The sequence below is a fragment of the Borreliella kurtenbachii genome, from assembly GCF_030437945.2.
Taxonomy (GTDB): domain Bacteria; phylum Spirochaetota; class Spirochaetia; order Borreliales; family Borreliaceae; genus Borreliella; species Borreliella carolinensis.
On sequence record NZ_CP124058.1, the window covers coordinates 57,672 to 115,342 of the forward strand.

The window sequence follows — 57,671 nt, forward strand, 5'->3', positions numbered from 1 at the left end:
TTCTAAAATCTTTAAAAACAATGACTGCGAAAAACATTTAATAGCCGGAGCAATGCAAGGGGGAGTAACGTACTTGCCAAAAATAAAAATTATGAAAAATTTGAAAGACAGCCTTAAATATATTAAACAAGAAAATTTTGAAATAAAAATATTGCTTGAAAAAAATAGTGAAAAAAATTTAATTGATATAGAGCAAATAAATAATGCGGCCATTATTGTGGGACCTGAGAGAGGATTTACGGAAAAAGAAAAACAATTAATAGCACAATACAATTTTTCATCTCACAGTATATCTTCAAACATCCTAAGAACAGAAACAGCCATAATTGCTGCATCTATTATTACAGCATCAAAACTAATTAATATGTGATTTTATGTTAGATTTTTTTATCGTTTTAAATCAATACATTTAAGCAAAATTAATTAATAACTGTTTGATTGATCAGCTTATCATAAATATAAAGCTCAATCGTAGAACCTTTTTGAACCTCATAGGGCAATTTAATCAATCCTCCTTTTGACTTAAAAGAATACATTAAAGAATTTTTACCATCCAAGCCTTTTAACCTAACAGATATATCAACATAAGATGGATGTTGCCTTAATTTATAAGTCAAAATTCCAAAAACAATTTTATTGTCAACCTTGGGCTTTGCAATAGTAATTAAAATTTTATCTGGCTCATTTATTTTAGTTCCAGGTGAAATAGACTGAAAAATAATATTTCCAAAATCGCTGGTATTTGCCAAATCAATGTCAAAGCTAATACTATCATTTAAAAGAGAAGCAATCACATCTTTATAATAAATTCCAATATAATTTTTAACATGTTTTTCCAAACGATCTTTACCTTTGCTAATTAAAAATTGAAGATCCGTTAAACTTGATATTTGACTGCCTGGTGATGGATTTTGACTAATTATTATGCCTTTTGGCAATTCGCTCTCAACCTCAAGAGGATTTCCAATATGGTAAAGCAATTTAGAATTATCAAAAGAATTAGCATTTAAATTGATAATAACATCATCAATGTTTTTGCCAATAAAATTATCAACTCTATTTATTATAGCCCCTTTGCTAATAAAAATTATAACCTTATTGCCATGTCTTAAAACAGTTCCTGGTTTTGGACCCTGATCTATTACTTTCCCTTTATCAAGAGCACTTGAAGAAAATTTAAATTCAATGTACGGAATCAACTCTTTTCTCTGCAATTCAACAACAGCATCTTCAATGGTAAGAGAATAAAGATTTGGAACAACTGCAATCTCCTTATTTTCTAAAACCATAAAGAAAATTGCAAAAGAAACAATTAAAGATCCAAAAATAACCAAAAGCAATGCCTTAATTGTGGTTTTTGGCAAAATCAACATTTCATTATTGCAATTTTTATCACTCTGAATCAGATCTAATTTATTTTTAAGCAATTCCTCTTCATTAGAAAATTTATTTTCTAGATTGTCATTATTATTAAAACTAATATATCCCCCCTATTCTATTGAAGAAAACACTTGTCCTATTAGCTGCCTACTTCCATTATAAAAAGACTTAAAATCCAAAACTTTTCTTCCGGGTCTTTGAACTTCTAAAAGTAAAAGAATCCCTTTCCCGGTATTAACAAATAATCCTTTTTCGGGATTAAAATCAACAATTTCTCCTACTTTTCTCTCCTTATATAAATCTACCTCTAAAAAATCGGCACGATGAAAAATAATGTCGCCATCATTAAGCCTAGCTCTTACAAGTGGCCAAGGATTGCACGCATTAATTTTGTTTTTAATCTCAAATGCACTTAAATTAAAATCTATAAATCCAGATTCTTTTTTAAAAAAAGAACAAAAAGTAGCTTCGTTGGATTTTTGAGGAATTCCCAAAAATCCCTTACTAATTTTTTTCAAAGCCTCTAGCACAAGGCTTGGACTGAGACTTGATACAAGTTTTGAAATATCTCGGCTTGTATCATAAGATTTTATTTTAAAATTTTTTTGCACTAAAATATTGCCACTATCCATTTCTAAAGCCATACGCTGAATAGTAATGCCGCTAACACAATCACCATTTAAAATTGCAGATTGTATTGGAGAAACACCTCTATATTTAGGCAAAAGAGAAGGATGAACATTAATGCACCCCTTTGAAAAAAGATCTAAAAATTCTTTTTTAAAAATCTTACCATAAGAAAAAACTAACATTAAATCTGGATTCAAACCCTTAACTAAATTTAATACATTATCATCAAGAATTAAGGGATCAAGAACTTTAATATTTCTAGCAACAGCCTCTGCCTTTATTACATTTTGGCTTAACTTTTGCCCTCTACCCTTAGGTTTATCAGGCAAAGTCAAAACTCCCACCACTTCATAATGCCTTACAATCTCCTTAAAAACTTCTAAAGCAATAGAAGAAGAGCTTACAAAAAATATTTTCATTTTGCCTTAAGCCCTCTTTCTCTCATATAAGGCTTTAACAATTTATTTCTTAACTTTTCTTCGTAATAATCAATAAAAAGAACTCCATTTAAATGATCCATTTCGTGCTGAATAATTCTTGCCAAAAAATCAGAATTTTCTATAGTAAAAGATTTTCCATTCTCGTCATGAAAATTTACCACAATAGCCTTAGGTCTCATTAAATCATAATAAACCCCTGGTATACTTAAACACCCTTCTTTGTAAGAACTAAGCTCATAAGAAGTTTCCATGATTGAAGGATTAATAAAAACCAAAGGCCTTGCCATTTTATTCTCTCTAACTACAAAAAGCGACAAATCAAGGCCCACCTGAGGAGCAGCAAGCCCAACTCCACCGCTAATATCCATCAATTCTATCATCTTTTTAGCATAATCTCTAATCTTATCGTCAATATTATCAATTTGCTTTGTCTTAACACGAAGCAAATCATTAGGATAAAATACCATTTCCATAAAAACTCATCCCCCTCAAACAAAAAAGACACTTATTTTATTTTTCCAAAAAGCTTCCACTCCTCATTTCCCAATAATGAAAAATAAATATTACCAATCTTGGACTTAGGAATAGCATAAAGCTTGTTTTCATTAATATCTTTAAAAACTAAAAATTCTTTAAGATCTGTATCAAAAAGAACAAGCTTTCTGTCTTTGCCATTAAACTTTAATCGCCAATCACCTTTTAATGTTTTATAAAAAAAGGTTCTCTCATCAACAGTATTGATTTCATAATCTTTTTGCTTTTTTAAAACACTTGTTGATTTTAGAGCTCCCATAACATAGCTTAAAAAATCCTTATCAAATTGAACACTGCTTAAAACAGCACCAACATAAGCTGCCTTTATTTGCTCATTCCTAGAATCTACAAAAAAAATAGTTGGGCTTTTTTGTAGATTAATTTTATTAAAAATTTCATTATCCTTATCAATAACTAAAAAAACACTTTTTCTATATACCCTGTGAATAATTTCATCATTTGCAAAAGAGTTTAAAAAATCTTTTATTAAATTTTCTTTAATATCTCTGCCAACCAAAATTAAAACATTTTTACCTAATTTTTGAGCTTTTTTAATTGCAATCTCATAAGAACTTTCAAAAATAATATCTTCAGGGGGTAAAGAAAGCAAATTTGAAAATCCTTGATTTAAAATCATTAAAAATACAATTATAAATCTCATATTTTACTTGTTAGCTTTGCTAAAAATTCCAACTCTCCTTCATCATCAAAGCGCTCTTTTAAGGTTAAAAACACACATTCATGATAATTATTGATATAATTTAACTCATCTTCTGAGAGCATTTCTTTTACTATCAATTCTTTTTCAAAAGGAACAAGAGTTAAATTCTCAAACTCTAAAAACGCTCCAAAGTCATTTGTAAAAGCTTGCTTTACAAAAACTAAATTCTCAATTCTTATTCCGTGACTAAATGTTCGATAAAGGCCAGGCTCAATTGAAACCACCTCAGATCCTTTAAAAAGATAACTGGAATTAGGACTAATTGAAACTGGAAGTTCATGAACATTGAGGAAAAACCCAACACCGTGCCCGGTGCCATGAATAAAATTCAATTCATTTTTTAAAAGCGGCAATCTACAAATTCCATCAAGAAAAGCTCCAGAAGATCCATATGGAAACTTTAAAGAAGAAAGGTTAATGAAAGCCTTAAGAACCAAAGTATAATCACGCTTTTCTTCATCAGAAGCATCACCTATTAAAAAAACTCTTGTAACATCTGTTGTACCAAGTCCAAAATACGAACCCCCAGAATCAATCAAAAGAAGGCCGTTGGTATTTATTTTTTTACCTCTTTTGGGCTTATAATGCGGAAGAGCTCCATTTTCTCTAAAACCAACTATTGAGTCGAAGCTAGAACTAAAAAAATCTTTATTTAATTTCCTAAAATGCAAAAGCATATCAGAAATATCTATTTCATCTAATTCGGCCAATTCAACCTTGCCAAGACTTTTAAATTTACGTAAGAATTTAATCAATGCAACAGCATCAATAATATGCGCTTCTTTCATCTTAAGAAGTTCATAATCGGTTTTTAACGCCTTAAGACTGCTTACAATACTCTCTGCCAAAATGATATTAGCCTCACCAAGGACTTTTAAAACCCTAACATTGGCATAAAATGAAACAAAAAATTTACCTTCATGCTTTATTTTGTCCAAAAAACAGTAAAAATTACTGTAAGGCTCTATTTCAAAATTTTCCATTTCAAGTGCTTCTTTAACGCTTGAATCAAGTTTTTTTATATCAACAAAAAGAACATTTTTTAGATCTTTATTCCTAGATATTAAAAGAAACGAATAAAACAACGCTGATTCTTTAACATCTGCCCCTCTTAAATTCAATATCCAAGCAATCTCATCAAGAGCAGTAATAACATAAAAATCTGATAAATTCTTTTCTAAGATCAAACAAATAGATTTGATTTTTTCAACTCTTTTATTATTCTTCTGAGCATCAGCCAATTCAAATATATGGCTAAACTCAAGCTGGGGCCTGGATTTCCAAATTAAATCAATTAGATCTTGATTTAAAACCCTGATATGTGTATTTTTACATTTTTCAGACAACTCTTTATAAAACTTTATACTAATCTCATCTGAATAAATTCCAAGCTTTAATTCTTGAAGATTTAAATTTATATACGTAAAAATATCAGGAGATCCTTTTACTCCAAGCTTTATTAATACAACTTCAGTTCCCTTAAGTTCTTGTTCGGCCTGTAAAAAATACCTACCATCCGTAAAAAGAACTGCTTTGGATAATGTTACAATTACCATACCAAAGCTACCAGAAAAACCAGTAATAAACTTACGAGTGCTATACCTTTCATGAGAATATTCACTAAAATGAGGATCATAGCCTGCTACCAAATAAGCATCAACTCCATTATCCCTCATATGATCTCTAAGTAAAGCTATTCTTTTATTAATATCCAAAAAAAATCCCCTTTATACAACCTACTAATACTAGTATACCAAATAATTATCAATTTAAAAAAAATTTTTTATTTGATATAATTTAGCTTGAAATTAACTCCTAGAGGATAAAACATGAAAAATATTAAAGCGGTTGCTTCTGATCTTGACGGCACTCTTTTGCTGTCAAAAAGCTATATTGGAGCCTTTACAGAACTTGTAATTAAAAAATTAACAAAAGAAAAAAAGAAATTCATAATAGCAACAGGAAGGAGTAAGAATGAAATCATTCAAATTACAAAAAAAATAAATCAACTGCAAGTTTCATTTTTCATCACATTAAACGGAGCAAAAGTTTACAACAAAGACTGGAAATTAATAAAAAGTCATAATTTATCTGCTGAGGTGGTAAAGAAGATTTTAAATTTAAGAGACGAGAAATTTAGTCATATACCTCATTTTTTACATAAAGCAGATCAAAACGACGACCAATTAAATATTGACATCAAAACTAAAATTGCAATTGATCAATGCAAAAAATTGCAAAAAAAATCCAATATCTTTAGACATGAAATAGTAAGTTCACTCAATAAAATTCAAGAAATTAAAGACTTTAGCAAGCTTGAAAATTTTGAAAATGTTGCAAAAATAATATTAGCTGGCAGAGAAGAAAGCCTAATAGAATATGAAGCAATGATTTTAGAGAAATATAAAGGAGAAATAAATGCATACCTTTCTACTCCAAATTCACTAGAAATTGTAGATCATAAAGTCTCTAAAGGAAATGCATTAAAAGAAGTTCTTAAAACTATAAATATTGATTTAAGCGAAACCATAGCTTTTGGAGATGGATTTAATGACACTGATATGCTAGAAAATGTAAAAAAGGGATTAATAATGGGAAATGCAAATTATAGATTAAAAGCAATGCTTCCTTACTTAGAAGTAATAGGAACAAATGATGAAGAAGCCGTTGCAAACTACATCAATGAGAATGTCTTAGAAGAACCTATTCAGGAGGAATAAATGGAGAAAGATTTAATAAAATATGCAGAGCTTATAATTTTAAAGGGAATTAATTTACAAAAAAATCAATGTGTTTTAATTCAAGGTTCAATCGATAATTATAATTTTTTGAAAATATTAGCAAAAAAAGCTTATGAACATGGGGCTAAGTATGTCAAGCTAAATATTAAAGACATTGATATTTTAAAATCAAGATTAAAATTCTCACAAGAAGAAAGCTTGGAATTTATTCCAAATGCCGAAAAAAGCTTTTTAGAAGAAATGGTTCAAGATAAATGGGCAAGAATAAACGTCGATGATACAGAAAATTTTGAAGACTTGAGAGAAAACATTGGTCAAAAAATGTCAATTTATCAAAAAGCCTTAAAAATTGCAAGCAAAACTTTATCGCAAGCAATAATGAGTAACGAAATAGCTTGGTGCGTTGTTTGTGCACCAGGTCCAAAATGGGCTTCCAAAGTTTTAAATAAAAAAGAAGGAAGTCAAACTTTAGAAGAATTTTTCAAAATACAAAAGAAAATATTACTACTTGATAGAGAAGATCCAATAAAAAATTGGGAATCCCATGGGGAAAAGCTTCACAAAAGATGCAAAACATTAAATGAACTTAATCTAGAAAAGGTAATTTTTAAAAATGAAAAAACAAACTTGGAAGTATATCTGCTTGAAACTTCCCTATGGACAGGTGGAAGCGAAAAAGTCAAAGGAACAGAAATAGAATTCAATGCCAATATGCCAACAGAAGAAGTTTTTACAACCCCAAACTATAAAAAAACAAAAGGCATTGTGTACGCTACTCGCCCTGTTATGGTTCTTGAAACGCTAATATCTGGAATATGGCTAAAATTCGAAAATGGAAAAGTCGTTGACTTTGGCTGTAATGGCGAGAAAGAAAAAGAAATATTAAAATCCCACATTGAAACCGACATTCAAGCAAAATATATAGGAGAAGTAGCACTAGTTGATAGCAGCTCCCCTATTTATCAAAGCAATCTTATTTTTTACAGCACATTATATGACGAGAATGCAAGTTGCCACATAGCACTAGGAGCTGCATATCCATCTTGCTTAAGCAATGAAGAAGCTTTAAAGACTGATGCCGATAAACTAACTTATGGTTGCAATGTTTCATTAATACATACAGATTTAATGATTGGAAGCGATGACTTGAATGTCATTGGCGTGGACAAAAATGGAAAAGAGTACACAATCATAAAAGCTGGCAAATTCGCAATATAAAAGGAGGCTTAATAATGATAAGGGCATTGCTTACCAATGATCTTTTTTTATCTTGTCTTGTATCAGGAATTTCTGCTCAAGTGATTAAATATGGTATTCAAACCGCAAAAACAAGAAAGTTAAAACTAACTCCCACACATCTTTTAAAAAAAATTTTTCTAGAAACAGGGGGCATGCCAAGCAGTCATTCATCAACAGTCACCGCTCTTTCAACCTCAATTGCACTAACTGAAGGAATAAATACAAATTTTATAATAGCTCTTGCATTTGCCCTTATTACAATAAGAGATTCTTTCGGCGTAAGATACATGTCTGGAGTTCAAGCAGAATATTTGAATGCATTATCAGAAAAATTAAAAAAAGAAATAAAAATTGACACAACAAAAATAAAAGTGGTCAAGGGGCATAAAAAGAAAGAGGTTCTAACAGGCATAATAATAGGAATAGCCTCTGCATATATTGTGTGCTATTTTTAGCATAGGAAAAAATAAATGGTACGTTTTTTAGGTTTTTTATATTTAATTACAACAATACCACTTATCACTTCCTGCGATGTAGCTCAATTTGGAGACTACAAACCTTTATACTTTGAAAATGAAAATGATCTAAAAACTGCCAATGAATATATAAATTCACTAGGATATAAAACAATCTCAGAATACACAACAAAAATTGACATTTTAGACTTTCCCGAAAATAAAAAAATCACAATAAATGAGATAAACAAACTTAACAATCTTGACCTGAGAAAAAGTATATTTTTAAAAAAACTCCCCAATCTTTTCAACATAGAGCATAAAAAACTTCTTTATGTTGAAAACAGGTTCAAAACTATAAATTTTAAAAACCTAAAAAAAGAACTTAACATTAACGCCGAAATGCATTCTATTGACCACAAAACAAAAATTAATTTTCTTTCAAGCATAATATTTCTAATCATAATAATTTTATTAATTTTTTTAGACCCAACAAACTCTATATTTACTTTAATTTTTCTATTAATTTCATCTCTTACTTTTATGATAAGTAAAGAAATAATGTATTTTTATCCATTTACAATTCTCTCTTATTTGTTATTTTCAATAATCAGCAATTTTAACAAAAATTACAATAAAATATATTTAAAAGAAATAAATTTTTTAACACTAATGACAAAAATAAAACACTTATTATTTTTATTTATATTTACAACCCTATATTTCATTGCAATTACAACCTTTTTTACTATAAATATTGACCCCACTTTTATTGCATTTGTTGCAATACCAACTCTTTGCATTTTCTTAATTTTCAGCTGGGTCAAAACAGAAAGCAATTTTAAAGATACATTCTTATTCCCAATCGAAATTAAAGAGAAAAAAATAGAAAGGAAAAAAACTTTAAAGTCAAAAATAGCAATACATCTGCTGCTATTTACACTCTCATTAATTCCTTTTGTTTATTCAAGCTACATGCTAAATTCATATAAAAACATTAATTACCTTTACAGTAAAAAATTAAATTACTTTGACTATTTAAATCCTAACAATATTTATATAATGCTAGGATACAACAAAGACATACCCAACATTATAGGATACCTGTCCCACATTCTTTATCAAAATGAACTAAGATACAATCTTGCTGCTAAATATGGAAAAATTCCTAAAGATATAAAAGAAAATTACTTTGAAATCAAAAGCGGCAAGATAGAAATTAATCCTAAAACTGTTTACGAAGTAGACAAATCATTTATTGATGAAATTCTTAAAAAAGATCTTGCAAGTCTGTTTTTAAAAAATAAAAATCCAATCCTAATATATAAAGAAAACAAGAATAATATAAAAACAGATAAAAAAAATTACAAAATACTTTTCTTTTTCTCTTTACCCTTCTTTGTATTACTATTCCTATTTAAAGCAATAAGATTTACAATTCTTTTAAACATAAATGAAAAAACCTATAAAAAATATATTCAAGGATAAATAGCTAATGCTAGACTTAGAAAAAGTAAAAACAATTTTTAAAAAATACAATAAATACGAGATAAACATTAACGAGATTCAAATACCTGAATATGCCCTAATACCCCTTGAAACAGAAAATTCAAAATCCATAATATACATAATTGAAAAACAAAAAATAGAAGAAAATCAAATTTTATCTAAAAACTCAAACATAGAGCTATACACATACTCTCCAATATCTGGAATAGTAGAGAAAATATACACAGCCAACTTTCCAGATGGAAAAAAATTAAAATCAGCATTAATCAAATTTCAAGGAAAAATAAAAACTGAAAAAACACCAATTGAAGAAGGGACCTCAAGAGAAAAAACCCTGGAAAAATTAATTCAACTGGGAATTCCTTGGTTTAACGAAAATTCTTTATTTCAATTCATAAACAAATGTAAAAAAATAGACAAAATGATTTTATTAACAAATGGGAAAGATATATTTACAAATATTTCAGAAGCACTGATGGCAGAAAAATTAGAAGAAATTTTTTCAGGATTCCAAATAATCGACAAAATATTTAAATTCAAAGAAATAATAATAATATCAAATAAAGACAAACTTAAAAAAGAATTCGAAAAATTGAGTATTTTTAAAAACAGAAAAATAAAAATCAAATCTTTAGAAAATGCATATCCTTATACAAATCACAAAATGATAATGCACTTTTTATACAACAATAAAAATACAAAAGATGATATAAACCCCCACAATAATATTTTATTAGCAAATATTGAAGATCTATACAATGCAAACCTTGTCATAAAAAATAACAACCCTTATAAAGAAAAATTTGTAGCTATAAATGGAAATAAAAAAATAAAAAGCAGAATACTGAAAGTAAAAATTGGGACTTCTTTCAGTCAAATAATAAATGAAAAAATTGATACAAAAAAATATGAAATTTTTTTAAACAACCCAGCAAATAAAATAAGAATCAATACATTAAACATACCGATAACAAGAGATATTTATAGCCTCACCATATTAAAGAAAAAGTCAATATATGACAAAATTAAAGCATTTTTTATGTCCAGTTTTTCGCCATTGCAAATGGAAAATATTATTTTTTCATTCTTAAAGAATGAAAAAATGAATAATAACAGCAAATTAAAAATATTTAATTACACAGAAAAAGAAGTAGAAGAAGAAATACATAAGGTTCAAAAAGAAATTAAAGGCAAAATTCTAAATGAAAGTCTAATAAATGAGGTAGTATACACTGAAAACAATTTAAAAGACATATACTTTGCTATTATACTATCACTATCACCTAGCCTGATATTTTCTTTCCTAAATAACACAAAATTCATGACAGACACTTTACTGTTAATATTTATTAGTGTAGCAGTCTATGTACCTATAATGCTAAAAATTAATTATAAATGCTTATCTTTTTTTGTTTATGCCGCCTTAATGATGAGCATTATATTACCTTTGGATTTGGAAATTACACTAAAAATAACCTCCTTATTATTTACTTTTTTAGTATTCTTTTACTTTTTCAGACTATCAACATTTTTAGCAAACCCTATATTAATTTCTTTTATGTTTTTTGTATTAAATTTTCCAGTAAGTTTTAAGCAAACCTATCAAGAGGAAATTAAAAACTCAAATTCAATAATTCCAACCTGGAATGAAATAATTGAAAAAAATCCAAACACAAAAAATTTAAAAAGTTTAAATACCTTAACAAGATATGAAAACAAAAAAATAGATGCAATTGAAAACTTTGTAAATCAAAACATTTTTTCTGTTTTTAATATAATTGTCACAAGATTTCATATTGAAAGTCTTTTGGGAGTTAACAATGAAAAAAAAATATCTCCTATCTTGCTTTATTTTGGACTTTTATTAATAGTTGGCAAATATATAATAAACAAATTAATACCATTATCATTTTATATAAGTCTGATGGCAATCTCATACACAGCACATAATATAGGAATGCTAAGTCACATCAGCTCCGATATGCTAACACTGCTTATTTCTCCAATCCCAATGCTGTTAATATTTACAATGGCAACAGAATTGCAAATAACACCACACTTTAAATTTGAGCAAATACTCTACGGATCAATATTGGCATTTATATATTTTTTTACATTAAGTTATATTCCTTTTGAAACCTTGTCAATCATAATATCTATTTTTATCTTACAAATAAGCTCAAACTTAATAAAAAAGTATAGTTTAACCTTAAAAATTAAAAAAATAATGCATATTTTGAAAACAAATAAAGAAAAAACACTCAAAAATCCTCTTGAGAATGAAAAGGATATAATAAAATTATGACCAATAATTTAATTGCATGCTTGATTATTAACAACTTAACTTTAATACACTTTGTTGGATTTGAAGATATAAAAATAAAAAACAATGTAGCCCTAATAAAAAGATACGTCATAATAACAATTACTTCTTTATTAATATATTCAATATCGTTTTATCTCTATAAACTGTTTATAAAGAATAATTTACTGTTCTTAATGCCAATTTTTTATGTAATTTTAATTTACGTGTTGATATTATCATTTAAGGCATTAAATGATATATTTATTGTTTATAACAAAAAATCAAATTACTCAAACGATTTCATGCTTTCAAATAGCAGCTTAATTGCAATAACATTCTTTGCACTTGATAAGAATAACGGATTTTTTGAAGGATTAGAAATACTTATCCTATCTGCACTTGGCATACTAATCGCTTTAATATCAATAACGTCGGTAAAAAAAAACTTTGATAAAAATCCTAAAATCAATATATTAGAAAACGAACCAATATATTTTTTTATAATGTTTATTTTATCTTTAATTCCAAATATAATTATATTAATATACAATCAATAATAGCGAGAAATAAAAATGAAAGAAAAAATAAATACATTGTTTAAACAGGCTAAAGACATTTGGAGGAAGCTTTGACAAAAATGAAATTCAGGCTAAAATAGAAAAATATGAAAAAGAAATAAACCAAAAAAATTTTTGGAATGATCCTAAAAGAGCTCAAGAGGTAATTAAGGCTCAAAGTATTTTGAAAAACAAAATTGATCCGTGGGAAGAGCTGATAAATAAAATAAAAGACTTAAGCGATTTGTGTGAAATTGTTGAAAATGAAAAAGATACTAACAGCCTGGAAATCGAATTTAATGCACTTGAAAAACAATACAAAGATTTACTCACAATTTCTTACTTTAAGGAAGAGCTTGACGCAAACAACGCTTTTTTAACTATTCATTCTGGAGCTGGGGGCACTGAAGCATGTGACTGGGTTGCAATGCTTTACAGAATGTATTCAAGATACGCTGAGAGAAAAAAATACAAAACAGAACTTATTGATTTACTTGAAGCAGAAGGTGGAATTAAATCTGTTACAATAGAAATCAAAGGAGAGTATGCTTATGGGCTATTAAAAAGTGAAGTCGGAATACATCGTCTTATAAGAATTTCTCCTTTTGATGCTGCTAAAAAAAGACACACCTCTTTTGCATCCGTATTTGTCGACCCTGTTATTGATGACAAAATAGAAATAATAATCAAACCAGAAGACATAAGAATCGATACATACAGAGCATCAGGAGCCGGAGGACAACACGTCAACAAAACATCTTCTGCTGTAAGAATAACTCACATTGAAACAGGAATAGTAACTCAATCTCAAAGCGATAGGAGCCAACACAAAAACAAAGACTTGGCAATGAAAGTTTTAAAATCAAAACTTTACGAATACTATAAGAGAAAAGAAGATGAAAAAAATAAATCCAAGCAAGACACAAAAAAAGAAATTTCTTGGGGCAATCAAATAAGATCTTACGTATTTCAACCTTACAATTTGGTAAAAGATCACAGAACAAAATTTGAAAATTCAAACACCACTTCAGTTATGGACGGCAATATAGACAATTTCATAGAAGAGTATCTAAAATGGAAAAGCTTAAACTAGAACTAGTAATACCATTGCTAGTCTTTGCAATATGTAAAATACATTCCCAAAGCAATATTGAATACAACTTTTCCTATATCATTAATACAAAAAAAGAAAATATTGATCTTAAAAAAGGAATTGAAAAACAATTGGACAAAATTTATGATAAAATAACAGAGCATATAGTAAACAATGATGACAAGAACATCATTAAAGATATTTACATAAACCAAGATATAATAAAAACAGAACTTGAAATTAGCAAATTAAAAAAAGAAATGGATAAAAAAAAACTTCAAAACATAATAACCGCAAAAGAAAAGCATAACACCAAAACCAAAATTGATGATCTTAAAAAAGATATTCATAATATTAATAGTAAACAAAAAAATTTTGAAGAATATTTTAACAATTTAAACAAACTAAAAGTAAAACATAAAAAAATCGAAGAACAAATAAACATATCAAATTTAAATAAAGAATTTTTTATAAGAGAAAAATTATTTTTTATTAACTATATTGATCTGAAAAAAATAGAAAATTATTATTTACTAGAAATTAGCAACATCACTCCTGAGAAAATTGATACTAAAAAAGCGGTATTTAAAACATCATCTTCTGTTAATGATATTGCAGATCAAATAACAAAACATAGCTTTAAAGAAATATTGGGTAGAGAATTTTTAAAAATCAACATTAACGTAAAAAATAACCCAGATGCAAAAATCTATATAAATGAAAAATTTGTTTCAAAAGGAATCTATTACGATAATATTTTTGACATTTCTAAACTCCCAAACAAAGAAATTGAAATACAAATCACAAGTACAAATTTCGAAAACTACTCTATTAAAAGAATGGTAAAAAATGCAGATTCAATAATATTAAATATTGACTTAAAAAGAACAATCTCTAAAAAAGTATCAATTACGAGCAATGTACAATCTAAAGTTTTTAAAAAAGGCATATTTATGGGTGAAACTCCAATTGAAATTGAAAAACCAGAAAATCAAGATATCATTTTGCTTAAATCTAAAGGGTATAAAGATAAATTCAAGTTAATAAATAAAGAAGAAGATAAAGTAGAAATAGAAATGATAAAAACTAACAAAAATAGACTTATCGACACAAGAGATAAATTTTATGTTAATCTAGCTGTTTTTACACTAAGCACAATAGGAGCCATTTTCGCAGGAACATTACTTAACAATTCAGAGAAACTTTACACAATAACAGGCAATCACTTTATTAACAAAAGATTAACAGCAGAAGATGTTTATATGGCAAAAGCAGAACAAATGACTGCAACATTTCTATTTGGAGCAGGCATCACTTTAACTATTGGAAGCTTTATCTCATTAATAACTCATTTAGTAGAATATATTAAAGAAGCAAATATGGGAGAATAGACTTAATAATCTGCAATAAAATAGGAGAACAAACTTTTGGGCATTTTAGAAAAAATAAAAAATTTATTTAAAAACAAACAACAAGAAAATGTTATTGAAAATTTAGAAGACATTTTATTAGAGTCAGACATTAATAATGAAATTGTAATAGAAATAATAAATAAATTAACAAAAGAAAAAAATAAAACTGAAAAAATCATTATTGAAAAACTAAAAGAACTTTTGAGTAATTATATTAATACAAAAAAATTTACTCTAGAAAATAACAAACTAAACATTTTGTTAATAGTCGGTATAAATGGAATTGGAAAAACATCAAGCATAGCAAAGCTTGCAAATAAATTAAAAAATGAAGGCAAAAATATTTTAATATCAGCCGCCGATACATTCAGAGCAGCTGCAATTGAACAAATAAAAATTTATGGAGAACAAATCGGGATCAGAGTGATATCTCAAAACCAAGGAAGCGATCCATCAGCTGTAATATTCGACAGCATCTCAAGCGCCAAGCTTAAAAATTACGATGCGTTAATTATTGACACAGCTGGAAGATTGCAAAATAAAGAAAATTTAATAAAAGAGCTTCAAAAAATAAACAATGTAATATTAAAGCAAATAAAAAACACTAACATCAATTACCAAAAAATACTTGTAATAGATTCTACTATAGGGAAAAATGCAAATAGCCAAGCAGAAATTTTTAATAAAGCAATAGAAATAGACGGAATAATAATCACGAAACTTGATTCATCTTCAAGAGCAGGCACAATAATAAATATTTCCAAAATTCTTGGGAAACCCATATACTTTGCTACATTTGGAGAAAAACTAAAAGATATTAAAGAATTTGATATCAATGAATATCTTAATAAATTGCTATGAAAAAAAACCAATTAATGCTTCTTCTATTTATACCACAAATTATTTATGCAAAAAGCTATTTTGCATCTGATGCGTTTTTCAATAAATACCAAAAATTAAACGAAAAACCAAAAACAGGGTTTTACATTGAGTATTATTCTATTGATGATACTGAGAAGCTCTACTTATACAAAGAAAATAACTTAATAAAATACAAAACAATTCAAATCACAGAAACTACAAAAAAAATTGCATACTATGATACAAAAGATACAAAAAAAAAAGAAGAGGTTTACGACAATTTAAATAACAAAATACAAGAAATTGAATATGACAACAAAGGAAAAATTCTTGAAACAGCAAATTACTTTTATGAAAACGGAAACTTAATATCTAAAAATTTAAAAACAATACACCAAAACCCAAAATTAATATATTATTCTAAAGATGAAAATGGCAAATTACTAAAAATAACGGGATCAAATTTTCAAATTTGGAACTATGGAATTAATGGGGACATAAAATCTACATACTTTGACATTAAAAAAGCAACAACAAAAGTGATAAAATATGATGACAAAAAAAGAAATTCAAACAGTACAATAATTGTTAATAATAAAATAAAATCCAAAGAAAAAAACCAATATCTAGATGAAGGAGAAATGGTAAATACCTTTGAAGAAGAGAATACAAAAATCATATCTACCTACAAGGCAAACAATCTGATTAAAGAAGAAACATATAAAAATAACGAGCTTATAAAAATAAATGATTTTCAATACAACGAATCTGATATGATAATTTTTCAAAACACTAAAGAAAAGGACAAAGACCAATACACCAATACTAAAATTGAATACGAATATAACAAAGACAATCAATTAAAAAGCAAAAAAATTTATGAGAACGATATAATTTATCTAAAAACCGAATACCACAATGATAATGAATATGAAGAAGAAATATACTACAATAAAAAACCTGCTCTTAGGGTAAAACATAAGAACGGCAAAGTTACCGAAGAAAAACCAGTAGGAACAAATTAAATGGGTATAAGAAATTTTTTGCTTAAAAAATTAATACTAGAAGAAAAAAACAGCCTAGCCCTTACAATTGTAGTAATATTAAGCATTGCCTTAGGTGAAATAATAATTATCCTAACGATATCAATCATGAATGGTTTTCAAAACGATTTTTTTCTCAGCATTACAAATGTAGAAAGTGGAAACTTAAAAATAGAGAATGAGCTTACTCAAGAAGAAATCAAAGAAATTAAAAAGATTGGAGGAATAAAACATATAAATAAAATATACGAAACACAAGGCATTGGAATTCAAAATTATTATTATCCAACTATTTTAAATATCATTGCCGTTGATATTAAAGATCTCAAACAAGACCAAAATTTTATTTCATTTACAGGGCTTAAAAAAGATGACTTAGATCTTAAAGACAATGAAATCATCATTGGAAATGTACTTTCCCATAATTTCAACTTATTCGAAAATGACTTGCTAGAATTAATAATAACCGATGAAATAAAAACACTTATATCACTAGAAAATGATATAAAAAGCTTTAAAATAAAATCGATTTTTAAAAGTAATTATGCAAAAATAAATGAAACTTTAATTTTTATGAATATAGACTATTTCATTAAAAATAAAATTTTACATAATTCTAGCATTAATTACCAAGTAAAAACAAAAAATTTAAATCCAAGCAACAAATTAATTGAAAAGATCAGGGCTATTAATCCAAAAATTAAAGCAAAAACCTGGAATGAATACAATAAAGAATTCTATAAAATATTGAAAATAGAACGAAATACAATGCTAATTATTTTAGCAAGCATTTTCATTATTATTGCCGTTAATGCATATTATCTTCAAAAAAGAATAATAATAAACAAAAATAAAGCTATTTTAATACTATTAGCCATGGGACTTAGAATAAAAAAAATAAAGCAAATTTTTTTTATTCACTCAATAATAATCTGCACTGTAGGGGGATTTCTTGGCTTAGTGTTTGGGATTTGCATTTCCTTAAATATAAATGAAATTTTAAAAATAATTGACAATCTGGTAAACACTTTAATAAATTTTTTAAATCAAATCTTGGCTTTAAAAATAGATGGCATTAAAATACAAATAGTAAAAAATATAATTACTCCTAAATTATTTTTAAGCGATTTGGCATTTACTTTCTGCTTTGCATGCTTTTCTACAATGTATTCAAGCTTGAAGGCAACAAAAAAAATTGGAAGTCAAAAAAACATTGAAACTATTAATGGGTAGTAAAATGGACAATATATTAATTATAAAAAATCTTTGCAAAGCATATAAAAAAAATAAAACAAAAATTCAAGTAATAGAAAATTTAAACTTAACCGTAAAAAAAGGTGAATTTATTTCAATTCAAGGGAAAAGTGGCTGTGGAAAATCAACTCTTTTTAACATGATTTCAGGAATTGACAAAATAGATTCTGGAGAAATAATATCGTGTGGAATATCTTTAAAAAATGCAAATGAAAAAACACTAAGTTTGTACAAAAACAGACAAATAGGTTTGGTATTCCAAAATTATAATTTAATAAATGAATTTAGTGTAATTGAAAATATAATCTTACCCCAAATTATCTCAGGCCAAGAAACAAAAGAAACAATAAATAAAAAAGCTTTCGATCTCATGAAAATATTAAAAATAGAAAACAGGGCAAATCATTATCCTTCAGAGCTCTCAGGAGGCGAATCACAAAGAGTTGCTATTGCTAGAGCGCTAATCAATGAACCGAATATAATATTGTGCGATGAACCTACGGGAAATTTAGACTTAAACACAGCTAAAACTGTAGAAAATCTACTTATCAATACAGCAAAAAATTTTAAAAAAACACTAATACTAGTTAGTCACAACCCGCAATTTGCAAACAAAGCAGATTCAAAATACGAATTCAAAGACAGGACATTAAAAAAATTATGATACTAAAGCTACCAGAAATTATAAAAATTGCGTATTTAATTTTTAAAAATTCAACAAATAAAATAGCTTTAATAGGTTCTGGAATATCATTAAGTTTAGTAATGATTCCATTAATTATCGTCTACTATATGTCTAGCAACATCATGACTTCTACTATTAATAAATATATTGAAAGTGAAGGATTTTCAATGCAAATAGAATACAACGATACAAATAGAACTTATTATCTAAAAGAAAGATTAAGCTCTCTTAAAAAAAAATATAATTACAAGGATTTGAATTATTTTTTTGAAAAAAGAACTTATGGAATTATTGGAAACAATAAAAAACAAGGTGTATTAATAAGAGCAATAGAAAATAAATTCATATTGGAAAACAAATCAATAAAATTAATAAAAGGTACTAAAAATTTAAAAAAGGATTCTATACTCATTTCAAATCAAATAAAAAATAAACTTAATTTAAATCTTAATGAAAAGATTGATATTTTGATTCCAAACACAAAAAACAACAAAATAATGCCCAGAATAAAAAAATTTAATATCTCAGGAATAATTGAAACCGGATTAAAAGATATCGATAATAATTTGGTGTTGATTTCTTTTGAAAACGAAAATTTAATGTCAAAAAAATTTTCAAAAAGCATACTTGGACTTAAAACACATTCCAATTCCATAAAAAACAATGAAATCTTAAAACAGAATTTAGAAACCGAATTTCAAGAATTCCAAATAAAAACATTCTATGAACTTTACTCAAATAAATACAATAATCTAGATATAAGTAAAAAACTTTTAATATTCATTATGGCTTTGATTATAATATTTGCAAGCATCAATATATCTTCATCCCTTTCAATGCTTATTTTTGAAAATAAAAAGAAAATTGCAATACTAAAATCAATTGGAATGAATAATTTAAACATAAAAATAATATTTCTTTTGATATCGCTAACATTAAGCACCACCTTTTGTGGAATTGGAATAATAATTGGAAATTATTTAACACTTAAAATATCTTATTTAATAAACTTTGTTGATAATGTTTTAAATTTTTTTTTAAAAATATTTGGAGAAGAAAATTCTGAAATACTAAACTCAGAATATTACGTATCTGAATTTCAAATACATTTAAGCCTAAGCTTTAGCTTAACACTTCTTGGCCTTTATATGTTAATAAACATTTTGACTACACTAATTCCGCTTAACATTGTCTCAAATTTAAAAGAAAAAGAAATCTTAAGATAGTTTTAAAGCTCTATTTAATCATCACATTATAAATTTTAATAGAAGAAAAATCCTTTTCAATTGTGGGATAAATCTCATTTGGGAAAATCGTACTAATTGTGAAACTCTGCTTGGATTTAGATTTTAAAAAAGAATTGGCAGAAGAGATTAATTTGCGTCGCAAAGACCTAATAATCCTACCTTCCTTATCAATATAACCAATTTCAATTTCCAAATTTTTAATAACATCTTTTGAAGAATTGAAAACTTCTATCACAGTATTTGCCTTACAAATCCCAAAAGACTTTTGAAAATAATTTCCAATATATTTAAATTTTAATACAAAAGAATCTGAATCAAGATTTACGCCAATTTTATCATCAACATTTTCAAAAAAATCAATGTCAATAATATCTAATACTATTTTTTTAGGATTAACATCGATAGCTCTTGGTATACTTGATATAACATCAATTGGAATATAAACATCTTTGCCCCATTTTGCAGAAAAATCACTTTCTTTAGAAAAAACCTGATTAAACACAGATTTACCAAGATCATCGTAAACTGTAACTCTGTAGGAAATCTTTTTAACAGGATGCGTTGTTGAGACAACCCCCGCTTTAAGCTGATACAAATGTGCATCTTCAAACACCAAAACTTTAGCATCCTCTATTTCTATGTAATAGAATTCTTTAGGGCTTGAAATAAGATTAACAGCTTCAACTACTAAATCCGTAGCCATAGTAATAGGGGGAAGACCTTGCGATGTGAAAGAAGGAGCAAATTTTTCTTTTAAAGCCATTTTACCATTCCCATTTATACCCATAAAACTCTGAAAAGATCTGTAAGTAATCAAAGAAATACAAAATATTAAAATAGAACTTATAGCTAATATTAACATTCTGTTCTTAGATTTCTTAAATTCATAATAGTCGATTAAATCTAAATCGCCTCTTATTCCAAATTCTTTTGCTTGTAAAGCTAAATGGATCATTTTTTTTTTAGATTCTTTAGTATTTACCTTATCAGCAATTTCTTTAAAAAGAAAAAAAAATAAACTAAACATTGATTTGTCGTGAAGAGAATAAAAATAGATAGATTCAAGCTCTCTAAAAGCAATATCTATCTTACCCATATCAACAAATCTTTTGGCTCTCCCATAAGATCTTCTAAAAAGGAGTCCTATATTTTCAATATCATTATCAGAAATATCTGATACTTCAATAATATTTTTAATGCTCTTTGTGCTTAAAATTTTGTTTTTATACTTCCTAAGTTTTGACAAATAAATCTTAATTCTATCTTCGGATGTTTTACTATTCATTATCTTCTAATTCATCAACTTTTTTCAAAAGCCAATAAGCAATATTTCTAGCAGTAGTTTTTGTAATAGAAATTCCTATAAAAGAATTGATTAATACTATTTTTCCCTCTTCTCCACTTTTAAGCTCTTTTGAAGCCTCTTCTAAAACACCTTCTTTGGTTTTTGTGTAAGCAATCTCTTCAGAAATCTCTGTGGACTCAAAAACAAGATCACAAAAAATCTCTCCTGTATTAGTTACATTCCCATAAATATTATTAACAGGAACTAATTTATAATCTTCAGCTTTTTCAAACCTATAAATTACTTCTTTCATATAAACGAGTATATCATAATCAAAAAACATAACCAATAAACAAAATTTATACAAAAGAATAAATTTCAATTTAAAAAAAATGATTATTAATTAATAATCATTTTAAACTTTTTTTGTGAAGCAAAAAATAATGATATAATAATTAAAGGCTAAAAATTAATACAAAGGAACTTATAAGGATTATGGATTTCAAACAAATAAAAAGCAATGTCGAAAAGGTTAAATTTTTAAGAAAAGATTTTCCTATTTTAAATAAAAAGTTTGACAATAAGCATATAATTTATTTTGACAATGCAGCAACTTCTCAAAAGCCCAAAAACGTAATTTATTCTAACGTTGAATATTATGAAAATTACAACGCAAATGTGCACAGAAGCGGGCACAAATTTGCAATTCAATCGAGCATAAAGATAGAAAAAACAAGAGAACTTGTAAAAAATTTCATTAATGCAGAATCTGCAAAAAATATAATATTCACCTCTGGAACTACTGACGGAATCAATACTATTGCAAGCTCATTTTTTTACTCAAAATACTTTAAAAAAAAAGATGAAATTATTCTTACAACTCTTGAACATAACAGTAATTTGCTTCCTTGGGTAAATCTTGCAAACTTGGCTAATTTAACAATTAAATTAGCCAAGTTCAATGAAATGGGCATTATTACCCCTGAAGAAATTGAAAAACTTATTACAGAAAAAACAAAGCTAATTAGTATTTCAGGAATAAATAATACCTTAGGAACCATTAATGATTTGGAATCTATTGGAAAAATCGCAAAAAAATACAATATATGTCTTTTTGTAGATGCTGCACAAATGGCACCCCATATAAAAATAGATGTTAAAAAAATTGGCTGTGATTTTTTGGTATTTTCTGGACATAAAATGCTTGCTCCAACAGGAATAGGAATTTTATACATTTCAAATAATATGGCTGAAAAACTTCATAGCTCAAAATTGGGGGGAAATACTGTAGAAGAAATATTTATAGAAAATGAAAAAATTAAATTCAAATCATCTAATGCTCCTAATAAATTTGAATCAGGAACCCCAAATATTGCAGGAATTGTCGGACTTGAAGAGGCAATAAAATATATCAATAATATTTCTATGGATTTTATTTTAGAGCATGATCAGCAGTTAATCGAATATGGGGTAAAAAAATTACAAGAACTTGATGAAGTTGAATTTATATTAAATACAAATCTTAAAAGAAATTCAATAATATCATTTACAGTAAAAAATATTCACTCACACGATATTGAAACCTATCTAGATACAATGGGAATAGCAACCAGAGCTGGAAAAACTTGTTCATATGTAGCATTTTTCCCAGAAAATTTAAATAAAAACCATCTTTTAAGAATTAGCTTTTATTTTTATAATACCCAAGAAGAAATTGATAATTTCATATTGGGATTAAAAAAGGTAATAAAAGAGCTTTCATAAAAATTTATAAAATAAAGATCTTAACAAAGTTAATCAAAAATTTGATTTTTGATTAACTTTAATTTTAGGATCATCTTTTATTATTGATTTAATAAATCAAAGAAAATAAAATTAAATTATGCTCACTGAAAAAACTAAAAAAGAATTAATAAGGCTTAGTAAAGTAAATAATTACGTAATAAAAGTAGAAACAAACCAGAATTTCAAGCATCAATCTAAATGTGGAGATCAAATTTTATTCCAAATAATAGAAACAAATAATGGACAATTTAATTTAAAACATCATGCATCTGGATGCATAGTTTTACTTGCAAGCGCCAACGCTTTAAATAAATTATGCAATAACAAACCAAAACTCGAAATCCTAAATTTCGTGCAAAAAGTGATAAACAATGATTTTGAAAATCTAGACGAAATTGACACAAGTTTAAGAATTTTTGACGTATTTACAAATACAAATAGAAAAGACTGTTTTTTACTGCCATACAAATCATTAAAAGATAGTTTAGAAAACTACAAGCCTTTAAGGAGAGCTATTAGATGAAAATCTATTCACACTCATCAATCGGATATGAAGGAGAGCTAATTGAGATTGAAATAGACATAAAAAAAGGAATTTCTGGAATTGATATTGTAGGACTTGCTGGGAGTGAAATTAAAGAATCAAGAGAAAGAGTAAAATCAGCTATCAAAAATTCAAATTTTAATTTCCCTAAAGATAGAATATTAATAAATCTTGCACCAGCCGGAATTAAAAAGCTTGGAACAGCTTTTGACCTTTCGATTGCTATTAGCATTATTAAAATCCAAGAAAGCAAAGATAATAAAAATTTAGAAATCTTAATATTGGGAGAATTACAATTAGATGGCAAAATAAGATCAATAAAAGCGGTTTTACCAGCAATTGCTCTTGCAAAAGAGAAGGAAATAAAATTTGCAATAGTTCCTTTTGAAAATTTAGAAGAAGCCCGCCTAATAGATGGCCTGAATATTTGGGGTGTTAAAGATTTAAAAGAAACTATAAAAATCATAGAAGAATTAAACGGCAATATACTTCCTCCAAGAACAAATACCAAACAATCAACAATTGAAGAAGATTCTATTTTAGATTATGACTTTAAGAATATAAAAGGACAACAAAGAGCAAAAAGAGCAATTGAAATAGCAATTGCCGGTGGACATAACATCATGTTATTTGGTCCACCTGGAAGCGGGAAAACACTTAGCATTAAATGCGCCCAATCTATTCTTCCTCCACTTACAAACAAAGAGCTTATAGAAACAAATAGAATATGGTCAATATCGGGGAAATTAATAGACAGAAAGATAATAAAACAAAGACCTTTTAGAAATCCTCACCATACTGCTAGTAAAGAGGGAATAATCGGAGGGGGCCCTAACCCTTTACCTGGAGAAGTGTCTCTTGCCCACAACGGAATATTATTTCTAGACGAAGCTTTGGAATTTAAAAAATCTATCTTACAATCTTTGCGCGAACCTATTGAAGACAAATCAATTTCAATCTCAAGGGCAAGTTCTAAATTATTCAAATACCCTGCCAATTTCCAACTAATACTTGCAATGAATCTTTGTCCTTGTGGAAATCTTGGCAAAAAAAATACAGACTGTTTTTGCTCACAACAAGAAATTTCAAATTATTGGAAAAAACTTGGAGCTGCAATGCTTGATAGAATTGATATTAGAGTTCCAACAAGAGCAATTAATAATGAAAAATTACTCAGCGAAACAAGCGAAAGTTCAAGCGAAATAAAAAAAAGAATAATAAAAGCAAGAAACATCCAAAATATAAGATACGAAAATTTTGCAAACATAAATAAAAATTCTGATCTTAATTCCGATCACATTGAAAAATTTTGCGAATTAAGTGCAATCTTGAAAAATGATTTAATTTACATTCTAAACAAGCTCAATATATCTTCAAGAGCAACACATTCAATACTAAAAATTGCAAGAACAATCTCTGATTTAAAGGAAGAAAAAAATATTTCAAGAGAAGCCTTACTTGAAGCAATTGAACACAGAAAAAACGGAGAAAATATGCTTGAAAAATGAAAACCCCAAATATTTTAGGGGTCTTATACTAAAATTCTATTTTATCAATATAGCTTTTAAGCTGATTAGCAGAACTGTTAAACCTCTCAAGCTCTTTAGGGCTTATCTTAAAGTTTAAAACTTCTTTGACCCCTTCTTTGCAAACTATAGCAGGTGCTCCAATATAAATATCTTTAACTAACCCCCCATACTGACCATCGATATAAGAAGATATTGGCAAAATAATATTCTGATCTCCAATTATTGCATTTACAATATTCTTAATACCAAGTCCAATAGCATAATAGGTTGCCCCCTTAAGCTTAATCACCTCATAAGCAGCATTCACAACCTTTTTATGAATTTCATCAAGCTCAGGCTCGGTTATTTTGCCCTCAGCAAGATATTCCGATAAAGGTTTCATTGCTATTTTTGTTTCATCCCAAGTAGCAAAAGAACTGTCGCCATGCTCACCCATAATATATGAATGTATATTTTGAGTATTTACATTAAAACGATCACTTAAAAAATATCTAAGTCTTGAAGTATCAAGAATAGTTCCAGTACCAATAACCCTATGAATAGGAAATTTGGAATATTTCATTGTAACATAAGTCATAATGTCTACAGGATTACTTGCAACTACAAAAATACCATCAAAACCACTAGATACAACATTAGTTACAATATCTTTAAAAATTTTAGAATTTTTATCAACCAAATCAAGTCTTGTTTCACCAGGTTTTTGATTAAGCCCCGCTGTAATTACAACAATATCTGCATTAGCACAATCTTTGTAAGTTCCAAACAATACATTAATATTCTTCTTTAAAAACATTTGGCCATGATTAAGGTCCATGACCTCACCTTTTGCTTTATTTTCATTAACATCAATAATCACAAGTTCATGTACAAGTGAATTATCTATTGTCAAAGCATAAGCAAAGCTTGAACCCACTCCACCAGCTCCAATAAGAACAACTTTATTAGACTTAAGCATAAATTACTCCATATAAATTAAAACTACATACAACTAATTTTAAATAAGTAATGATAAAAATATTCTATCGCATTTTCAAGGGCTTTGCCAATCACATGACTTTAAAAATTAAAAACAAATTTAATTATCATTGGATTTTAGAACCGCAAGAAAAGCACTTTGTGGAATCTCAACATTTCCCACCATCTTCATTCGCTTTTTACCTTCTTTTTGCTTTTCTAAAAGTTTCCTCTTACGAGTAATATCACCACCATAACACTTAGCAGTAACATCTTTTCTAACGGGAGAGATTGTTTCTCGAGCAATAACATTAGAGCCAATAGCACCTTGAATAGCTATTCTAAACTGTTGCCTTGCTATTTCATCTTTTAACTTTTTACAAATCCCAATAGCCTTAGTTCTGGCACTATCTTTAAAAACCAACTGAGATAGTGCATCAACTCTATCTCCATTGACTAATATATCTAATCTTACTAAATCTGTATATTCATAATCTAAAAGCTCATAATCAAAAGAAGCATATCCGCGACTTACAGATTTAATCTTGTCATAAAAATCAAAAAGGATTTCAGAAAGGGGCATTTTATAAATAAGTTCAACACGCTTAGTATCAAGATAAATCAAGTTTGTCTGCACCCCTCTTTTTAATAAACACACACTCATAATATTCCCTAAAAATTCTGTAGGAACAATAATATTAGCCTTAATATAAGGCTCAAGAACGCTTTCAATAGCTTCATTTCCAGGAAATTGCTCAGGAGTTTCAATAAAATAAGACTCTCCCTTTTTAGGAATTATTTTGTATCTAACAGAAGGAGAAGTCAATATTACATTTAAATTAAATTCACGCTCAATGCGTTCTTGAATAACTTCTAAATGTAAAAGACCAAGAAATCCACATTTAAAACCATGTCCAAGCGCCGATGATGAATCTTTTTCAAATGTTAACGACGCATCATTAAGCTTTAATCTATCCATTGCCTTTAAAAGATCATCATATTGATTGGCATCAACCGGATACACTGAAGAGAACACTACAGGCTTAACTTCTTTAAATCCCTCAAGAGGAGATAATGCAGGAAAATCACAAAGGGTTACTGTATCTCCAATCTTCACATCTGATATATTTTTTATTCCTGCAATAAAATATCCAACATCTCCTGCCTCTAGACTATCTTTTTTTTCAAGTGATATTTTAAAAATTCCAATCTCTTCAATTAAATGCTCGCTATTAGTATGCATTAACCTAATCTTATCGCCTGTTTTGATTTGTCCTTCGAAAATCCTAAAGTGAACAACAACTCCTCTATAAGAATCATAATGTGAATCAAAAATTAATGCTCTTAATGGGTCCTTAACATTTCCTTTAGGAGATGGCACGTACTTACAAATAGCTTCAAGCAAATCATCAATTCCTATTCCATTCTTAGCAGAAATCAAAATAGCAATTTCTTCATTTAATCCTAAATCATTTTTTATTTGCTTTTTTACAAAATCAACATTAGCATTTGGAAGGTCTATCTTATTAATAACAGGAATAATTTCTAAATCATGCTCAAAAGCCATATAAAAATTAGAAACTGTTTGAGCTTGTATTCCCTGACTTGCGTCAATTAATAAAAGAGCACCCTCACAAGATGAAATTGCCCTTGAGACTTCATAAGAAAAATCAACATGGCCTGGAGTATCTACAAAATTTAACTCATAAAAATCGCCGTCATTACTTTTATAAGTAATTGTTACTGCTTGACTTTTTATTGTAATTCCTCTTTCTCGCTCAATATCCATACTATCAAGCATTTGACTTTTAAAATCACGATCAGATATTATTTTGGCCTTTTGAATAAATCGATCAGCCAATGTAGATTTACCATGATCAATGTGTGCAATAATGCAAAAGTTTTTCTTACGAATACTAATACTACTTCCCCCCTGAACTACAAGTCAAGATTTAAAAATTATTTTTTTTTAAATATAAAGAATTTTTAATTTGACTTCTTGATTTCGCAATATAAGGAGAAAATCCTGGTGCAAGATCTACTATTAATTTCCAAGTATCTATTGCTCTAAATTTATAATTGCCATTAGAATATACATAAGTAGCAGCAGCAATATTATAAACTATTTCCCAAAAATCTGTAGATTCAAAAGCATTTTTTATTGCCTTATACTCATTAATTTTTTGAACAAAAGATCTTAAATTTCTAAACTGATACACAGGTTCATAATAACAAACATAATCATACATTCTTGTTAAAATTCCTACTGCAGCTATAAGTCCATGAGTAATTGAAAGTTCATAAGCTTTTAAGCGTAAATAAACTTTTGACAATAATTGATGAGTATCAATAACATTGTAGTTTTTAAATCTGTAAAGATTAAAAGTAAAATCAATACCAAAAGCTCCTCTTACTTGTTTTAAATAAGAAGTTAAATAAAATGAAACATTAAATTCATTATTTGACATACTATTTTCGCCTTGAGAATACTCATGATAACTGTAATAATCTTTTTTAGTTGAAAACTTGTTTAATATGTCATTCAAATAATCAATCGTATCAACATAATTATTCTCAAGTTCAGCCATTTTAGCTAAAGAAAAAAGTATTTTTTTTTCAAAAGATTCATCTAGTAAATAATCTTTGTCTTCAAAAGACTTGTAAAGGTTTAATTTTTCAAGAATAGCATTGCCAGACATACCATAAGCTACTGACAAATAATAACTAGCTTCAGGATAAACGCCCTTTCTCAGCAAAGCTTCCTGCAAATAATTAATAGCCTGTGTAAGATTAGACTTACTAAATTCAGATTTAGAATAAAGAAATTGCCTGCCTTTTTCAAGTAAAATCCAATACGGAAAATTTTTATTACTTGAAGAATTCGAAGAAATAGAAAAAGGCAAAGCAAAAAACAATAAAACCACATTTCTCATAATAATAAATATATTAAATTAACTCATAAATTACGAGAAAATTTAATATTAAAAGAAATAATAAATCAAAATTAAACAAACTTAAATATCATTAAGAATACCATTACAAAAAGAGCAACAGATTCTATTAATCCTAAAACTAATAGATATGTAGCAAATCCTTTCCCAGTCTCAGAAAATGCATCACAAGCGCCTGCTGCTGCTTTACCTTGAGCAAATCCAGAAACAGCAATAGCAAACCCACCACCAAGACCAGCTCCAAGCAACAACCATGGATTTGTCTGCATCATTACCTCATATAATGTGTTCATCAAAATATATCCATATATTATTTGGGTTAATGGTGCTGAAACAAAAACGATCAATAAAAATGGTGCTGGCTTTCCTTGCATATAGCATCTCTTCCATGCTCCAATAGCAGCACTACCCGCTGCCCCCATGCCCAACGCAGAACCTATTGCTGAGATTGTTAAAGCTGAATTAACCCCTATTAAACCTATATCCATAAGTACTCCTTTTTATTTATTTTTTTATTTTTCTAAAAGGCTTATAAGCATATCCACTCCATTCTTGCCCTAAATGGTTTGAAAATTCAAGCATATTAAGCCTTACTCCATGAACAATTACTGAAAGTAAAGATAACATTATATTTAAAACATGCCCAAAAAGTATAACAATAATTCCAGCTACTACAAAACCAATATTAGAAGATTTTAATAAAGGTATTGACATAGTATTAAAACTTGATGAGATTGAAAGTCCTGCAAGCCCAACTGCAAAAAGTCTAATATAAGATATTATATCTGCAAACCCAGACACAGTGGTTAAAAACTGCTCTATAATACCCCCAAAACTTTTCAATATACACTTGAAAAAATTTGAGCCATCTTGCTTGCTAAAAACAAATACAAGTGCAACACCAAAATATATTACATTATAAACAGCATTATACATGGGAAATCGAGATTGACTTAGTATTAAATTCAAAACAAGATAATAAAGTCCAAATATACACATAAGCCAACCAATCTGTGCAATTGAATGAATATAAGGCCTTTCTTTTACTTGTCTTAAAAAATTCCAAGCATGCGCTAATGAAATTTGCAAAACTCCTATTGAAAAACAGATAAAGATAATATTTTGTACACTATTTTTATCTGTCAAATAACTAACTTTAAATGAATTTAAAATAGGAAACATTTCAAGAATTAAAGGACTACCGAACCAAGTCCCAGTCATGGCGCCATAAAGTATCGATGATACACTTAGATAAAATATTAAGCCATGAACTGGTGTTAGGGGCCTGCCTTTAAAAAGAAAACTCAAACTAAGCAAAATTCCTATCAAAAAAAATATCACTCCATAAGCCGCATCACCTATGATCATACCAAAAAACACAAAGAAAAATAACATAAAGATAAAACTTATATCCCTTTCTTTATACCCAGGAATTGTCTCTAAAATATTAAAAATAGGTGCAGCCAAATTGGCAATTCCTTTTCTTTTTACATAAGTTGGAATAATATCATTTTCTTCGGGATCTGCAAATTGAGCCGCAAAACCTGCTTTTAAAACTGCTCTTTTAAGAGATTCTTGGCTTTCAGCTGGAATAAATCCTGTAATATACGAAAAATCCTCAAAATCGGTTTGCATATCAGCTAAAACTTGCTCAAACTCTACTATTTGATCGTAATTTTTTATCTCATCTCTTAAAATATCAATATATTTATTAAAAAGAGAAATTTGAGTCAATTTTTGATCTAAAATCTCATCAACAACCTTTAATTTATTATTAATATAATCAAGATCATAATTAAACTTAAACTCATCAGCAATTTCAATTTTTTGCTCAAACTCACCAACACTCACAAAATAAGAAGTGTTTTTTACGTTTTTAATCAAAAACACATTAACATTAGGATCTCTTAATAAATTTTTATATTCACTTTTTTGGATTTTAAAAAATTGAATATAAATGTTAGACTCTTTCAATTTGTCAATATTCTCTAAAGAAAAATTCCCCCAAACAGAAATCAAATCTCTTTCATGCAATAAAGATCGTTTAATATCTTGAAATTCTTTAATTTCATTACCTAAATTGACTATGCTTTTTGCAATATCTAAAAAATTTCCATTAGAAGATTTTAAAGCTTTAACGCCTCCATCTTCTCTAAGCAGGGAAAAAGCTTGTATTAAAATTCGCCTATTATCAATGCTTTTTTGCAAAGAATCTGAATTCTTATTGCAAGAATTAATGTGAACTGCTCCAAAATCTCTTAAAATTTCTAATGATTCTTTTTTATATTTTGATAAAGTCAAAAGTAAAACTTTTTTCATTTTTACAATCATAAGCTGTTCCTATTTTTTTTTATCAAACTAGATTTAGCAATTTTACCTCTTACAACAGCCGCGGTTTGCTGATCTCCAAGATATATATTAATTTTTTTTATATTAGCCTTAGCTGTTGGTATCATAACTTTCTCAAATAAATTAACCCTCTGAGATGTTACTCGAAACTCTTTTAAAAGCAAATCGATCTGTTTTTTTAAAATTCTAAGTTCTACATCAATTTGAATCACAATTTTAAGAATTTCAATCCCCTTATCTACCCAATAAGGAGTAAAAAGTAAGTCATGCCTTATCTCTTCATATTCAATAGAATCGAATATAGGAATTGCAACCCCCGCAATATTTAAAGACTTTTTGACTACTGTTTTTACCTGAATCCAACTCTCAAAAGGAAATTTTTCGCTAAAAAGAGAAATCCAATTAGAAATACTCTGCTTAAGTTTTTGTTGCTCAAGTTTTTTAATTCTACAAGAATTCTCTATTTTAACAATTTCCATATAAAGCTGTTGCTTCTTAAGCTGCAAAGTAGGCAAATATCTCTTAAACATTTTAAGTTCGTCTTTTTGCTTTTTAAGATCATTTTTGGTCAATTTAATTTTAGACATAATCAATAAGTCTCTTTTTTAGGCCAATACTTTTCAATAAGGTCTGTTTTTATTCCCGTTTCTTTTGGAGTAAAACAACTAGCAAGAATATCCCAACCCAAATCCAAAGCCTCTTCTAATGGAATATTAACAGACAAATCCATCATCTTGCTTTCAAACATATTGCTATACTTGAGCAATTTTTCATCCCACTTGGTCATATTAAATCCCATAGCCTTTTTTTCTACAGACTCTTTTGAAGATGCATAAAGCTTGATCATTGAATCCATTATAGTCCTATGATCGTCCCTAGTTCTACTATTTACCATTTGCTTAAGTCTTGAAAGCGACCCAAAAGGCTCTATTCTGCCGCCCTTTAAATAATACTGGCCCTCTGTAATATACCCGGTGTTATCAGGAACAGGGTGAGTAACATCATCGCCCGGCATTGTTGTAACCGCAAGTATTGTAATCGATCCTGCACCTTCAAAATCAATAGCTTTCTCATAACGATATGCAAGCTGAGAATATAAATCTCCAGGATAACCTCTGTTAGAAGGTACTTGTTCCATTGTAATAGATATTTCTTTCATCGCATCCGCAAAATTTGTCATATCTGTAAGAAGCACCAAAACTTTTTTACCTTTAAGGGCAAACTTTTCAGCAACAGAAAGCGAAATATCGGGAACGGTTAAAGATTCAACAACAGAATCATTAGCGGTATGAACAAAAAAAATTGCCCTACTTAAAGCGCCGCCTTTTTCCAAGGAATCTTTAAAAGTTAAATAATCATCATTCTTAAGCCCCATTCCGCCAAGAATTATTAAATCAACTTCTGCTTGAAGTGCAATTCTCAAAAGCAGCTCATTATAAGGCTCACCAGAAACAGAAAAAATTGGTAATTTTTGAGATTCAACAAGAGTGTTAAAAACATCTATCATTGGAAGCCCTGTTCTTATCATATTTCTAGGAACAATCCGTTTTGTAGGATTTGCAGAAGGCCCTCCAATTTCAATCAAACTATCATCAAGAGTCGGCCCTCCATCTCTAGGATTTCCAGAACCATCAAAAATTCTGCCCAACAAATTGTCAGAAAATGAAACCTGCATTGAATGCCCCAAAAACTTTATCTCGTCTGACGTGGAAACACCTCTTGTACCACCATAAACCTGAAGAGAAACTTTTTCTCGATCAAGCTTAATCACTTCGGCTAGAGAACTTGTATCTTTTGCTTTCACAATAGCAAGCTCACCATACTTAATACCTTGAGCTGTAACAGTTATTACATTGCCTGCTATAGACTCTATTTTGCTATAGACTCTTTTCATATATATATTTCTCCAAACCCCTAAATTACCTTTTTAAAATTTATCAATTCATTCAAAGCATGCTCCAATTTATTAAACTTATTATCTTTAAAAGAAGAAAGATTCATGTCTAAAAGATTTTGCCTTAATTCATTTATAAAATCTCTTGCTTGAAGTTTATCAGAAAACTCAAAGTTGGCTTTAAGAATGTTGTAAACTATATCAAACATATAATTTTGACGCTCTGAATTTACAGCAGCATCAACAGAATCAAATGAATTTTGTTGTAAATAGCATGCATCAAGAAGTTCAGATTTCAAATAAATTAAAAAATCCTCGTTACTTATGCCCTCCTCCCCAACAACTTTCATCATTTGATTGATTTCGTTGCCTTTCACCAAAAAAGATCTTGCATATTCCGTCTTTTTAGAATCAATAACGCCTTTATATTTGCTCCAAGATTCAAGAGGGCTAATTGCTGGAAATTTCCTAGCATCAGACCTTTCTCTTGTAAGTCCGTGGAATGCTCCTACAACCTTTAAAGTTGCTTGAGTAACTGGCTCTTCAAAATTACCACCAGCAGGGCTTACAGAACCACCAACTGTTACAGACCCAATATCACCATTATTAAGAACTACAATGCCCGCCCTTTCATAAAAGGAAGCAATAATAGATTCAAGATACGCCGGAAAAGCCTCTTCGCCTGGAATTTCTTCAAGACGACCAGACATTTCTCTCATAGCTTGCGCCCATCTTGAAGTTGAATCTGCTAAAAGAAGAATATCAAGCCCCATTTGCCTGTAATACTCACCAATAGTAATAGCAGTATAAACAGAAGCTTCTCTGGCTGCAACTGGCATTGAAGATGTATTACAAATAATACAAGTTCTATCCATTAAAGATTTGCCGGTTTTTGGATCAATTAACTCGGGGAATTCCTTAAGAGTTTCGACCACTTCTCCTGCTCGCTCACCACAAGCTGCAATAATCACCACATCAACATCAGCATTTCGACTTGTAACCTGCTGAAGAACCGTTTTTCCAGCTCCAAAAGGCCCCGGAATGCAAAAAGTTCCACCTTTAGCAACTGGGAAAAATGTATCTATAATTCTAGTTTGAGTCAACATAGGCTCACTAGGAATAAGTCGTTCCTTATAATTAGTAATAGGAATTTTAACAGGCCAATGAAAAGACATTGTAATATTATGCTTCATACCAGAATCATCTTCAATTACAGCAATTTGCTCATCAATCGAATAGTCACCATCATTTACAATCTCCACAATTTTATAAGAATCTCTTTTATAAAATGGAATCATTATTTGATGGTGAACAGTTCCCTCAATTACAAAACCTAAAAAATCACCCGCAATAACGATGTCTCCAACCTTAGAGGTTCTTTTAAAATTCCACTTTTTATCTTTATTCAAGGGCCTTAAATATACTCCCCTTTCTAAAAAAAATCCACATTGAATAGCCAATTCCGGCAAAGGATTTTGAAGCCCGTCATACACTTGAGTTAAAAGACCTGGCCCAAGTTCAACTGTTAAAAGCTTGTCTGTAAATTCAACTAGATCTCCAACAGATATACCTTTTGTCAATTCAAAAACTTGTGCATCAACTTCATTGCCTCTAATACGAATTACTTCGGCTTTTAAATTTCTACCAGCCGTCTTTACAAATAAAACTTCATTCATAGAAACTGAACCTTCTACCTCAATAGTAACCAAGTTTCCATTAACTCCAACGACTTTTCCTTTTGTATTCATTTAAATTCCTTTTCTAAACTTTTTCATTAGTTTTATCAATTAAATTTTTACAAATATTGTCAAAATTTTGAATACCCAATTTTTCTTTAAATAAATTATGCCTTAAAAATAACCTTAGCTTTAAAAAGTAAATTATTAATTTCTCAAAATCAAATTCATGCCCAACCTCAAGATCAGTTAAAAATTGCCACTTAAGAAGGTCAAAACTTAATTCTATTTCAAAAGGATTTTCTTTCAAACAGATGTTTTTCAAAATACTCAAATAGTAACTTGAAAAATAAGTAGATTCTAAATAAAAATCCTTAGACAACCCCAATTTTTCTGCCCTTAAAGCCGCAAGCGTATATCTTATTGCATCTTCAAAATCAAGAAAAAGATCAATAACTTTTGATTTACCCCTATCTACCTTAAATTCTAACAACCCTTTTAAAAAATCGAAGTCCTTTTTACTTAAAGAAATTTCGACATTATTCAAAAAATCTGAAACACTATAATTTTTCAAAGATTTCAAATCAATATAAGGCAAAGAAGATAAAACATAATAATATGAATCCAACACAAAAGTCTCCTAGACCACTTTTATAACTTCCTTAAATCTTGGATTAAGATAATCAAAAAGAATGTCTGCAATAGTTTCAGCTGAAAAATCATAATGCAAACCAATATTCTTTTTTTGAATCTTAAAACCTTTGCTTATGCCCCTGAAAGGCCTAAGCTCCATTCCTTCCTTAAGCTTATTGCCAAGCTTTAGTTTTAATATCTGCTCTAAACTAGAAAAATCAGATTCATTTAATTGAATAACTAATTTTTCTCCCTTGGCCCATGAATCTGTTATTTTAATTATAAGCTCTGCCAAGAAATTATTATCACTAAAAATTTCTGATACATTATCTTTTAAAGCATTTTCAAAAAGAGATTTAAGATTCTTTTCAACACCAATAATCAAATCCCTGATGGCCTGACGAGAAGCCTCAAGAGCATGGGATTTATAATCATTAGCTTCTTTTTCTGATTTTACCTTTAATGCTCTAGCAGCTTCTTCTGCTCTAGCAACTATTTCTTCTGCCTCTCTTTTAGCCTTCAAAATAATATCATTAGATGCCCGCTCAGCTTCTTCAAGCCCATCTTTTTTAATTTTATTTATCAGATCCTTTACTTCAAATTGCATTAAAACTCCTTATCATACAACATAAAAATTAATAATATTAACATACTAAGCAAGCAAAGCTTTTCAAAAGCATACAATAACTTTTTAATATCAAAAATTTTTCAATATTAAAAAATATATCAAATTGACGCAATAATACTTCTTTGATGAATATATTTATTCTCAATTATTAGAAATAATGTAACCATTAAAAAAACGGTCCAATAATTTTATAAACATTACCATCAAGCACTATATCAAGATTTTTGCTTGGAAATTTATTTTTAAGTCCTTCTCTAAAGATTTCAATACCCCTTTTATTTATCTTATCCCAAAATTCACCATCAACAAAATTTAAAGTTAATATCTCAATAATAATCAAATAACCTCTTCCAAACTTAGATCCATAACCTGATGTAAAAGTTGTTGTAACGCTAAAAAGACCATCCAAAAGACCATTCGCAGCCTTGCCCCTAAAAGGTCTGTTGGGATGAATATCATAAGAATTGCCAAATTCATTCTCAAGAACAAAATCAACATCAAGGCAAATGTGAAACAATACATTTTCAAATTCATTAAATTTTGATATATTCACTTAAATTAAATCTCAACTATAGTTTTTCCAGACCCTCCATCACTAGGATGAGCAAAATAATATTTTCTAACAAACTTCAATTCCTTTAGCAAATTGTGAACTTCTCTCATAAGATGCCCTTCCCCTTTTCCATGAATGATCTCAAATTTATTAATGCCATTTAATATAATATTATCTATTTTCTTATTCAAAAAGTCTAGAGCATCAATAGCCCTCATGCCCCTAATATCAACAGTAAGACTTAATAAATTTTCCTTATCATAATCAATTGAAAAGTTAAAATTTTTACCATCCTCTTTTTTTTCTTTAAAGTTTTCCAAAGATATCTCTGAGCTAGAAACACTAACATTAAAAGCACCTACATTAACAGTAATCTTCTTTTTTGAGATCTCAACTATTTTCCCTTTTGCATTAGAATTAAGTATCTTAACCCTGTCTCCTATTTTAAAATCTGCAACCATATTTCTTTTATTGTTAAGAGAATTTACTTTATTTAACTTGAGGTCTACATTTTTTTCCAAATCTGATATAAAAGCTTTATTCTTTGCAACATTAATATTGCCCTCTTTTATCTCTCTAATCAAATTTTCTAAAACTTTTCTTGAATTTTTTAAAAATTCATTCTGCTCATTTAAAAGCTCTGTCTCAATATTTTTTTCCTTTAATAAAAGATCTTGATAAAAATTTTCTATCTCTTTTTCTCGCAATTCTATTTGGATTAATTTCTTATTCATATTTTCTTTAATTAAAAGCAAATCTTTTTCTTTTTCTATTAATTTTTCTAAAATTTCATTAATTTCTGTTTTTTGAGATGAATAAATTTCATTAGCACGAATTACTATACTCCTGTCAATCAAAGCCCTATTAGCAACATTAAACGCATAACTTTCACCAGGAATGGAAAAAATTAAATTATAATTGGGCTGCATCGTTTCTAAATCCATCCGCATAGAAGCATTAACAACACCTTCATGGGTATATGCAAAATATTTAAGAGCATTATAATGCGTTGATATTAAAACATAAGAATTAATATTGATTAAATATTCAAGAATTGAAATAGCAAGCGCTTGGCCTTGATCAATGTCTGTCCCTGAGCAAAATTCATCAAATATTACAAGGCTATTTTTTGTAGTATGTTTTAAAATATAAGAAATATTACTCATATGGCTTGAAAAAGTTGAAAGAGAATTAGAAATTGACTGCTCATCACCAATGTCAATAAAAATGTTATCAAAAATTTTAAAAGTGCTAGACTCACCAACAGTAATAGGAATTCCAAATTGAAACATTGCGCTAAGTAGTCCAATTGTCTTTAAAGTTACCGTTTTCCCACCAGCATTAGGACCAGTAATAATTACAACACGATTCTCAGAAGGAGTAAAAGTTATTACCTTTGAATCCTTTAACAAAGGATGATGTGCATCAAAAATATTTAATACATTTGAAATCTCGGGAAATACCCCTTTGGTTTTGATTCCATAAATCGCACGTGCTTTTAAAGAATCATAATACAAAAAATTATTATAAAGATTATTTAAAAGAATAATGTTGTTATAAACTTTAGCAGAAAGATTTTGTAAAATTTTTAAAATTATTCTTTCTTTTTCTAAACTTAAATAATTTAACCTGTTGTTATCATTTACAATATCATTTGGTTCAATATAAAATGTTTCACCTGATGACGAAATAGAAATAATATTACCCTTAATTTTGCCTTTAAAATTAGACTTAAGAGCAAGGGTATATTTATTCGATTTATAATAAACAAAATTAGAAGTCAAATATTCTGCATTCAAACTAATTATTCTTTTTATCTGATTTTCAACTCGCCTATTTAAATTTTTAATTTCAAATTCAATCGAATCATATTCTTTTACAACACCACTTTTCAATTCAAGAGCATCAACATCTATATGCTCTTTCAATTCATTAAGCAAATTTTTTAGCTCTGGGTCTAAAAATAATAAATCAGATAAAATTTGAACATTAAGATGCTTGATACAACTATTTTTATGTAAAAATAAATTTATTCTTAAAACCTCATCTAAAAACACTACAATATCTTTCAAATTTTCAATAGAAACTCTTGAATTTTCTTTTGATAATAATGAAATGGGATATTTTAAACTATTTATAAAAGAGTTTGGATATCCTTTGCAACTTTCAAAAAGCATTCTAATCAGACTTACAAAGGAGAAAATTTTCTCTAAACCTTCTCTTGTTTTTAATATTTTTTGATTACTTAATAAATCAACAGTGTCTGGATTAGAAACGTATTTAGATACTAAAGATAAAATTTCATAAAAGTCAATATTTTTTAAATATTTATCTTGCTGATCTTGCATAATTTTTATAATTTTTAAGCTCTGACAAAATCTTTAAATAGCTTTCATATCTAAGTTTAGAAATCCCATTACCTAAAGAACTTGTAACAGAACAACAAGGCTCACTAACATGCAAACAAGATTTATATTTGCAAAAACTAGCAAAATTTTCAAACTCTTTAAAATAATACTTAAGACTCTCAAAGGGCAATGTTTCAATTCCAAACTCCTTTATTCCCGGAGTATCAACTATTATTCCACTCTCAGAATGAAATGATATTGAATAAACGGTAGTATGCTTTCCCCTGGAATATTTATGTGAAATTTCATTTACCGATTGAGAAGCCCTTGAATCAATCAAATTTATCAAAGAAGATTTTCCAACACCAGACTGGCCAATAAAAGAAGATCTTGAATTTTTCAAAACCTCTTTTACTTCTTTAATGCCCTCAGAAGTTTTAACAGAGGTTTTTAAAACCTTATATCCTAGATTTTCATAAATTTCAGAAAATTCTTGCGCTCTTTGGCTTATTCCTTTGTCAATTTTATTAATTACAATAACAGGAACAATATTTTGCTCTTCTGCAACAACAAGAACTCTGTCAATAAAAAAATTTTTCATCTCGGGAAAATTAGCAGAACTTACAATCAAAACATTATCAACATTAGAAACAATTGTCTGCCTGAGATCTGCTTTCTTGTTGTAACGCCAAAGAATATTTTTCCTATTTACTCGCTTATCAATATACACCTTGCGAGAACCATAAATATACCCTAAAACTATATCCCCTGGAACTAAAGGACTGTACTCCTTGCAACCTGTTTCTAATACTTTACCCTTAAAAATTCCTTCATAAATTAACTTACTGCTAAGTTCTAAAATAGAGTATATATTATTCACTCCCCAAATAACTTCAAATTCAAGATAATTCAAACTATCATTCCCTTAAAGCGGAGATTATATTTTTTGCAAAAATTTTGATAAAAAGTTAAATTTTTATTTTCGGTCAAATAAAACTCATCTACAAAATCAGAACCATTTTTATAATAATTACTCTTATGCTCAGAAAAATTCATTGATCTAATAAGATTTTGTACCACTAATTCACGATTCTCGTAAACAGGAATTTTCAAAAAATCTTCTATCATTACCTTAAGATGCAAATAGTGTGTACATCCAAGAAAAACAATTTCTCTACCGGTATTTACAACTTCAAATTTTAAATCTTCCAAACATCTAAGAGCATCTTTTTTGTACCTATTTCCATATTCAACAAAATTAACAAGCTCACCAGCAGATTTTACAAGCAAATCATTGTGTATATTTACTTGATCCTTAACAAATTTGCTTTCAAGGGTAGTATTTGTTGCAATCAAAAGAACTCTTTTTAAAGCAAGATCTGAAACTGAACTTATCTCTGGCAAAGTATAAACTACCGGAAAAACAAAATCTAATTTGTTGCGTACACTAACAGAAATTGTATTGCAAGCTAAAATTAATGCACCAATATTATAGATTTTTTTAAGTTTCTCAATTAACAACAAAACTGCTTCTAAAAGATATTCGGGACTTTTTTCTCCATAAGGAAAGTTTTTATTATCGGCAACATAAACATATTGAAATCTCCCTATTTTACTTTTAATATATTTAAAATAAGAAAGCCCCCCTATTCCTGAGTCAAAAACAATTATTACTTCTTTGAAATTTTTCATTACAAAATAATAATCACCCCTAAAAAATAAAGTATAAATATTAACAAAGTTAATATCAAGAATTAAAATAATAAAAATTGTTAAATGTTTTTTTTAAAAAAAGTTTTAAGCTATAATAAAATTAATTTAGCAATATTAATAAATATTTAGGGTGATAAATAAAATGTTTACAAGCATTAAAGATATTTTAAAAAAGCCAATTTTAAACAGCAATGTTACAATAAACGGCTGGATTAGAACAAAAAGAAGCAATGGTAAGATTGGATTTATAGAAATTAATGACGGCTCAACACTTAAAGGAATTCAAGCCGTAATAAATGAAGAAGAAAATCAATTTAGTGAAAAAGATCTAAAAAAACTAACAACCGGAGCAAGTATATCGTTAACAGGCCTATTAGTGAAAAGCCCCGCGAAAGGTCAAAATTATGAAATAAAAACACATGGTTTTAATGTAATCGGAGAAACAGACCCAGAAACTTACCCATTGCAAAAGAAAAGACATTCTTTTGAATTTTTAAGAGAAATACCTCATTTAAGAATACGAACCAACACATTTGGGGCTATTGCCAGGGTAAGAAATAAGATTTCATACAAAATTCATGAATATTTCCAAAAAAATGGTTTTTTTTATATTAATACACCAATAATTACATCAAATGATGGAGAAGGTGCCGGAGAAATGTTTAGAGTTTCCACACTAAAATTTAATAAACCAAACAATGCACTTAGCAATATTGATTTTAAAGACGATTTTTTTGGGAAAGAAGCTTTTCTCTCTGTCACCGGGCAATTGCACGGGGAAGCATACGCGATGGCTTTATCTAAAATATATACATTCGGTCCAACATTTCGAGCAGAAAATTCTAACACCACACGCCATGCTTCAGAATTTTGGATGATAGAACCAGAAATGGCTTTTTATAAGCTTGACGACAATATTACACTAGCAGAAGAGCTCTTGAAATATCTTTTAAGTTCAATTTTAAACGAATGCTCACAAGATATGGATTTTTTGGAAAACTATATTGAAAAAGGTTTAATTAAAAAATTAGAAAATGTAATAAATTCAAATTTTGAAGTTATTACCTATACTAAAGCAATTGAAATTCTTGAAAATTCAAAAAAAAATTTTGAAACAAAGCCTTACTGGGGAATGGATTTGCAAACAGATCACGAAAGATACTTAACGGAAGAGACTTTTAAAAAACCAGTAGTGGTCATTGATTATCCAAAAAATTTCAAAGCATTTTACATGAAAGCAAATAAAGATAATAAAACTGTTAAAGCAATGGATATACTTGTTCCAAGAATTGGAGAGATCATAGGAGGAAGCGAAAGAGAAGATGACCTGCAAAAATTAGAGAATAGAATAAAAGAATTAAACCTAAACATTGAAAATCTAAACTGGTATCTTGACCTAAGGAGATTTGGCTCAACTCCTCATTCTGGTTTTGGACTTGGACTTGAAAGATTGGTGCAATACTCAACAGGAATATCTAATATAAGAGATTCAATACCATTCCCAAGAACTCCTAAAAATCTTTATTTTTAATCAAACTAAAGGAAACAAAAAGATGAAATTAACAAAACTTTACAAAGTAATGCTACTCTTTCTTTTTGCAACAAAATTATTTTCAGTAAAAGATGAAAAATTAAGCAATAAATTGGAATTATTTTCAAACGTAGAAACAAAAATAAAAAAAAATTCTCAGACTTTCGATTCAAGCTCAAGAATCAAAAAAATCAAAAAAAATTCAATTTTAAAGAGAGATTCAAATAGTGAGAAAAATATAAATTCCAACATATACATACAAAAATCAAAAAAAATTAATTACCCCAACAGAAATTTAGGTAAAAATATCAATCAAAAAACTGCAAATGATGTAAATTTTACAACAACTAATTATGTTAAAGTTTATCCTAGCTACAAAGGTGACAACTTTCAAGAAATTAAAACTGATAATAAATTCCCAATTAAAACCGAAAAAACCCATATGCTAATCGGCCCAATATTAAAAGATAATCTAGGAATAATAATTAAAATGCTAAAAACAAAAGGATACACTTTAATAGAATATATAGAGGACAATAATTAAGATTTATTTTTTGCCAAAAATTTTAAAATCTCATTAAGCTCATCATCTATGCATTTAAAACTATTCTTATATTCATTTTCATTTAATCCTGTCAGCTCATGATTTCCATAATGAATCCAAGTATTTAATTCTTCTTGATTGGAATATTTATTAACATAATAATCAGGAATATAATCTACAAATCCATGATCCTTATAATCGTAAACTGCTATTTTAACATTTTTACTCTCTATGCCCTTTTTTAAAACTTCATTCCTCAAATAAACAATAGTACGCCCCGTATCAAAAATGTCATCAACAAATAAAACTTTATCGCCTGCCCTTAAATATTTTGGATCATAAGTCCAACCATCTATCATTATCTTTTTTTGCTCATTAAAAATATCATAAGATCTAGCAACAACAGCAGCATATAAAAGGGGTTTATCTACTTTTACAAATTTAAAAAATTCGCTAATAATATTGCCAAGATAGGCTCCTCCTCTCAAAGAAACATACATAATATCTGGAATAAATCCATCTTTATAAATTTTATAAGCAAGCTTAAAACCATTAATTCTTATCTCTTCATAAGAAACATATTTCTTCATAATTAAAACTTATTCCTTTTATTCTTTCCTAATAATAAAATTTATTTAATCAAAATATTTTAATTGCAAACCAACGCATAACAATCACATAAAATAAAAAAGGGCTAAGATCAACTCTTAACCCAAACCTAAAACTTACTAAAATGAAATTTTAAAAGAATCATTTCCCCTTAAAATTTTATAAGTATTTTTTCCAACCTCAAGAGCATCATAAAATTCTCTTAAATTAGAAACACTTTTTGAATTTACAGAAAGAATTACATCTCCTGACTTCATCTTAATATTTGATGCTAAATTTTTATCAATATAATCAACAACAACACCTTTAATCCAATTTCTTAAATTAAGCTGAGCTTTAATATCCTCAACTAATGGATACACAACAAAACCGGGAAGCATCTTTGAAGAAGAAAGCTCTTTATCCTTAGGTCTAACAGCAAGAACAATTTCAATATTTTTTTTGATATTACCCCTTAAAATTTCTACATTTACTTTCTCACCCGCATAAAAATCACTAATATATGATGTAACATCTTGGAAAACGCTCATTGGCACCCCATTAACCTTCACAATAATATCCCCTGCCCTAAGCCCTGACTTAACAGCAGGTGAGCCTGGATAAAGAGAAGCAATAATTGCAGCTGAAACATCATTACTTTCAACCCCTAAGCTTTTTAGCACCTCAGAATCTCTTGTCTTTAACGGATAAAAAGAAATTCCAAGCCAAGCCGATTCAATTTTTTTACCTTTAAGGAAAAAATCTACAGTACTTTTAATATTGTTAACAGGAATTGCAAAACCTAATCCAATATTTCCACCAGAATTTGAAGCTATCCAAGCATTAATTCCAATAACTTCACCTTTTATATTTACAAGAGGACCGCCTGAATTGCCTCTATTGATTGCAGCATCGGTTTGAATAAATAAATTCCTTGATTGCAAATTAGGATTTGCAGAACGCTGCAAACCACTTACAATGCCTGCTGTAACTGTAAAACTAAATTGAAAAGGACTGCCTACTGCCATAACCCAATCGCCTATTTCAAGCTTATCACTATCTCCAAGATCAGCTACTTTAATAGTTGCGTCATCACTTTCAAAGCTAATAAGAGCAATATCTTTTTTTTCATCTTTGCCAATTAGCTTAGCCTTGTGCTTTTTCTTATCATAAGATACAACCTCAAGTTCGGTTGCCTTATCTACTACATGACTATTTGTAACCACATAAAATAATGATTTTTTTTGAGAATCTCTACCAATTATTACTCCAGACCCTGCCCAATTGCTTTTTCTCTCAGAATCAAATTCTGGCATATCAAAAAAGAAAAATGGAATAGGAAAACTCTGCTTGATTACACCTGTTGCATGAACTTCTACAGATGATGGTAAAATTTTCTTGGAAACTTCTCTAAAAGAATCTTGCAAGGCTCGTACTGTATTGTCCTTTTCTTCTGCAAAAACAATGTTGCTTCTATTAGAATCTAAGTAATGCATTCCAATAAAAAACCCAATACCCAAAGCCAAAAAACTAAGAAGAAATCCAGAAAAAAACTTTTTTTCCACTTTTATAACCTCCACATAATTACTCAATTTTACAAAAAATATTTAAATATTTGATTAATTTAAAATTTAAACTTCACTTAAAATTAAAGGCAATCCATCAACAACAGCAACCGTATGTTCAAAATGTGCAGAACAACTAAGATCAGATGCAAAAACAGTCCAACCATCACTTTTTATTGAAACCTCGTGCCCCTTTAAGTTTACCATAGGCTCAATAGCCAAAACCATACCCTCTTGAATTCTAATATTTTTAAAAAAAGGTGCATAATAATTTGGAACACTTGGTTCTTCGTGAAGTTGAAATCCAACACCATGCCCCGTATATTCTCTAACTATTCCAAAACCAAAAGGCTTTATATAATCTTCTATTGCTCTTGATATATCTAAAATTCTATTTCCCACTTTCATCTCAGCAATACCTTTATAAAGAGAAGCATTTGTAACTTCTAAAAGTTTATCAATACTGGGATCCACATTTCCCACTTTAAAAGTTTTTGCCATATCACTATAAAACCCATCAAGAATAACCCCACAATCAATGCTAACAATATCCCCAACAGCCAATTTTCTTTTTCCGGGAATGCCGTGAATAACCTCTTCATTAACAGATGCGCAAATAGTGCCCTTAAACCCACGATATCCCTTAAAAGCAGGCTTAGCTCGATTTTTAATAATAAAATCATAGGCTATCAAATCAAGTTCCTTAGTACTAATACCAGGAACAATATTCCTCTCAACTTCTAACAAAGTAAGCGCCAACAAATTTGCTGAAGCTTTTATTTTTTTAATCTCATCTTTAGATTTCAATCTTAGTTTAGTCAAAATTCAACTTCCTTTCTCTGAGTGTATCTATCATATTTTTATAAAGCCTTCCTTCATCAGTTTCGTAAAAAGAATAAGAAGCCAAAATAGACTCTTTGCCTTTTTCCATTTTTCCCAAATAAAGATAATTAATTCCTTGTTTTAAATAGATTTTTGATACAAGCTCACGTTCATAGTGAGTACTAGAATCTTTATCATAAAAACTACTAGGCAATAAAGATATTCCTTTATTAAAATATTTTTCCGCCTCTTTATAATCTTTTTCAGAAAAGCTTAAAACTCCAAGATTATAATAAATTCCAAACATATATTTTTGAGATTTATTGTCAAAAATTATCTTTTTTGAACTAATAAAATCTCTCTTAAGGAAATAATAATAAAACTTGTAAAAATCATACCAATCCTGTTTATTTTCAGAAAAATTATAAATTCTAAAAAATAAATCCAGGTCCTTTAAATCTGAATAAAGCAATAAATTCCAAGCCAAAAATTGTGCAATACTAGAATTGTATTCAGTCTTATAAAATAATCGCCACAAATAAGATTTTTTTGCCTCATACTTAGAATTTGCATAATTTAATGCAAAATAAAGTTTAAAAAATAACGGATCTTCCTTGTAATTAGCTATAATTTCATTAGCTTTAAAATAATTTTTAATTCTAAAGTATATGTTTGCTAAATAATAACTTATTATCTTATTATCTTTAAACACTTCATTAGCCTTATTTAAATAAGAAATTGCTCTTTTGTGATCATTCTCACTATTAGCTATGAGTGCAAGATTTAAATAAACAAGAACATTGTAATTAGGAAATTTTGTATAAAGCTTTAAATATTCATTTTTAGCATTCTTAATATCTCCTTTTTTAAAATAAGCATCGGCAAGCAAAAAAAGTAAGGTGGGGTCTTCTTCATTTTTAATGGACTTAAGATTGGAAATTGTAAAATCCAAATCATTAAGATTATATGAAATATATGCAAGCTCTTTTAAAAAATTTTTGTCTTCTTTAATTTTGAAAAGTATACGCTTAGCAGCATCTATGTTTTTTTTCTCTATATACAAAAGCATTGCATTTATTAAAAATGCATTATTTTTAAGATTTAAACCCACCTCTTCAAAAATACGAGCATCCTTTTCTTTATAGATTTTATCAATAAATTTGTTAAAATCCAAAACCCCATTATCTACACTTAAATTTTTAATAAAAACTTCATTATAAAGACCTTGATATTCTTCGCTATTTAAAAGATATTGATTTGCAATTCTATAAGCGTCTTTTAAAAGCCCTATTTTAAGTTTAGAATAAACTTCCAAAGCTCTTAGTTTCAAATTTCCCGGCAAAACTTTAACACCAAGATTTGCTATCTCCCCCATAAGATGATAATCACCTGTATTTAAAGCCCAAAGTTTAGCTCTTTTAATAAGAGCTAGCCATTTGAATTCAGTATTAGCATAATATGATGAAAATAGCATTGCTTTTTTAGCATCAGCGAATTTTTTTTTATCAATATAAAAATCAATCCCCATAATAAGCTTGCTAAAATCTTTCTCACCTTTTAAAAGGTATAAAATATTGGGATCAAAATATAAATAAAAACCCCCTAAAAAAACCGACAATAAGAATAATAAAATGAACACTAAAGTTTTATTTTTTTTCAATACAACTCTCCATATTTTTAAGTAAAGCATCAAGTATACCATTTATAAACTTGTAAGAGTTTTTACTGCCATATTTCTTAGCAATCAAAATTGCCTCATCAATTACAGCACGTTTTGAATTTTTGAAATTTTGGAACTTCAAAGAATAGACACTCATTCTAAGTATTGCAAGATCAACCTTATCCATACGATCTAAAGACCAATTCAAAGAAATATTCGCAATCAAGCTATCAATATGCTCTAAATTATTAAAAGTACCATTTACCAAAGAAGAATAAAACGATTTAATAGATTCACTTTCTATGTCCAATCCTTTATCTTCAATATTAAAAATATCAAAAATATCATCCATTGCACTTTGATTAATATCAACGCTATAAATCTTTTGAAAAGCTAAAACTCTAACTTCATGCATTAAATCCATAATAAAATTATGTTTTATTTTAGACTAGAATCCAAGATTTGTATATTTGCAGACTTGTTAAGCTTGCCATACATATCTTGCTGCACTTCAACAACAATTTGCTGTTGTTGAACATTAATCATGTTATTTCTTATTGCATCTTTGACAATCAAATCTGCAGTAGGAGACACTTTATCATTCAAGCCTAAAAATCTCTGAGCATATTTTTCTGTAACCTTAATAATATGAAACCCTTCCTTTGAAGCAATAGGCGAAGATATATCACCCTTATTAAAATTAAAAACTTCTTTCACAAAATCGACTCCAAGAAGATTTTGAGCACCTTGATCGCCCCTTGACAAAAACCCAAGGTCGCCATTTTTAGCCTTAGAAGACTCGTCATTTGAATATTTCCTTACAGCTTCTTCAAAAGTAATTTTTTTTGATCTTATTTGGCTTAAAATATTTTTTGCTTGATCTAAAACATCTGATCTTTTTTTATCTTTAGTAGAAAAAAATACATGACTAACTCTTGAAATATCAGGATTTACAAATTTAGTTTTATTGGCCTCATAATACTCAATAATTTCTTTCTCGCTGGGAGTTTTAATTTCAGAAAACTTTGGCTGAGCTTGCTTTAAAACAAGTTTTTGGGAAGAGAGTGATCTTTTCATTGAAGACAAAAGCTCGCCCCAATTTGTACCTTGTTTTTCTATCATCTGCTTGATTTGCTCATCAGTAAAATTTACAAGTCCAAATTGAGTTCTAATTGTTTGCATAACCTCATCATCTGAAATTTTAATTCCTTGTTTTGAAGCCTCTTGGCTAAAAAGAACATCTGCTATTAAAACCTGCAAAACTTGCTTTTTCTCAGCAGAAGTCAAGTCTCTACCTTGGGTCTTTTTAAATATATCAACCTTAGAATCAAACCCAGTTTTAGTAATAATTTCATTCTTATGTAAATTAATAATAGCAACAGGAGTATTTTGAGCAAAAGAGTTAATCCCCACAATTCCCAATATTACCCAAAATAAAAAACTCTTCATAACATAACCTCTTATTAACGAATCACTTACCCACTAATTTAACAAAATTTTACATTTAAATCTAGTTAATAAAACATTTTCATCTATACAAAAAACTAGAAATTCCTTGTCCGCCGCCAATACAAATAGATACTATTCCTTTTGTTTTATTCTTCATTTTCATAGAGCGAGAAAGTGTTAATAAAATTCTTGAACCACTAACTGCAAATGGATGTCCCAAAGCAATAGCGCCGCCATTTACATTAATAATATCACTAGTTATATTGTATTTTTTAAACAAGGCCTTTTCAATGCTTAATGCTTGAGCCGCAAACGCTTCATTAACCTCAATCAAATCTATTTCGCTAGGATTTAAACTTAATTTACTAATAATACCTTCAATGGCCACATAAGCTCCAAAACCCATATAAAGCGGATCAAGACCAACGCTTTTAAATCCCCCAATATAAGCTAATGGGCTTACCCCTAAGCTTTTTACTCTTTCCTCGCTTGCTAAAATTAAAAAACAAGCCCCATCATTTAAACTAGAGGAATTTCCGGCAGTTACTGTGCCTGATTCTTTAAAAACAGGATTAAGAGATGCTAGCTTATTTAAAGTTAAATTATCTCTTATTTCCTCATCACTTGAGACAATCCGGCTAGAGTTGGTCTTCTTGTCAAAAACAGTCAGGGGATAAATTTCATCTTCAAAATATCCAAGTTCTCTTGCCTTTAATGCCTTTTCATGAGAATTATATGCAAATTCATCTTGCATTTCCCTTGTTATTTTATATTTTTCTGAGAGATTTTCTGCAGTAAGCCCCATGGAAATAAAATTTAGAGAGTCTATTAAAGCATCTTTTTGGATTGAATCTTCAAGCCCAAAATTACCAAATTTAAGGCCATCAAATCTAATCTTTCTAGGCAATAAATAAGGAGCATTGGTTAGATCTTCTACCCCCCCGGCTAGAACAATATCATTGTCCCCAAGAGCAATAGAATTAAATGCAAGCTCCAAAGCCTTAAGACCAGAACCACAAACTTTATTAACGCTAAATGCAGGCACAGTATCGCCCAAACTAGACTTTAAAGCAATTTGTCTTGCAATATTTTGACCAAGTCCTGCAGATATTACATTGCCAATAATAACCTCATCCACTTCACATAACTTATTTCTTTCAAGTAAAGCTTTAACAACTTTTGAAGATTCATCAATAATGTTTAAACCTCTAAACGAACCTCCAAACTTGAAATTAGGGGTTCTAAGCCCATCAATAATAGCTACCTTTTTTATCACAATTACTCCTAAAATCTTAGTAAACTCTATTGAATTATACAATACAATAATCACTATAAAAACTAAGTTTATTTAATAAAAATAAACTATTTAATATGAATTATTTAATAAATAAACTAAAATGCTATAATTTTAAAATGCGGTTTAAAAAAAAGTTTTTAATAATATTTATAATTTCTGCTTTAAAAGCTTATTCTTATAATTATGCAATTCAATACAAAAATGAAGGTATTGATAAATATTATTTTGAAATACTAAATGATGGATTTGGATTTTCATTAAGCGATTTTTTTGATGATTTGAGAAGTGGATCTCTAATTTTTACCTATGCCTCAAAATACAATTTTATAATCAATTTAGAAGCACACATGTTAACTTATAGAGGCTACAAAGACTCACCAAAATCTTTAATCAGTAGAACAGACCTAATTGAAATAGGTTTCATGTATTATTTCCCAATCTTATTGCTAATTAATGGAAAAAATTTTGGAGAAATAGATTTGGGAATTGGAGTTAAAAACTTATTATTTGGAGACTGGGGAGGGCACTTAATGCAAAACATAATTCATCTCATTTTAAATCAACGCCGCCCAATTCCAAGTATAAAAAGCTACGATAGCTACAATTATAGAGGATTTTTAAGCTTTGCCCTAAATTACTCATACATGAATTTTTTAAATTTAGAAAATTATATGGATTTATCTTATTTTGCAGATTATTTTATCAAAAACAGTATTGGAATTACGTTAAAAAATGAAAATATTGGATTTGATATAAAATTTTACTCTCAAATTCAAAACCAAATTAAAAGCCTTAAAACATATTCAAAAATACAAGAAGCAGAAACAGGAATTGGAATAAATTATCAATTTTACTCTAAAAATTTTTTCATAACCAATAATTTAAACATTAAAAATTTTTCAACCAAAGAAAATTTCTTAAGCGTTGGAGGATTTGGAATAATCATTACACCTGAAGAATACACAAAAATATCAGAATCAAATAATGAATTTAATGTTGTAAGTAATAATTTTTACTTTGGATTTGACATTATGATCCCATTAAAAATAAGAAATTCATTATTTTATAAAATAAATGAAAACATCAACAATTACTTTTCAATATCAACAAATTATTACACTAATTATAATGAAACTAATAGCTTTACAAATCAATTATCATCGGGCATCATGTATGAATTTTTACCACAAAAAACATTCAATCCTTACATAATTTCGGGATTATTTTTTGCCTATAATCAAAATAACCAAGATATTAAAAGCATCTTCAGACCAATAAGAATAAAAAATATTATTCAAGTTGGAATTGAAAATGAATTAGGATTTTTGTTCAAAATGCTAAAATATAGGAACACTGAGTATATTTTCAAAATATATTCAAAAGTTAGTTATGTTCCTATAGCTTATAGCTTAGATGAAAAAAAAATAGAAAAACATTCTATTAACTTTAATTATTTAGGAATTGGATTAGTCGTTAAATAACAACTAATACTGATGGTCCTTATTAACAAACTTTGTAATGTGTGGTAAAAATAATATATCTGCCCTACCCGTAGGACCATTTCTATGTTTTGCGACAATAACCTTAGTTTCTATTGGCTCTATCTCGGCAGAAGACTCAAATTTAAAATCCTTATCCCTGTGAAGTAAAATTACAATATCAGCATCTTGCTCTAATGCTCCTGATTCCCTTAGGCTGGCAAGATTAGGTTCACGCCCTTCCGTATCTCTTGTAAGCTGAGACAATGCAACAATAGGAATTTCAAGCTCTCTAGCAAGCTCTTTGAGAGATTTACTAATCGAGGCAACTTGTTCATGCCTTGGAAGATTTTTTGTTTCAAAAGAAATCAAACTGATATAATCAACAAATATTATATCTATACCATAAAATCTCTTAAGTTTTCTAGCTTGAGTTGCTAAAGTTAGCAAACTAATATTGGGAGTATCTTCAATATAAAGCTCAGAATCACTAATCTCATTTACAATATCATTTAATGATTTTATCTCTTGTCCAGATAAAATGCTATTTTGAACTTTAAAGCTATCAATACAAGATTGAGAAGATATTATTCTTTTTATTAAAGCATCTGCTGTCATCTCAAGAGAAAAAAATCCTACTTTTTTCTTTCCTTCTTTTCTCAATGCTATAGCAGAAGCAATATTTAAAGCAAATGCCGTTTTACCGATGCTAGGACGAGCACCAACTATAATAAAATCACTATTTCTAAATCCCCCAATAAGAGAGTCGACCTTTCTAAAGCCACTTGGAATGCCAAAATTTGCTTCTTTTTTCTTCATACTGCGCTCATATATCTCATTATGAACACGTTCTGCAATAACTTTAGCATGATAAAGATTTTTACTAGAATAATCTAACTCAATTGAAAGAATCTTTTGTTGAGACTCTTCAACAATCTCATTAATAGATTTTGTAGAATCACTTATATAATCATTAAGTTCTTTAGAAACATTTAAAATACTTCTACGAACACTCTGCTCTTTTACAATTTTTGCATAAACATTTATAGTTCTATCTGTTGGCAAATAAACTGAAAGTGAATCCAAATAATCTGGCAAATTGATTAAATCTTTTTTAATCAAAAGTTGATTTTTTGAAACGTGCTTAGACACTTCTTCAAAAACAGTAATAGGATCAATATTTTCCCTTTTTTCATAAAGCGAAACCATTGCTTTGAAAATCAACTTGTGAGTTTCATTGTAAAAATCATCAGCTCCTACATGAAAAGCAATTTGCTCTAATTTATCTGAATTATAAAATATACTAGAAATTACCGCTTTTTCTGCACCATCATTAAAAAGAAGTGCAGAATTTGAAAAAGCTGCTAAAGCCACAAACTACACCCTCTCTTTCCAAGCCTACTCATCTGTATTATTTAACTTTTTATTTAAAGACTTTTTATCCTCTTGCTTTTTTTCTTTTTTTATCTCTACTTTAATAATAGAACTAATACCCTCATAAAGCTTAATTGTCACATCATAGGTTCCAAAAGTCTTTAAAGTTCCATGATGTATATCTATTTTTTTTCTCTCTATGTCAAAGCCAAGTTTTAAAAGCTCATCAACAATATTTAAACTGTTAATGCTATGAAACAATTTGCCAGAATCATTAGATTTCATAAAAAATTCTAATTTAACAAGATCAAGCTTAGATTTCAAATCATTGGCCATTTGCCTTTTTGTTTCTTGCTTTTTTAATATTGATCTTCTTTTTTGATTAAAAATCTCAATATTGTGTTTATTTGAAAAAACTGCAAAACCTTTGGGCAGCAAATAGTTTCTTGCAAATCCATCTCTTACCTCTACGATATCTCCTTCTTTTCCAAGATTAATAAAATCTTCCTTTAAAATAACTTTCATAATTACCCCTAAATAATTATTTTTTTACAAAAGGCAACAAAGCCATATATCTTGCCCGTTTAATTTCTAATGCCAAACGCCTTTGATGCTTAGCAGAAGTTCCAGTAATTCTTTTGGGTAAAATTTTACCTTGTTCGGTAATAAACTTTTTAAGAAAATCAAAATCCTTATAATCAGGATGTTTGCCGGAATCACAAAATTTACATGACTTTCTCTTAAAAAATCTGAAATTCGAATTTTTCTTAAAACCATCCTGCTGATTTTCAAATCTTGAATCTCTTTGATTTACATCTCTATCTTTATACATAAACTTAAACTCCATTAAAAAGGTATATCTTCGTTAAATTTATCATCAACAATATCAATATTCTTAACTACATCTTCTTTTTTATGATTTGTCAAACTATTAATATCTGAATCTTGCATTTGCACAGTATTAGAACCTGAACCAAACATTTGCAAATTATCTACAAATATATTTACCTTACTTCTCTTATCACCAGTATTCCTATCTTGCCAGCTTTCATATTTAAGAGATCCACTTACCACAACTTGTTTGCCCTTTTTCAAATAATCGTTGAGACTTTCAGCTCTTTTTGAAAAAATAACACAATCAAAATATTGTGGATAATCAATCCATTCATCATTTTTCTTCATTCTTCTATTATTAGCTAAAGAAAACCTAAGAACAGCCATGCCGCTTTCTGTATAAGAAAGCTCAGAATCTTTTGTAAGCCTACCAGACAATACCAATGAATTAATATCAGCCACTCTTTAAAACCCTCTTATTTTTCCTGAATATCTGTGCTCTCAGAACCTGTTGTTGTTTCAACTTTAGAGGCACCTTTAAAACTATCTTTGTCAACATTATCTCTAAATTCTCTAAAATTTCTTCTTTTAATTTTTTTAGTATTAATCTTTCTAACTATTTTAACCAAAATCATATACCTAAGCAAATTTTTAATTAACTTAAGCCTTGATTCAAGTTCTTTTAAGTTATTACCTTCCATATTAAACTCTATTATTTCATAACGACCTCTAGCTTGCTTTTTGATGGGATATTCTAGGGCTCTCTCTCCAATAAAATTGCTAACAATCTCAGTTGCACCAAAAAATTCTAAAGATTTTTTAACCTCTTCCAAAGAACCTTTATATTCAATTTCTTCACTTTTAAACAAAAAACATGCCTCATATCTTTTAATCATTACTAAAACTCCTTATGGTCTATCGCATTGCAAAATATGCAACAAAGGCTACTTAGTTAGTATATAAAAGAGACCAATTTTTTTCAACAATAAAAACTTTTTATAATATACAAAAGGCAAAATAACTAAAAAATAATTTTAACCCTTAATCTTCTTCTAATTCGCTAAGCTTATAGGTTTTTCCCGATTTGCCTTGCTTTTCAAGTTTTTTGTCTTCTTTCATTTCAATATAAGTCTTGAAGCCTTTTTTTACATTATCAACTGCAACCATAACACTAGCTTCAAAAAGACTCTTTGGAGAATAAGTATCAATAGCCTTTTTAATATAATAAACATTAGATCCGTAAAAAAGCTGAACCTTACCATTAACAAACGCTACTTTAAGAACTCCAGCCTCTTTAAGTAAATCATCATCAACAAGCTCAGTATTAACAACATCTACATGCAATCTTGTAGAGCAAACATCAAGCTTTGTAATATTATCAAATCCACCAAGACCCTGAATTAACAGATGAGCAATCCCTAGACTCTCTAGCTTGCCTTCTTGTCCTTCAAAAAATGGATCGTCTGCAACAAATATCTGAAAATCAAAATATCTATAAAGCCAACTAAAAGTAAAATAATAAAGAGCAAAAAATATTGCCCCTAAAGGCACTACACTAATCCAATTTGTCTTAGAATTTCCTTGAAGTATTCCAAACATAAAAAAATCAAAAAATCCAGTAGAAAAGGTATTGCCAATAGTAACATCAAAAAAATTAGCAAGCAATAATGCAAATCCCGAATAGGCAGCATGAACAAAATAAAGCAAGGGCGCTGTAAAAATAAATAAAAATTCTAAAGGCTCAGTTATTCCTGTTAAAAAAGCTGTCAAAGCCCCAGATAAAAGAAGCGCTGCAACCTTATTTTTATCTTCATGAACAATGCCCTTGTAAACCCCTAGTGCTGCTCCAGGCAGTCCAAACATAATAGAGAGATAAAATCCGCTACTAATCTTGGCAAAACTTGATGAAAATTTAACAAGCGATGGGTCTAACAACTGCTCATAAAATATATTCTTAACACCTCTAACAGTATTGCCATTAACCATCTCTACTCCTCCCAAAGAAGTAAACTCAAAAGGAAAAGATAAAATGGAATGCAATCCCAAAGGCAATAAAAGCCTATTTAAAAATCCATAAAGAAAACTGCCAAAATATTCAAACTTAAAAACAAACATACCTAAAGATGCAATCAACTTGTCAAAACTTGACCAAATCAAACAAAAAAATATAGCCAAAATAACACAAAAAGGCAAAATTATTACTATGGGCACAAAATGGCACTCTGAAAAAAAAATAAAAGGCTTGGGCAGCTTTATATTATAAAATTTGTTATGCAAATAGCCAACTACAAGACCTACCGCCAAAGAACCTGCAATTCCAGTATTTAAAGTTTGAACACCAAAAAAATTTATACGCCCCACAGAAGACATTGTCTCTGCTTCAACAAGTCCTGAGAAAGTCTCAATAAAATAATTTTCGGTAATATTAAATGTTAAATAACCAATAAGACCCCCCAAAGCTGCTGTTCCTTGCCCCATTCTTGCAACTCCAATAGAAATTCCAATAGAAAAAATTAAGGGCATATTAAGAAGAATAGCATTGCCTATGGCCTTCATTAAGGCTAAAACATCTTGAATAAAAATTTTATCAACATAAACAATACTAGAAGAATTTGAAAATACAGATCCAATACCAATCAATAAACATGAAACTGGTAAAATAGAAATAGGCACTCGCAGTGCTTTAGAAAATTTTTGCAAACTTGAAAAGTTAATTATTTTAATAAAATTAATCATGCTAAGCCTCTCCAATGCTAATTTCAGCAAACACTATTTATTATAAAGCTTTTTTTACAAAAAAAAACTCTACTTATCAAAACAAACCTAATACTAAGATTAGATAAATCAAGTAAAGTTTAATTTGATCTTGAGAAAAACTTATAATTAAAGTAATGTATTATATTATTTTTTATAAATAAATGATAAAACGGAGGTGAAGTTGTGCCTAGAGAAAACAAACTTGAAGATTACTCGTTAAGCGATGTTAATACAAGTAAAATACCAAAAAATGAACTTTTTAGTTCAATATCACATCTTTTTGGAATTATTTTGTCTATCATTGGAACAACAATTCTTGTTACAGTATCTACTCTTAAGAAAAAAGATTTACATGCACTTGTATTTTTTATTTACGGATTTTCAATGACTCTATTATATGTAATGAGCACTCTTTACCATATGTTTCCAAAAGGAAGTAAAATAAAAAAAATATTTAGAAAATTTGATCATATTTCAATATTTATCCTAATAGCAGGAACATATACTCCTGCATGTGCGATTCTTGTACCAAACAAATCAGGAATAACAATCTTATGTATAGTGTGGAGTGTGGCTATAATTGGAATCATTTTTAAAGCAATATTTACAAACAGCCCTGGGTGGTTTAATGGATCTATATTTATAATCATGGGGTGGATCATCCTTTTTAAAATTAAACCCATTTACAAAGCCCTTAATGGAAAAGGATTTTTTTGGCTAGTTTTTGGGGGAATAGTATACACAATAGGCGGAATAGTATACGCATTAAGTAAAAAATTCAATCCAACAATTAACATGAAAATGCATGATGTATTTCATAT

55 protein-coding genes (2 of these 55 cut by a window edge) are annotated in these 57,671 nt (G+C 28.5%); 21 read left to right on the plus strand and 34 right to left on the minus strand.

Going from position 1 to position 57,671, the window contains the following annotated elements; translation table 11 throughout:
- Window positions 1-370: the 3' portion of a 16S rRNA (uracil(1498)-N(3))-methyltransferase gene (locus QIA22_RS00870; protein ID WP_301611292.1), read on the plus strand. 347 nt of this gene lie to the left of the window's left edge; only the last 370 of its 717 coding nucleotides appear in the window; the start codon falls outside the window, past its left edge; the stop codon is at window positions 368-370.
- Between the two features lie 49 nt (window positions 371-419).
- On the opposite strand, the gene QIA22_RS00875 is transcribed toward QIA22_RS00870, so the two are convergent.
- The 5 genes from QIA22_RS00875 to QIA22_RS00895 all read right to left on the minus strand — a co-directional run bounded on the left by QIA22_RS00875 (window position 420) and on the right by QIA22_RS00895 (window position 5,420).
- Window positions 420-1,427, minus strand: a complete 1,008-nt coding sequence (locus QIA22_RS00875; protein ID WP_301611293.1) for a PASTA domain-containing protein — start codon at window positions 1,425-1,427, stop codon at window positions 420-422.
- Between the two features lie 63 nt (window positions 1,428-1,490).
- The gene (fmt, locus tag QIA22_RS00880) at window positions 1,491-2,429 is read right to left on the minus strand and encodes a methionyl-tRNA formyltransferase (protein WP_301611294.1); all 939 of its coding nucleotides are present in this window, start codon (window positions 2,427-2,429) and stop codon (window positions 1,491-1,493) included.
- Window positions 2,426-2,923 carry a peptide deformylase gene (gene def / locus QIA22_RS00885; RefSeq protein WP_301611295.1) on the minus strand — a complete coding sequence of 166 codons (498 nt, stop codon included), beginning with the start codon at window positions 2,921-2,923 and terminating at the stop codon, window positions 2,426-2,428. The genes fmt and def overlap by 4 nt, the downstream gene beginning before the upstream one ends.
- A 32-nt stretch (window positions 2,924-2,955) precedes the next feature.
- Complete coding sequence (locus QIA22_RS00890) at window positions 2,956-3,645, minus strand: hypothetical protein (protein WP_301611296.1); 690 nt, start codon at window positions 3,643-3,645, stop codon at window positions 2,956-2,958.
- Window positions 3,642-5,420, minus strand: coding sequence for an aminopeptidase P family protein (locus QIA22_RS00895; protein WP_301611297.1), 1,779 nt, complete (start codon window positions 5,418-5,420; stop codon window positions 3,642-3,644). Before QIA22_RS00895 ends, QIA22_RS00890 begins: the two co-directional genes overlap by 4 nt.
- Window positions 5,421-5,534: 114 nt before the next feature.
- Here QIA22_RS00895 and QIA22_RS00900 point away from each other — a divergent pair, with 114 nt between their 5' ends.
- The 13 genes from QIA22_RS00900 (at window position 5,535) to QIA22_RS00960 (ending at window position 20,085) form a co-directional block, all read left to right on the plus strand.
- A complete protein-coding gene (locus tag QIA22_RS00900) occupies window positions 5,535-6,425 on the plus strand; it encodes an HAD family hydrolase (protein ID WP_301611298.1) in 891 nt (296 codons plus the stop codon).
- Window positions 6,426-7,664 carry an aminopeptidase gene (locus QIA22_RS00905; RefSeq protein ID WP_301611299.1) on the plus strand — a complete coding sequence of 413 codons (1,239 nt, stop codon included), beginning with the start codon at window positions 6,426-6,428 and terminating at the stop codon, window positions 7,662-7,664.
- Window positions 7,665-7,678: 14 nt separating this feature from the next.
- Window positions 7,679-8,140, plus strand: a complete 462-nt coding sequence (locus QIA22_RS00910; protein WP_301611300.1) for a divergent PAP2 family protein — start codon at window positions 7,679-7,681, stop codon at window positions 8,138-8,140.
- Window positions 8,141-8,155: 15 nt separating this feature from the next.
- Window positions 8,156-9,628, plus strand: a complete 1,473-nt coding sequence (locus tag QIA22_RS00915; protein WP_301611301.1) for a hypothetical protein — start codon at window positions 8,156-8,158, stop codon at window positions 9,626-9,628.
- A 7-nt stretch (window positions 9,629-9,635) separates the two neighbouring features.
- The gene (locus QIA22_RS00920; RefSeq protein ID WP_301611302.1) at window positions 9,636-11,954 is read left to right on the plus strand and encodes an RnfABCDGE type electron transport complex subunit D; all 2,319 of its coding nucleotides are present in this window, start codon (window positions 9,636-9,638) and stop codon (window positions 11,952-11,954) included.
- Window positions 11,951-12,511 (plus strand): hypothetical protein, encoded by a 561-nt coding sequence (locus QIA22_RS00925; RefSeq protein ID WP_301611303.1) that lies wholly within the window; start codon window positions 11,951-11,953, stop codon window positions 12,509-12,511. The genes QIA22_RS00920 and QIA22_RS00925 overlap by 4 nt, the downstream gene beginning before the upstream one ends.
- Window positions 12,512-12,526: 15 nt before the next feature.
- Window positions 12,527-13,604 (plus strand): peptide chain release factor 2 gene (gene prfB, locus QIA22_RS00930; RefSeq protein WP_301611304.1). Its coding sequence is split into 2 segments (ribosomal slippage): window positions 12,527-12,583 and window positions 12,585-13,604, totalling 1,077 coding nucleotides; the frame shifts between segments, so codons are not numbered across the junction.
- A complete protein-coding gene (locus tag QIA22_RS00935) occupies window positions 13,586-14,995 on the plus strand; it encodes a hypothetical protein (RefSeq protein ID WP_301611305.1) in 1,410 nt (469 codons plus the stop codon). Before prfB ends, QIA22_RS00935 begins: the two co-directional genes overlap by 19 nt.
- Window positions 14,996-15,031: 36 nt before the next feature.
- A complete protein-coding gene (ftsY, locus tag QIA22_RS00940; RefSeq protein WP_301611306.1) occupies window positions 15,032-15,877 on the plus strand; it encodes a signal recognition particle-docking protein FtsY in 846 nt (281 codons plus the stop codon).
- Window positions 15,874-16,902, plus strand: a complete 1,029-nt coding sequence (locus QIA22_RS00945) for a hypothetical protein (RefSeq protein ID WP_301611307.1) — start codon at window positions 15,874-15,876, stop codon at window positions 16,900-16,902. The genes ftsY and QIA22_RS00945 overlap by 4 nt, the downstream gene beginning before the upstream one ends.
- Window positions 16,903-18,153, plus strand: a complete 1,251-nt coding sequence (locus QIA22_RS00950; protein WP_301611308.1) for an ABC transporter permease — start codon at window positions 16,903-16,905, stop codon at window positions 18,151-18,153.
- A 4-nt stretch (window positions 18,154-18,157) separates the two neighbouring features.
- Window positions 18,158-18,838: an ABC transporter ATP-binding protein gene (locus tag QIA22_RS00955; RefSeq protein WP_301611309.1), complete on the plus strand. Its 681-nt coding sequence runs from the start codon at window positions 18,158-18,160 to the stop codon at window positions 18,836-18,838.
- A complete protein-coding gene (locus QIA22_RS00960; RefSeq protein WP_301611310.1) occupies window positions 18,835-20,085 on the plus strand; it encodes an ABC transporter permease in 1,251 nt (416 codons plus the stop codon). Before QIA22_RS00955 ends, QIA22_RS00960 begins: the two co-directional genes overlap by 4 nt.
- A 10-nt stretch (window positions 20,086-20,095) precedes the next feature.
- On the opposite strand, the gene QIA22_RS00965 is transcribed toward QIA22_RS00960, so the two are convergent.
- Window positions 20,096-21,394: a hypothetical protein gene (locus tag QIA22_RS00965; RefSeq protein WP_301612187.1), complete on the minus strand. Its 1,299-nt coding sequence runs from the start codon at window positions 21,392-21,394 to the stop codon at window positions 20,096-20,098.
- Window positions 21,384-21,704 (minus strand): hypothetical protein, encoded by a 321-nt coding sequence (locus QIA22_RS00970; RefSeq protein ID WP_184107592.1) that lies wholly within the window; start codon window positions 21,702-21,704, stop codon window positions 21,384-21,386. The genes QIA22_RS00965 and QIA22_RS00970 overlap by 11 nt, the downstream gene beginning before the upstream one ends.
- Before the next feature lie 182 nt (window positions 21,705-21,886).
- On the opposite strand from QIA22_RS00970, the gene QIA22_RS00975 reads away from it, so the two are divergent.
- The 3 genes from QIA22_RS00975 to QIA22_RS00985 all read left to right on the plus strand — a co-directional run bounded on the left by QIA22_RS00975 (window position 21,887) and on the right by QIA22_RS00985 (window position 25,228).
- Window positions 21,887-23,155: a cysteine desulfurase gene (locus tag QIA22_RS00975; RefSeq protein WP_301611311.1), complete on the plus strand. Its 1,269-nt coding sequence runs from the start codon at window positions 21,887-21,889 to the stop codon at window positions 23,153-23,155.
- 118 nt (window positions 23,156-23,273) lie between these two features.
- Entirely contained in the window at window positions 23,274-23,699 is a 426-nt protein-coding gene (locus tag QIA22_RS00980) for an iron-sulfur cluster assembly scaffold protein (protein WP_301611312.1), read from the plus strand.
- Window positions 23,696-25,228, plus strand: a complete 1,533-nt coding sequence (locus QIA22_RS00985; protein WP_301611313.1) for a YifB family Mg chelatase-like AAA ATPase — start codon at window positions 23,696-23,698, stop codon at window positions 25,226-25,228. The genes QIA22_RS00980 and QIA22_RS00985 overlap by 4 nt, the downstream gene beginning before the upstream one ends.
- 28 nt (window positions 25,229-25,256) lie before the next feature.
- Here the strand turns inward: QIA22_RS00985 and QIA22_RS00990 are convergent, their stop codons facing one another.
- From QIA22_RS00990 to murI, 14 genes are all read right to left on the minus strand, one after another.
- Window positions 25,257-26,207: an L-lactate dehydrogenase gene (locus QIA22_RS00990; RefSeq protein WP_301611314.1), complete on the minus strand. Its 951-nt coding sequence runs from the start codon at window positions 26,205-26,207 to the stop codon at window positions 25,257-25,259.
- A gap of 120 nt (window positions 26,208-26,327) precedes the next feature.
- Window positions 26,328-28,127 carry a translation elongation factor 4 gene (lepA, locus tag QIA22_RS00995; protein WP_301612188.1) on the minus strand — a complete coding sequence of 600 codons (1,800 nt, stop codon included), beginning with the start codon at window positions 28,125-28,127 and terminating at the stop codon, window positions 26,328-26,330.
- 31 nt (window positions 28,128-28,158) lie between these two features.
- Window positions 28,159-29,139, minus strand: coding sequence for a hypothetical protein (locus tag QIA22_RS01000; RefSeq protein ID WP_301611315.1), 981 nt, complete (start codon window positions 29,137-29,139; stop codon window positions 28,159-28,161).
- A gap of 71 nt (window positions 29,140-29,210) precedes the next feature.
- Complete coding sequence (locus QIA22_RS01005; RefSeq protein ID WP_004790144.1) at window positions 29,211-29,645, minus strand: ATP synthase subunit K; 435 nt, start codon at window positions 29,643-29,645, stop codon at window positions 29,211-29,213.
- A gap of 16 nt (window positions 29,646-29,661) precedes the next feature.
- Window positions 29,662-31,488 (minus strand): V-type ATP synthase subunit I, encoded by a 1,827-nt coding sequence (locus tag QIA22_RS01010; protein ID WP_301611321.1) that lies wholly within the window; start codon window positions 31,486-31,488, stop codon window positions 29,662-29,664.
- A complete protein-coding gene (locus QIA22_RS01015; RefSeq protein ID WP_301611322.1) occupies window positions 31,485-32,093 on the minus strand; it encodes a V-type ATP synthase subunit D in 609 nt (202 codons plus the stop codon). Before QIA22_RS01015 ends, QIA22_RS01010 begins: the two co-directional genes overlap by 4 nt.
- Before the next feature lie 2 nt (window positions 32,094-32,095).
- The gene (locus tag QIA22_RS01020; protein WP_301611323.1) at window positions 32,096-33,400 is read right to left on the minus strand and encodes a V-type ATP synthase subunit B; all 1,305 of its coding nucleotides are present in this window, start codon (window positions 33,398-33,400) and stop codon (window positions 32,096-32,098) included.
- A 20-nt stretch (window positions 33,401-33,420) separates the two neighbouring features.
- The gene (locus QIA22_RS01025) at window positions 33,421-35,148 is read right to left on the minus strand and encodes a V-type ATP synthase subunit A (RefSeq protein WP_301611324.1); all 1,728 of its coding nucleotides are present in this window, start codon (window positions 35,146-35,148) and stop codon (window positions 33,421-33,423) included.
- Between the two features lie 13 nt (window positions 35,149-35,161).
- A complete protein-coding gene (locus QIA22_RS01030) occupies window positions 35,162-35,707 on the minus strand; it encodes a hypothetical protein (protein ID WP_301611325.1) in 546 nt (181 codons plus the stop codon).
- A 9-nt stretch (window positions 35,708-35,716) separates the two neighbouring features.
- Window positions 35,717-36,316: a V-type ATP synthase subunit E gene (locus QIA22_RS01035; RefSeq protein ID WP_301611326.1), complete on the minus strand. Its 600-nt coding sequence runs from the start codon at window positions 36,314-36,316 to the stop codon at window positions 35,717-35,719.
- Between the two features lie 187 nt (window positions 36,317-36,503).
- Window positions 36,504-36,890, minus strand: coding sequence for a hypothetical protein (locus QIA22_RS01040; RefSeq protein ID WP_301341292.1), 387 nt, complete (start codon window positions 36,888-36,890; stop codon window positions 36,504-36,506).
- 5 nt (window positions 36,891-36,895) lie between these two features.
- Window positions 36,896-39,238: an endonuclease MutS2 gene (locus QIA22_RS01045; protein WP_301611328.1), complete on the minus strand. Its 2,343-nt coding sequence runs from the start codon at window positions 39,236-39,238 to the stop codon at window positions 36,896-36,898.
- Window positions 39,219-40,151, minus strand: a complete 933-nt coding sequence (gene rsgA / locus QIA22_RS01050; RefSeq protein WP_301611330.1) for a ribosome small subunit-dependent GTPase A — start codon at window positions 40,149-40,151, stop codon at window positions 39,219-39,221. Before rsgA ends, QIA22_RS01045 begins: the two co-directional genes overlap by 20 nt.
- A complete protein-coding gene (gene murI / locus QIA22_RS01055) occupies window positions 40,148-40,930 on the minus strand; it encodes a glutamate racemase (RefSeq protein ID WP_301611332.1) in 783 nt (260 codons plus the stop codon). The genes rsgA and murI overlap by 4 nt, the downstream gene beginning before the upstream one ends.
- A gap of 163 nt (window positions 40,931-41,093) precedes the next feature.
- Here murI and asnS point away from each other — a divergent pair, with 163 nt between their 5' ends.
- Window positions 41,094-42,482, plus strand: coding sequence for an asparagine--tRNA ligase (gene asnS / locus QIA22_RS01060; RefSeq protein WP_301611333.1), 1,389 nt, complete (start codon window positions 41,094-41,096; stop codon window positions 42,480-42,482).
- 22 nt (window positions 42,483-42,504) lie between these two features.
- Window positions 42,505-43,026, plus strand: a complete 522-nt coding sequence (locus QIA22_RS01065) for a hypothetical protein (RefSeq protein WP_301611334.1) — start codon at window positions 42,505-42,507, stop codon at window positions 43,024-43,026.
- Here QIA22_RS01065 and QIA22_RS01070 read toward each other — a convergent pair.
- The 7 genes from QIA22_RS01070 to QIA22_RS01100 all read right to left on the minus strand — a co-directional run bounded on the left by QIA22_RS01070 (window position 43,023) and on the right by QIA22_RS01100 (window position 50,386).
- Window positions 43,023-43,616, minus strand: coding sequence for a phosphoribosyltransferase (locus QIA22_RS01070; protein WP_301611336.1), 594 nt, complete (start codon window positions 43,614-43,616; stop codon window positions 43,023-43,025). The genes QIA22_RS01065 and QIA22_RS01070 overlap by 4 nt on opposite strands.
- A 138-nt stretch (window positions 43,617-43,754) precedes the next feature.
- Complete coding sequence (gene htrA, locus QIA22_RS01075; protein WP_301611337.1) at window positions 43,755-45,179, minus strand: DegQ family serine endoprotease HtrA; 1,425 nt, start codon at window positions 45,177-45,179, stop codon at window positions 43,755-43,757.
- 66 nt (window positions 45,180-45,245) lie between these two features.
- Complete coding sequence (map, locus tag QIA22_RS01080; RefSeq protein WP_301611338.1) at window positions 45,246-46,001, minus strand: type I methionyl aminopeptidase; 756 nt, start codon at window positions 45,999-46,001, stop codon at window positions 45,246-45,248.
- Window positions 45,994-47,661 (minus strand): tetratricopeptide repeat protein, encoded by a 1,668-nt coding sequence (locus tag QIA22_RS01085; protein ID WP_301611339.1) that lies wholly within the window; start codon window positions 47,659-47,661, stop codon window positions 45,994-45,996. Before QIA22_RS01085 ends, map begins: the two co-directional genes overlap by 8 nt.
- Window positions 47,648-48,076 (minus strand): transcription antitermination factor NusB, encoded by a 429-nt coding sequence (nusB, locus tag QIA22_RS01090; RefSeq protein WP_301612190.1) that lies wholly within the window; start codon window positions 48,074-48,076, stop codon window positions 47,648-47,650. Before nusB ends, QIA22_RS01085 begins: the two co-directional genes overlap by 14 nt.
- 23 nt (window positions 48,077-48,099) lie before the next feature.
- Window positions 48,100-49,110, minus strand: coding sequence for a peptidylprolyl isomerase (locus QIA22_RS01095; RefSeq protein WP_301611340.1), 1,011 nt, complete (start codon window positions 49,108-49,110; stop codon window positions 48,100-48,102).
- 79 nt (window positions 49,111-49,189) lie between these two features.
- Window positions 49,190-50,386 (minus strand): acetyl-CoA C-acyltransferase, encoded by a 1,197-nt coding sequence (locus tag QIA22_RS01100; protein ID WP_301611341.1) that lies wholly within the window; start codon window positions 50,384-50,386, stop codon window positions 49,190-49,192.
- Between the two features lie 137 nt (window positions 50,387-50,523).
- Between QIA22_RS01100 and QIA22_RS01105 the strand changes: the two genes are divergently transcribed.
- Window positions 50,524-51,888 (plus strand): hypothetical protein, encoded by a 1,365-nt coding sequence (locus QIA22_RS01105; RefSeq protein WP_301611343.1) that lies wholly within the window; start codon window positions 50,524-50,526, stop codon window positions 51,886-51,888.
- A gap of 3 nt (window positions 51,889-51,891) precedes the next feature.
- Here the strand turns inward: QIA22_RS01105 and dnaB are convergent, their stop codons facing one another.
- The 6 genes from dnaB to QIA22_RS01135 form a co-directional block, all read right to left on the minus strand.
- Window positions 51,892-53,259 (minus strand): replicative DNA helicase, encoded by a 1,368-nt coding sequence (gene dnaB / locus QIA22_RS01110; protein ID WP_301611344.1) that lies wholly within the window; start codon window positions 53,257-53,259, stop codon window positions 51,892-51,894.
- Between the two features lie 24 nt (window positions 53,260-53,283).
- Window positions 53,284-53,784 (minus strand): 50S ribosomal protein L9, encoded by a 501-nt coding sequence (gene rplI / locus QIA22_RS01115; RefSeq protein WP_301611345.1) that lies wholly within the window; start codon window positions 53,782-53,784, stop codon window positions 53,284-53,286.
- Between the two features lie 16 nt (window positions 53,785-53,800).
- Window positions 53,801-54,091: a 30S ribosomal protein S18 gene (gene rpsR, locus QIA22_RS01120; RefSeq protein ID WP_004792283.1), complete on the minus strand. Its 291-nt coding sequence runs from the start codon at window positions 54,089-54,091 to the stop codon at window positions 53,801-53,803.
- 14 nt (window positions 54,092-54,105) lie between these two features.
- A complete protein-coding gene (locus tag QIA22_RS01125) occupies window positions 54,106-54,555 on the minus strand; it encodes a single-stranded DNA-binding protein (protein ID WP_301611348.1) in 450 nt (149 codons plus the stop codon).
- A 14-nt stretch (window positions 54,556-54,569) separates the two neighbouring features.
- On the minus strand, window positions 54,570-54,989 hold the full coding sequence (gene rpsF, locus QIA22_RS01130; protein ID WP_301611349.1) for a 30S ribosomal protein S6: 420 nt from the start codon (window positions 54,987-54,989) through the stop codon (window positions 54,570-54,572).
- Window positions 54,990-55,134: 145 nt separating this feature from the next.
- Window positions 55,135-56,829, minus strand: coding sequence for a PTS transporter subunit EIIC (locus QIA22_RS01135; protein ID WP_301611350.1), 1,695 nt, complete (start codon window positions 56,827-56,829; stop codon window positions 55,135-55,137).
- Between the two features lie 204 nt (window positions 56,830-57,033).
- On the opposite strand from QIA22_RS01135, the gene trhA reads away from it, so the two are divergent.
- A protein-coding gene (trhA, locus tag QIA22_RS01140; RefSeq protein ID WP_301611351.1) for a PAQR family membrane homeostasis protein TrhA crosses the window boundary here: on the plus strand, window positions 57,034-57,671 show its 5' portion. It continues 64 nt past the right edge of the window; 638 of the gene's 702 nt are visible here — the first part of the coding sequence; its start codon is at window positions 57,034-57,036; its stop codon lies off the right edge, out of view.

What these genes read in the sequence shown, in the direction of transcription:
- QIA22_RS01015 (WP_301611322.1), bottom strand. Translation starts at nt 32,093, where the DNA reads ATGTCTAAAATTAAATTGACCAAAAATGATCTTAAAAAGCAAAAAGAC.
- QIA22_RS00935 (WP_301611305.1), top strand. Translation starts at nt 13,586, where the DNA reads ATGGAAAAGCTTAAACTAGAACTAGTAATACCATTGCTAGTCTTTGCA.
- QIA22_RS00910 (WP_301611300.1), top strand. Translation starts at nt 7,679, where the DNA reads ATGATAAGGGCATTGCTTACCAATGATCTTTTTTTATCTTGTCTTGTA.
- QIA22_RS01025 (WP_301611324.1), bottom strand. Translation starts at nt 35,148, where the DNA reads ATGAATACAAAAGGAAAAGTCGTTGGAGTTAATGGAAACTTGGTTACT.
- QIA22_RS00955 (WP_301611309.1), top strand. Translation starts at nt 18,158, where the DNA reads ATGGACAATATATTAATTATAAAAAATCTTTGCAAAGCATATAAAAAA.
- QIA22_RS00890 (WP_301611296.1), bottom strand. Translation starts at nt 3,645, where the DNA reads ATGAGATTTATAATTGTATTTTTAATGATTTTAAATCAAGGATTTTCA.
- nusB (WP_301612190.1), bottom strand. Translation starts at nt 48,076, where the DNA reads ATGCATGAAGTTAGAGTTTTAGCTTTTCAAAAGATTTATAGCGTTGAT.
- QIA22_RS01005 (WP_004790144.1), bottom strand. Translation starts at nt 29,645, where the DNA reads ATGGATATAGGTTTAATAGGGGTTAATTCAGCTTTAACAATCTCAGCA.
- QIA22_RS00970 (WP_184107592.1), bottom strand. Translation starts at nt 21,704, where the DNA reads ATGAAAGAAGTAATTTATAGGTTTGAAAAAGCTGAAGATTATAAATTA.
- fmt (WP_301611294.1), bottom strand. Translation starts at nt 2,429, where the DNA reads ATGAAAATATTTTTTGTAAGCTCTTCTTCTATTGCTTTAGAAGTTTTT.
- QIA22_RS00960 (WP_301611310.1), top strand. Translation starts at nt 18,835, where the DNA reads ATGATACTAAAGCTACCAGAAATTATAAAAATTGCGTATTTAATTTTT.
- QIA22_RS01035 (WP_301611326.1), bottom strand. Translation starts at nt 36,316, where the DNA reads ATGCAATTTGAAGTAAAGGATCTGATAAATAAAATTAAAAAAGATGGG.
- asnS (WP_301611333.1), top strand. Translation starts at nt 41,094, where the DNA reads ATGTTTACAAGCATTAAAGATATTTTAAAAAAGCCAATTTTAAACAGC.
- QIA22_RS01020 (WP_301611323.1), bottom strand. Translation starts at nt 33,400, where the DNA reads ATGAAAAGAGTCTATAGCAAAATAGAGTCTATAGCAGGCAATGTAATA.
- QIA22_RS01105 (WP_301611343.1), top strand. Translation starts at nt 50,524, where the DNA reads ATGCGGTTTAAAAAAAAGTTTTTAATAATATTTATAATTTCTGCTTTA.
- QIA22_RS00975 (WP_301611311.1), top strand. Translation starts at nt 21,887, where the DNA reads ATGGATTTCAAACAAATAAAAAGCAATGTCGAAAAGGTTAAATTTTTA.
- QIA22_RS00915 (WP_301611301.1), top strand. Translation starts at nt 8,156, where the DNA reads ATGGTACGTTTTTTAGGTTTTTTATATTTAATTACAACAATACCACTT.
- murI (WP_301611332.1), bottom strand. Translation starts at nt 40,930, where the DNA reads ATGAAAAATTTCAAAGAAGTAATAATTGTTTTTGACTCAGGAATAGGG.
- QIA22_RS00945 (WP_301611307.1), top strand. Translation starts at nt 15,874, where the DNA reads ATGAAAAAAAACCAATTAATGCTTCTTCTATTTATACCACAAATTATT.
- QIA22_RS00925 (WP_301611303.1), top strand. Translation starts at nt 11,951, where the DNA reads ATGACCAATAATTTAATTGCATGCTTGATTATTAACAACTTAACTTTA.
- QIA22_RS01045 (WP_301611328.1), bottom strand. Translation starts at nt 39,238, where the DNA reads ATGCAAGATCAGCAAGATAAATATTTAAAAAATATTGACTTTTATGAA.
- QIA22_RS00990 (WP_301611314.1), bottom strand. Translation starts at nt 26,207, where the DNA reads ATGCTTAAGTCTAATAAAGTTGTTCTTATTGGAGCTGGTGGAGTGGGT.
- rpsF (WP_301611349.1), bottom strand. Translation starts at nt 54,989, where the DNA reads ATGATTAAAAGATATGAGGCATGTTTTTTGTTTAAAAGTGAAGAAATT.
- rplI (WP_301611345.1), bottom strand. Translation starts at nt 53,784, where the DNA reads ATGAAAGTTATTTTAAAGGAAGATTTTATTAATCTTGGAAAAGAAGGA.
- QIA22_RS00905 (WP_301611299.1), top strand. Translation starts at nt 6,426, where the DNA reads ATGGAGAAAGATTTAATAAAATATGCAGAGCTTATAATTTTAAAGGGA.
- QIA22_RS01135 (WP_301611350.1), bottom strand. Translation starts at nt 56,829, where the DNA reads ATGATTAATTTTATTAAAATAATTAACTTTTCAAGTTTGCAAAAATTT.
- QIA22_RS01070 (WP_301611336.1), bottom strand. Translation starts at nt 43,616, where the DNA reads ATGAAGAAATATGTTTCTTATGAAGAGATAAGAATTAATGGTTTTAAG.
- QIA22_RS01010 (WP_301611321.1), bottom strand. Translation starts at nt 31,488, where the DNA reads ATGATTGTAAAAATGAAAAAAGTTTTACTTTTGACTTTATCAAAATAT.
- QIA22_RS00985 (WP_301611313.1), top strand. Translation starts at nt 23,696, where the DNA reads ATGAAAATCTATTCACACTCATCAATCGGATATGAAGGAGAGCTAATT.
- QIA22_RS01095 (WP_301611340.1), bottom strand. Translation starts at nt 49,110, where the DNA reads ATGAAGAGTTTTTTATTTTGGGTAATATTGGGAATTGTGGGGATTAAC.
- rpsR (WP_004792283.1), bottom strand. Translation starts at nt 54,091, where the DNA reads ATGTATAAAGATAGAGATGTAAATCAAAGAGATTCAAGATTTGAAAAT.
- def (WP_301611295.1), bottom strand. Translation starts at nt 2,923, where the DNA reads ATGGAAATGGTATTTTATCCTAATGATTTGCTTCGTGTTAAGACAAAG.
- QIA22_RS00950 (WP_301611308.1), top strand. Translation starts at nt 16,903, where the DNA reads ATGGGTATAAGAAATTTTTTGCTTAAAAAATTAATACTAGAAGAAAAA.
- QIA22_RS01000 (WP_301611315.1), bottom strand. Translation starts at nt 29,139, where the DNA reads ATGAGAAATGTGGTTTTATTGTTTTTTGCTTTGCCTTTTTCTATTTCT.
- QIA22_RS00900 (WP_301611298.1), top strand. Translation starts at nt 5,535, where the DNA reads ATGAAAAATATTAAAGCGGTTGCTTCTGATCTTGACGGCACTCTTTTG.
- QIA22_RS01065 (WP_301611334.1), top strand. Translation starts at nt 42,505, where the DNA reads ATGAAATTAACAAAACTTTACAAAGTAATGCTACTCTTTCTTTTTGCA.
- QIA22_RS00920 (WP_301611302.1), top strand. Translation starts at nt 9,636, where the DNA reads ATGCTAGACTTAGAAAAAGTAAAAACAATTTTTAAAAAATACAATAAA.
- QIA22_RS00980 (WP_301611312.1), top strand. Translation starts at nt 23,274, where the DNA reads ATGCTCACTGAAAAAACTAAAAAAGAATTAATAAGGCTTAGTAAAGTA.